Origin of the sequence: Pedobacter sp. 22163, from assembly GCF_052045595.1 — a bacterium.
Classification (GTDB): Bacteria; Bacteroidota; Bacteroidia; order Sphingobacteriales; family Sphingobacteriaceae; genus Pedobacter.
Window position 1 is genome coordinate 57672 of sequence record NZ_JBQEPM010000011.1, and the last position, 57671, is coordinate 115342.

Sequence of the window (57671 nt, forward strand, 5' to 3'; positions counted from 1 at the left end):
TTCATCTCTGTCTGTGAGCGTTTGCTCATGATGGTTTCATCTGTTTCTAATTTTAAGAGGTTTGCACCACAAAATTGCTTCGATTATTTTTTTTAACCCTCATACTTTAGGGTGATTTTTCAGATTGGTTGCTTTTTAATGCTGATAGTGAGTCTATCAAGGGATAATACTGAGTCTTTTGGCTGTTTCTATGGCCTGTGTTCTGCGTTTAACTTCCAATTTCTCGAAAAGCCTGGCGTTATGTGTTTTTATGGTGTTTAAAGAAACAAATAACTTTAACGCAATTTCCTGGTTGCTTAAACCTGCAGACATGAGCTGCAAAACCTCCAGTTCTCTTTTGCTTATGTTGAGTTTTGTCAACTCTTTTTCGTTGAGGATAAATGTTTCAGGCTTCCCGGTAAAAACTTCTTTTTCGATCAGTATGGTTTTGGGCCTGGTTAATTTAAGTGCGAGCCAAATGCCTAAAGCTGTAAAAATAATGGCTATCGAACCAGCATAAATTTCGAACGCATGGTTGATGATAATGAGACGAACTTCAAGCCACTTTAGCAAAAATAGTAGTGCAGCAAGGAAAACCCCATATAAGATTACGCTTTTATTTTTAGCGAGAAAATTTGGTGTGTTTGCCATTGGTTACCTGTTCATCAAAAATAAGGAATTTAGTCTGAAGTAGCCAATTCTGCCATCAAATCATAAAAAGTAAGGAGTTTGAATCTGAAGAAGAAGCAAATGCCAGCCGCTGTGGTCTTTATAATTAATAGATAGCTGAATATCAGCATAAAACACAATCTGCTGCGCTTTTTAAGCAGATGCGGTAATTTTCTGGTGACTTTGATAAAATAAGCGCAATAAAGATTATAAATTAGCAAAAAAATAAATAACTATACCTATGAAAATTACGCTTTATGCACTCTTACTTTCCGTTGTTTTATTTGGCTGCGGTAAATCTGAAAAAGCCTACAAGGCAAGACCATTTGCTGCCAGTGACGATTTTAATGTTTTTCCAAAATCGAAGAAAAATGTACTTACTATCATAAAAACAGATTCTGGTGCTTTGGCAGCAGCCGATCGCTTTGCCATTCAATCTAAAGATACCACTATCGTTATTGACGATGCCCCAAATGCCGCTGCGCAGAAATTTATTATTGCATCATTCATCAATACACAAAAAACAGCTGTATTAGTACAGGTTGCTAATGAAACAGGGAAAATGGCTCCGTTTTATATCATTTCTGTTAATGATGGAAAAACCGAAGTGGTGAGCTTGAATAAACCTTCAAAAGGTGCTGAAGATAAAAAATATACCAACGGTTTAGAAGAATTAACACGCAGTAATATTTTGGTTAATAACGATTTTTTTATCACAACAATAAATTCAAGGGTTTATCCTATTAAGAGACAAAACCAGGATGAACGTATCCAGGGGAAATTTTTTATGTATTCTAGCGATAAAACCACACTAGCCTTTTTAACTGCCAATTCTTTGTATCAGGTAAATAGGGCAACTGGCGAAACTTTTAACCTGCCATTGCCAGCAGCATTAATAAATGAACCTGAAACCCTTGTTGGGAATATTCAAAGAGATTATACCTGGGTAGCTAATGCAAATGGAACATCTTTCTTAAAGAAAAATGCTGATGATGACCGCATAGTAGATATAAAGGAATTTAAACACTAAGATTTTTGAAGTTTTATTGGCTGGGGTAATACTATGCCTTAACTCAATTAGAATTGTTATCAGGTTGCCATTGATAGATCTCTTAAGAAAGGTCGTCATTGCGAGGAGGAACGACGAAGCAATCTTTCATACTATTGATCCTTGTTATAAAGATTGCTTCGTCGGCTGAAAAAGCCTTCTCGCAATGACGATATCTAAACCCTTTAAACTAAACCACCATCGTTCTAAAGGTTAGGTTTATCCTTGGCTTACTTACTTTTTTGGTCGGTGGAAGGCGGTGCAGCCAATTGGTTTGTGTTTCATCTTTCATCACCAATAAACTTCCATTTTCTAAAAACAAGGTTACCGTTTCTTTAGTTTTTTTATGTTTGAAAAGAAATCTTCGCGCTGCACCGAAACTTAATGATGCAATGGCAGAATCTTTAGCTAAGGCCTTCTCGTCGTCGCTATGATAAGCCATTCCTTCATCACCATTGTGGTATAAATTAAGTAAACAAGAGTTAAATGCGGTACCCGTTTGCTCCTCTGATATTTTTTTTAGCTCCAGTAACTCCTTTGTCCATGGTAGGGCCATTTTCGATTTATTGGAGTAAGTATAAGAATAGGCTTCATCTCCATACCAGGCTACTTTTCTTTTGGTGATGATGTGTTTGCCCATAATAAAAGCTTCATCATTTTTCCATTCAACGGTATTCATCAGTATATCAAAATAATGATCGGCTTCGGATACCGAGAATAATTTTCCATAATAATTTACTGTTCCACCGTATGGGAGCAGATTTTGGTTAACATCTATTGTAGTGTTGAATAAATCCATTGTTTATATGCTGTTTTTAAGCAGTGCCCGCAAGGGCGGTAGCCATGTTGAAGCGCTTCATCTACAGAACGGAAAAATACACGGTTTTTTTTCTTCATCCGCTTTCCCGATCTGCATTTAAGTAATCCGTAAATCTTCAATCTGGCATTTCCGCCAAGGCAAATATCTTTGTTTTTTAAATGTTTTTTGGGTTCTTCCGTTGAAATATCTGCATGTTTGATCATGCGGGGCTAAACATTAGTTTTTGCGGCCTCCCAACCAATCATGGCTGTTTTTCTGTTCACTCCCCAGTGGTAACCGCCCAAAGCACCGCTCGATTGTATTACCCGGTGACAAGGAATGAGAAAGGCTACCGGATTATCTCCAATCGCTGTACCCACTGCTCTGGATGCATTAGGATTTTGTAATTGTTTGGCAATGTTACCATAAGTGGCCAATTTACCCATAGGAATTTTTAACAAAGCTTCCCAAACTTTTAACTGGAAGTCCGTTCCTTTTAAATGCAGTTTAATCTGATGCAATTTGCTCCAATCGTGACTGAAAATAAATAATGCATTTTGCTGCTCTTTATCCAATATCTGCTGATATTGAGCTGCAGGGAACTGGCGTTGCAAATTTGCCAAAGCAATGTTTTCGTCGTCATAAAAAGCGATATGGCAGATTCCTTTTGAGGTGCTGGCTACAATGATATTACCGAACGGACTTTCTGCAAAGCTATAATTGATATGGAGGTTTTCGCCGCCGTTTTTATATTCTCCGGGTGTCATCCCTTCAATGTTTACAAAGAGGTCGTGCAGTCTGCTGGTTCCCGATAAGCCGGTTTCCAGTGCGGTATCGAATAAACTTTGGTTTTCTTTCAGCATTTCTTTGGCGTAACCAATGCTAATGTACTGCAAAAAACGCTTAGGGGTAGTGCCTGCCCATTCGCTAAATAATCTTTGGAAATGAAAAGGGCTTAAATTTACTTTCTCTGCAATTTCTTCTAAACCAGGCTGTGTTTTAAAATTAACCTTGATATAGCTGATAGCTTCGGCTATACGATTGAAATTGATTTCTTCTTGTGCTTTCATGGTCTTGAATAATTTATATCCAAAAGTAATTTGGAAAGAAACGGTAAACTACCCGAAACTTGCTAAGTTTAACTGGAATTTTAAAATCCTGTTTGTTTAATTCCATTGCCGATTAATTTCTTCGCCATTGCAAGATCGATATTTTCAATAACATCAATCTGAAGAAAATAAGGCACTTGCCACTGTTGGGTTTTCTCTGCCTGTTTATTTGTTACTGTATCCCAGGGAGGATAAACCCTAATCCCTCTTTTACCTTCTATTCCATTTTTGGTAATAATTTTATGTTGTACCAATATGGCTTTTGGAAAAATAAACTGGCCAGATAGTCCAGCACTATGGGCAGATATTATTAATAGATCAAATTCATCCTGATCATTAAACGGAGTAGTAATTCCTGCTTCATTCCGCTTCCATATGGTTACAAATTGACCAGTCTTGGTTGGGGTAATTTTAGCAAGACGGTGTTTGATTTTTAGGCCGTTTAATTCAAAAGTACAGGCTGCATATTCCAGACTTTCAGTTTCTATTTGTAGATTATTTATTTGATACCCTAATGGGTGGTAAACTAAATTTGATGCAGTTTGTAATATCAAGGGCAATTTAGTTATCGACATGTTAGTTAAATAAAATAGGGGATGAAAGAAACTGAACGAAATAAGGAGCTTTTATCTGATTGATCTTAGCTGCTTAAATAGCCTAGCCCTTATTGCTCTTCAATGATTGATTGTCCTTTCGATTTATCTCCTGATGTCCATTGCCAGGTTTCATGAAGTCTGATTTTGCCATTGGCTAATTGTTCTGGCTTTGAATGGCAGATTCCGGTCATTAGCTCTCCTTGATTATTTACCTGGTGATAGCGCATTTCGATATTGCCGTTTTCATCAACTAAGCCAATCAAATGACCAAAAATAATTTTTCCGCCGGTATATTCAGCAGTAAGGATATTCCCGGTTTGTTTATATCTAAAAATGGTTTCGTTTGATGTTTCACCATTTTCTGTATTATTGGTGGGTTTAAAAAGCTTGTTGTTATAGTTTATCATAAGGTGATAAAACTAATCATCTCCTCCTGAATAAAAAAATCATACGATTAGCCTGCTACAAATTTTAGGTGTTTAAATCCAGTGATAAGTTAATTGTATAATGGTTATTAATTTCCCGCTGATCACGTAGATTAACGCTGAGTAAATTACAAATCAGCGCTTTCTGCGAAATTTGCGGGAGATTATATGCGCCTTTTTTATGCTGGAAATAACACGAGCAGACCAAAGCATTTTGAACTAGGCCAACCAAAGCTTTTCCTCCCTTTTTACCAGCAGGTAGCTGTCATCACCTAAAATTAAATAACCGTATTCATAGCAGAAAATGTATGTGTTACTGTTTTGGGTTTCATAACTATAAGTATGGTATTCAAAATTAAAGCCTGCCGAAATTAGTTTTTTACCGGTAACCTTGGTTTTACCATTTGGATTAAGCGCAGCAAGGATAGCCCGATTCTTTCTGAGTATGCTATTTACCCTTTTAATCACCAGATTATCCTCAATCTTTAAACGGTTGTTGTAATTGTTGCGACAAGAATCATCACAATATTTTTTATCGGCCCTTCCTCTAATCAGGGCTCCCGCAGTCTAAACATAAACGTTCCATAATAATTTCTTTTTTTTATTATGGGATGATGACCTAATTTATAAAATAAAATGGTGGAATAAAAAAAATATAAAACAGCGTCTTGAAGCTTTAAATGCATGTTTTCCGTGTGTAAACGTTTATAAACGACTATAAATGTTTACGATCCGACTAATTTTTGATGCAGTTTACAATTTTGTCCTGTCGGTTATCGAGGTGATGACTGTTCGTTAAACATTTAGAAACTTAAAATTTAAAGATCATGGAAAGTGCAATTAACAAAGTAGTATTGAGCGGATTTGCAGGAGCAGATGCAGAGATTAAAACTTTTGGAAGTCAAAAATTGGCAAAGGTTAACCTGGCCATAAACGAAACCTATAGAAATTCTGGGGGCGAAGAAGTAAAAAGAGTGCAATGGTTTAATTTAACTTTCTGGAATGCAAAAGCCGAGCTTGCCGAAACTCAGGTTAAAAAGGGTACAGGCTTAACTGTAGAAGGCAGGTTACAAACAAATATTTATGATGGTACAGACGGTAAAAAACGCTATGCAATAGAAATAGTAGTTAGTGATGTGATCATCAGGGAAAGAGAAAAACAAGAAGCCTTTTAGCTTATAGCATACTCGCATCATATAGATGTTCAATTTATATGATGCGATTTAAAGGTTACAATGTAATAGAAAGACCAGTATAAAAATTAATTCCTGGGGCTGGGTTAAAATACCTCCCATTTGCGGCGTTTAAATCATTGCCCAGGCTGTAATTAACATCAAGTAGGTTGTTTACACCCGCAAATAAATCAAGGCGGGTGCTGCTTAACCTTAGGTTTTTTATTCCGGCTTTTACTTCAAGAAGATGGTATCTTTTAGAGAAGGTTGTATTGGCATCATTTAGCGGAATAGCTGAGGTGTAGTTGTGTTGCGCAAAGAGGTAAAGTTCTTTCTTAAAGTTAAATTCCAGACTATTAACCCATATATTTTTTGGAACACCGGTAAGTTGGTTACCCGCATAATTGCTAGTGCCGCTTACAAAATCTTCAAATTTAAATTGGCTCCAGGTATAATTGCTTCTTAGCTGTAATCCTGTTAACCATGAAGAATTGTTTTTGATGATCCATAAGGCTGTTTCGAACTCAATTCCCTCTTGTTTTGTTCCGCCTGCATTTATGAAATATTCAGCGTCATTTTGATTTAGCCTTCTTACAATAGCATTTTTTAATTCGTAATGGAATATATTTCCGTTGGCGTAAAAACGGTTATTACCTGTTTTATACCTTAAGCCCAGTTCATAATTCCAGCCAGACTCTGCTTGCAGGTCATTATTGATATTATTATCAGACGATCTCACTTCTGCTATCGTAGGCGTTGAATAACCTTTACTTACCGAGGCCCTGACAGAGAAGTCATTTGCGATTAAGTAAGATAACGCAGCCTTTGGCATAAATTGGGCATTAAACTTGCGCTCTTTTGTTGCAATTGTTACAGGGAAGTAGCTTTCATAGTTGTAGCTGAAAAAGTTTAAACTCGATGCAAGTTCGATCAGAAATTTATTGTTGATGTCGAAGTTTAATCTGAAGTAAGCAAAATCCTGGCTGGCTGTTAAGCGGTCTGAGGCTTGCATTGAGCTAGCTTCCCCGCTATTGTTATTAAAGTTTTTAATCTGACTTTTGGTGGCAGAACTTTCTAATCCTATTTGAGCATTAAATTTAATGTCTTCTTTTGCCTGAGCGTATTCTAAAAATGTTCTTAATCCAAGCGTACTTTCGTAGCGCTTTTCGTAATTAGTTATAAACGGGTTCTTGAAATCGGTATACGAGGTAAATAAAGCAATAACATGCTTTAGGTGTTTATTGATCTGGTACGAATTGGATATTCCCCCGAAAATGGTTCTATTGTAAATGGCAGCTCGCTGTGAAATGGCGCCGGGCAGTGTTGGTGTTGCCGGACGGGCCAGTTTAGGATTTTGATCTAATTGTGCAGCCGTTAACCCACCTGGTGTTTCGTAGTTTAAATCGCTGTAAAAAGCAAAAGCCTTTAAACTGCCAGCGTGGCTATAATTCCATTGCTGCAGCGTTTGAAAATATTTTCTACCCATTGCACTGTTTTGTCGATACCCATCGCTTCTCTGATATCCTTCGCTAAAGCTGAAACTATACTTTTTATATTGCTGTTTGATTGATGCCGTTTGATGCAAAAGGCCATAAGAACCGCCAATGGCTGAAATATTAATTTCATTGTGGTTTATGGTAGGAGGATTAATCAAAATAGCACCACCTGTATTTGCACCAAAAATACTGGCTTCAGGTCCCTTATAAATCTCCATCATACTTACCGCAGATACATCTAAGGCATTCAGGTAGGTATTTCCGCCTGCATCAGTTAATGGGAAATCATCAATGTAAATTTTAATATTTCGAATGCCAAAAGGAGATCGGAGTAAACTGCCACGAAGCGATAAACGATAGCTACCTGGCGAACGTTCTTCCATTCTTACACCAGGAACTGTATTTAAAGTACTCACTAAGGAACTGCTCTGCTGATTTCTGATTAAATTGCTATCAATCAAAGTTACGGCTGACACCGATCTTAATAATGAATGCGAATTGTAATAGCCTTTAACGGTAACTTCTTCGAGTTTTTTGGTCGAATCAGGTTTTATCGTTTGTGCTAAACCGGTAAAGGAAAATAAAATCAAGAGTAGGGTAAGGTTCGGTTTCAATAGAATGATAATTGATGGTTTAACCACAGATTGGCAGATAAATTTAATGCATATTCTGCTAACCTGTGGTTATTTTGTAAACTATTTAGCAGCAACCCTCCAAATTATGCCACTAACATCATCGGCAACCAGTAATGCTCCATCGGGTGTTAAGGTAACGCCAACAGGACGACCATAAACTTCGGCCTTATCAGCATCAGCCACAAAACCAGTTAAAAAATCCTCTGGTTTGCCTGTTGGCTTTCCATCTTTAAAGGGTACAAATGCAACTTTGTAGCCGGAAATGGTAGAGCGGTTCCACGACCCATGCTGACCTATAAATGCACCTCCCTGATATTTTTGAGGAAATTTTGTGCCTTTGTAAAAAGCTAAGCCCAAAGAGGCGGTATGCGCGCCCACTGCTACATCAGGCACAATTGCTTTTTTAACCAGCTCCGGATTTTTACCTTTTAAACGGGGATCTTCATTTTGACCAAAATAAGAATACGGCCACCCATAGAAGGCCCCGGGTTTAACACTGGTAATATAATCGGGAACAAGGTCGTCCCCCAATCCATCGCGTTCATTTACAGCCGTCCAAAGCATGTTTGTAGCTGGCGCCCAATCTATTCCCACAGGGTTACGTAAACCACTTGCATAAATTTCCTCACCTGTTCCATCTGGATTGATTTCCAGTACATTAGCTCTTTTTACCTCGTTTTCCATTCCATTTTCACCAACATTACTGCCCGATCCGACGGTAATATAAATTTTGCTTTTATCCGCATTGGCAATTAAATTTCTCGTCCAATGATTGTTATATCCACCGGCTGGGAGACTCAGGATTTTTTTGCCGGTAGCGTTTATTTTCGTGTCACCGGTTTTATAAGGAAATTGCCACAAGCCATCGGTATTGGCTACATAAAAAGAATTGCCAATAATCAGCATTCCATAAGGCTGATTGAGCCCATTCAAAAAAGTGGTAACAGTTTCTGGCTTACCATCTTTATTTTCATCGCGATATAATAAAATCGTGTTGGCACTTTTACCGGGTACTTCAGATTTAGCTTTGCCGGTTACTGCATTGGCAACGGCTTCTGCAGTGCTTCTTTCCGAATTAGAAAGCGCTACCAGTACATCCCCGTTTGGTGCAATATAAGTATTGCGCGGGCTTTTAATGTTTGAAGCAAATCTAGTTACCACAAAACCCGCTGGGGCAATGGGCGTTTTACCTTCAGGCCAATCGATAACCTTGCTAAATTTACTTTTGGCCGCATTGGTATCGGGTGCAGGTAAATCTAGTATTCCGCTTTTGGTGGTAAGTGTTGTATCTTCTCCTTGCTTTTGCGAACCTGAATCAGACTGACATCCGAAAAGAATAAGGGATGAAAGTATTGTTGTGCAGAAAATTTTATTTTTCATGTTAACCCGTTTTGATAAAGGAATTAGTTTCAGAAAAATATAACATCAAAACGGACAGATGGTTTTGCCCGGTACACAAAAGATCACTATAAAACAATAAAAGGAAAGTACCCTGGAGTACCTTCCTGGAGAGCGCATATTATTTTCCCTGGTTCAATGCTATGGTTAACAAGAGGGAAGTACTTTTATATAATTCTTTTAAAATTGAGCTATTATTGAGCAACCAAAATCTGATCACCGAAAGATGATACGTTTTTAGTAGTATGAGAGTGGAGCAAAGGAATTTGAGCATAAATTTCCAGTTGTTAATTCGCAAATGATTAGTTAAAACTAAATTAAAGAATTACACCTAATATTTTAGTTAAATTTTGTTAAATCCTTTCTAAATTAAATCTGGATTGCTTCTGGCCTTATTTAACCAGATTTTCCTGTAATTTCTTTTCGATGTCTTTAGCGTTTAATATCAGCGCAGAGAATTGAGGATCTGATTTTACCAGTAAGAACTTCCCGTTGGGAAGGATAACTGCCGAGGTGCCGCAAGATGTAACTTCTTTAAATAATAATTTTCTAAGAAAACCCGAATCGGTTTCTATTTCTAAGCCTTTCGATTTGACCTGACTAAAACTTTCTCCGATCTCACGGTATTGGTAAATGGCAACTTTCGGCCTGGCCTCGGCTTTTTCGAGAATGTTTTTTTGAAAGGTCCATCTTACATTGTTCAGGAATTCTGCGTTCTGATAGTTAAGGTCTTTCCAACAGGCGTCCTTATTGAAATCGTATTTGATGATAATGGTATCTTTTAAGGCAAGCCTCTGGTTTTCTTTTAAAAAAAGATGCAGCGAATCCATCTGCGCATCGGTCAGTGTTCCGGCCTGATAACGTTTATCTTCGTCAATATAAAGCTTTGGGGAACAGCTATAAATAAATATCGATAATAAAGAGAGTACGAATATTAATGGTTTAAAGCTTTTCATGACGAATATTGTAGTAACAATGTTTATGGAGGTTATTGATATTGTAAACGGTAGAATTTATGGGCATCATCAACCGATAATGCATTTCCGCTGAACCATTTCATAAAGTTATTCCAGTTGGAACTGTTGCCAAGTTGCCATTTATTAAAAGCAACCTCATCCCCCATCATTAAAATCCAGTAGTTATAAGGCGCTAAAAAATCCTGTTCTGCAAGTTTCTGCTGATAATCGAAAAGAATGTTTGGGTACTTTTTATCGTTGCCCCCTTTTATAAAGTTTTTAAGGAAATTTGCCCTAATATCGCTCAGACTGTTTAAGTTAATTTCTTTCTGACCAGCAACGGCCAAGCTTAGGTTCATTTCATAAACGACTGAAAAAGGCATTTTAAAGTTTTTTGGATCCTTAAGCGCATCGAGTGTAAGTGTATGGTTTTTTGCGAAGGATATTTTTGTAGTGTCTCCCTTAACCTGGATCTGGCTTGTATAAGTATCAAAAAGAAGCTTGCTTATTTCCCGGGTGCGTTTGGTGTTTCTTTCCAGGTTCATAAATAGCTCACCATAAAGCATGCCCCATATTTTTTCTGTAGAACCGAGGTATATTTTTGTTGCTCTATAATAATTTGCAGCATATGAAGGCTCTACTTCGATGCCTTTTTCGTAATATTTTATCGCGTTGTTAAAATCTTGCTTATTCAATTGCATATTGCCCAGCTCAGTATATATCTTACCAGACTTAGGAAATTTTTTTAAGCCCTTTTCATAGGTTTCAATGGCTTTTTCGGGCTGGCGCAGGTAATCGTAGGCATTGCCTAAAGCTTGATAAACCAGATCGTAAACATCCTTGTGTTTGGTTAATTTTTCTAAAATTTCGGCAGCTTTCTGATGATCTTTTTTGCCAGAATAAGAATACGCGAGTTCGTAGGGATAAGTGATATTTTCAGGATCAAGTTTTTGCGATTCTTCTAGTAATTTGATGGCTTCATCAAATTTACCTTCTTCATCTTCAAGTTTATAAGCTTGCTGTGCTTTTGTTTTTGCCAGCGCTTTATCCTCTGCGGTCTGCGCGAAAACGGCTTGAAATGATAAGAAAATAAGGAGAGAGAGTAATTTAGTAGCAATTTTCATCTGATTAGTAATGGTTTTAAGTACTACCTAAGGATGCGGAATGTTGGCGAAATCCATAGATAGTACATAAATTTATAACTAAAATTTTAAGGATGAAAATTTTTGGTGTTTTAATAGCTTAAGCTTTTAAAATCTTAGCTTTTTCTGCATCAAATTCTTCCTGCGATAAAATACCGGCATCGAGTAACTCTTTTAAATCTAATAATGCCTGTTTTTTCGCAGCTATATCATTTTTCGGAGCTTCAGCAGTATTTTCTGATGATACTGTACTTGTTCCTTGCACATTTGGATTAGCTGGAAGGCCATATTTCAACAAGAGTTCCGTAATTTCATTAAACCCCTTAATATTCGAATAATCTATTGCTTTCTGTTCCTTTACATTTACAATGGAAGGGTCAGCTGATTTTTCGAGTAAAAATTTTACAGCATCTTTTTTACCATTGGCAGCCGAGTAATGTAAGGCAGTGTTCCCGCTTTCATCCTGAATATTAACATTCGCTCCTTTCTCTATTAATAGCTTTAACATACTTAAATGGCCACTTTTAGCTGCTACATGCAACAGGCTTTCGCCTCCATAGTTGTAATTGTTATCGAAAGAGAAGCTGGCCGAAATGGAAATGTTATTGGCGGTTTCTACCCATTCTAAGTACGAATACATCGAATCGTCGTTACCAGAAAGTGGTTTTGCATAGTTTACATCTATACCGTTGGTTAAAAATAAATCAACAATTTCTTTCTGGTTATTAGCGCAGGCATACCAGATGGGCGAGAGGCCATCTTTTGATGAAACGAATACATCTGCGCCCTTTTCTACCAATGTTTTGGTCAACATCCTGTTGGCATCATAACAGGCAATTAGTAATGCCGATTCTCCGGCATGATTAATATGGTTGATATTTCCACCTTTTTCGAGAATAAACTCAACCATTGGTGTGTTTTTAGATTTAACCGCAAATATTAAGGGTGAATCGCCATGTTTATTAGTGGTGTTGATATTGGCGCCAAATTCCAATAATTTTTGAACAATTTCTTTATTCCTCCAGCTTGCAGCAATAAGCAAGGGCGTTTCTGCCTCGTTATTTTCACCGTCAACTTCAAGACCTTGATTAAGTAGTTTTTCTAATACTTCAATCTGTCCGCTTTGTGCAGTAAGGTGTAATAAACTGTTGCCTTTAAAATCCTTAATGTCAACTCTTGCACCTTTATCTAAAAGAAACAGTGCGGTTTGTTTCTGTTTTTGTAAACAGGCAAAGTAAAAAGGTGTTTCTCCAGCATGATCTTCGTAATCTAAAGCTGCCCCACGATCTATTAAAATCTGTACAAGGTCTAAATATCCACGGTGAGCGGCATAATGAAGGGCTGTTCTGCCTTTTTCATCTGTATAATCTACCTCTACCTCTTGGTTGGCCAATAAAAGTTCGGCTATTTTGCGCTTGCCGCTTTCGCAGGCAATAATAAATGACATCGACATATGTTAAGATTGTTTCATGAGCAGTTCTACAGTTTTTATTTTTAGGTTATCATCAGATGCAAGCATCAGTGCGCTTTTATCCTGATCGTTGGTGATAGCAATATCTGCACCGTTTTCGAGCAGGAGCTTTACTTTTCGATAGGTTTCTTTCGCTTTTTCTGCTTCGTAATTTACATTGTAGGCACAAACTTTATGCAACAGGGTATTCCCTTTATTATCGGCCCTGTTTACATCTACGTGTCCGGTTTCCAAAACAGCCTGTAAAATATCAGCCGGTTTTTCGGCTATAATATCCAATGGAGTAGTATCTGCGCCGTACCAGGTACTGGCCTGATATAAATCGGCGCCATCTTCAATCAGTTTTTTAAGGAAGTTGATGCCACTTTCGCTGTTAGACATCATCCGAACATATTCGAATAATAGTGTTTCGCCGTTTTTATTAACCTGATCGAAAGTTGGTAAAGCAAAATTGCGCATTGTATCGTAGATGTTTTCGCTCTGTGAATGTGCCACGGCATAAAAGAAAGCTGAATTTCCATCGCGGTCGGTATGATTGGGATCGGCGCCATTTTCGAGCAGATGGGCAATTAAATTTTTCTTGTTAAATTTTATTGCGGTAATTAATGGGCTTTCCTGCACCACATTGCCTTCATTAATATCAACACCTTCGTTAAGGAGAATATCGATATATCCTTTAAGCAGATCGGTAGTCTGTTCATCGTTTAGGTTATACCTTCGGAAACTGCTTTTCACTACCTGATGGATGTAGTTTTCCTCTGCATTGTTTTTGAAGTTAGCTGTGCACCCTGCATCGATACATGTTTTGATCAGCGCTAAACTCACTCCGTTTTCGAAGAAATAACTTAATAGTGTTTTGGTGTTAACCTCGTCATTTAAGTTGTCGAAATGAGTAATAAATTCATTGAAAAATGCAATATCTTCATCGTCATTACCAAGGTTGCGGACAATAGCCTGAAAAATGCTTTTGTCAAAACTGTCGAATTCATAAATGTCGGTTTCGATGGTCTTATCCGTTAGCATCATACTCAGGATTTCGTATTGTTTTTCTCTTACCAGGTGATCAAAAATAGATGATTTATGATGCTCCTGGATACTTTTAGAGAGTTTTTCGCCATTTTGCATCATGCTTTTAGCCTCTTCGAATTTGCGGGCATTTAACTGTTGATCTAAAGTAGGTTCGGTCATTTAAATTAAAAATTTTAAAGTAGATAGATATATGGTTTTGACGCTACAAAAGTTTAGCCAAAGAATTGGTTGACAAAAAAATATTGTGGTATTGCAATAGAGACAGATAGAACTATACCTTATTATAATATGGTCGTTTATTTCTTTGAAAAGCAATTGCAGCATTCCATCGGTTAATTTCTTCCTGCTCTTCCTGCTGCCATGAAAAATGGCATTCGTTCGATCAGGTTTAGTTAGGTCATTTTCTGCTAATATATTTATTTTCTGTGCTACAAGCCTAAGTTTCTAGCCCTGATCGGAGCGGGCATCCTGATTTTTTCTATCGGGATAAAGAGGAGAGCAGGAATGACTTTAAAAATAGCGAATGGTATTGCGCTCCAAAAAAATGTTGCTATCCTAAAAAATCACTTAAAACTATAGCGATATTGCTAGAACCAATTATTTATACTTCTGTAAATAAAAATTCTTCCCCAATAAAATAACTTTCACCAAAGATTAAGAGTTTTAATTTATTTTCAGGCTTAACTGAACTTTCTACAAAATTTGATTTGATATTGTGTTTCGCTAGGCATATCTGATACCTTTCTAAAACCTGTTTTGGACCACGAGCAAACATACCCGAACCATCCTTACATAATTTAAAAATATCCATAGCGGCATTTATGCCATAAGCGAAAGGAAAATTGTCGTAGTAGGTTTTTAAATGGGTTCTATATAGGTCTATAAATAGTTTTTCTGAATTTTTTGCTTTCCCATTGTAATAAAGATCGCCTTTTACATCCGTCAATTCATAAAGTAAAAAATGGTCAGAATAGAATGAAAAATGTGTAGTCCAGGATCTTGAAAAATTCTCAGCTGCGATATTGATAATTTTTAATTCCCATATATGCTTGCTTTGTCTATCGGAACCAGGATAGAGATCAAAGTTTACAATAAGATCTTTCTCTTGGTAAACTAGTGCTGAGATTATCATACGCCCATGTACAATGTACTCATTCGTGGCAAGTATTTTTTCTAATCTTTCAGGAAGTTTGTAATTGAGCGTTTTCAAAGTAGATTGCTTGGTTTTAAATAGTTCTTAACTAATATAAAAAATGTAACTATATTTTTAACATTTAAGCCTTTATTCAAGTCATAAATAACATTGCGATGTTCCTTAATTCATTCGATTATTTTATCTTTAGGCGATTTTAAAAAGATCGGCTTACAAACCTGGAAACCGATTGAATAGTAAACCTTAATAAGCAAAATCAATATAAACATGTCAAATACATCAAAAATTATCTACACCAAAACCGACGAGGCGCCAATGTTGGCAACCTACTCACTTTTACCTATTGTACAAGCTTTTACTGCGTCAGCGGGTATTGATGTAGAAACCAGAGATATTTCTTTAGCAGGAAGAATTTTGGCAAACTTTCCTGAGTATTTAAAAGACGATCAAAAAATTGGTGATGCTTTAGCAGAGCTTGGTGCCTTGGCTACCACTCCAGAAGCTAACATTATCAAATTACCAAATATTTCTGCTTCTATCCCTCAGTTGGTAGGTGCAATTAGCGAGCTGCAGGCGCAGGGTTTTGCCATTCCAAATTATCCTGATAATGCACAGAGCGACGAAGAAAAAGCAATTAAAGCTAAATATGCAAAAGTTTTAGGTTCGGCTGTAAATCCGGTTTTACGTGAGGGTAACTCTGATCGTAGAGCGCCTAAAGCGGTTAAAAACTACGCTAAACAAAACCCACATTCGATGGGTAAATGGTCTGCAGATTCGAAAACCAAAGTGGCCAGCATGACTGAAGGCGATTTTTACGGTTCTGAAAAATCTACAACTGTTGCTGAAGCAGGCCAGTTTAAAATAGAATTTGTTGCTGCAGATGGTGCTGTAACCGAATTAAAAGCTTTGTCACCATTAAAAGCAGGAGAGGTGATTGATAGTTCTGCATTGAGCTTATCGGCATTGAAAACTTATGTGGCTAAAGAAATTGCTGAAGCTAAGGCAGCAGGCGTATTGTTATCTGCGCACTTAAAAGCAACGATGATGAAGGTTTCTGATCCGATTATTTTCGGTGCCATTGTTGAAGTTTACTTTGCAGATGTGTTTACTAAATATGCCGATCTTTTCAAAGAACTGAACATTGATACCAGAAATGGTTTAGGTGATGTTTACGCAAAAATTGCAGGCAACGCAAAACAAGCTGAAGTTGAAGCTGCTTTGGCTCAGGCTATAGAAAACGGTCCGGCCCTGGCCATGGTAAATTCTGATAAAGGAATTACCAACCTTCATGTGCCATCGGATGTGATTGTTGATGCTTCGATGCCGGCCATGATCCGTACTTCGGGACAGATGTGGAACAAAGAAGGTAAAGCACAAGATACCATCGCTTTAATTCCAGACCGCTGTTATGCCGGTGTTTACACCGCAACCATTGATGACTGTAAAGCAAACGGTGCCTTTGATGTGACTACGATTGGTTCGGTACCCAATGTTGGCCTAATGGCACAAAAAGCTGAAGAATATGGTTCACATGATAAAACTTTCCAGGCTACTGCTGCCGGAACAATCCGCGTAACTGATGCTGATGGTAAAGTATTTTTTGATCAGAAAGTAGAAAAAGGCGATATCTTCCGTATGTGTCAAACCAAAGATGCCCCAATTCAGGATTGGGTAAAATTAGCGGTTAACAGGGCACGTTTATCAGAAACTCCTGCCGTGTTCTGGTTAGATGAAAACAGGGCGCACGATAGAGAAATCATTGCTAAAGTAAATACCTATTTAAAAGACCACGACACTACAGGTTTAGATATCCGCATTTTGGCGCCAATTGAAGCCACTAAATTTACCCTGGAGCGTATCCGCAAAGGTTTAGATACCATTTCGGTTACCGGTAACGTATTGCGTGATTATTTGACAGATTTATTCCCGATTTTAGAACTAGGAACCTCTGCTAAAATGTTATCAATCGTACCTTTAATGAACGGTGGTGGTTTGTTCGAAACCGGTGCTGGTGGTTCTGCCCCAAAACATATTGAGCAATTTATTGTAGAAGGTTATTTACGCTGGGATTCGCTTGGCGAATTTTTAGCTCTTCAGGCTTCTTTAGAGCATTTATCTCAAACGCAAAATAATGCAAAAGCGCAGGTACTAGCCGATGCTTTGGATGAGGCTAATGCTAAATTCCTGGCAACTGATAAATCTCCGGGCAGAAAATTGGGTACTATCGATAACCGTGGTTCTCACTTCTACTTGGCTCTATATTGGGCCGAAGCTTTAGCTGCACAAACTAAGGATGCCGATCTGAAAGCTAGATTTGCACCGTTAGCTAAAACTTTGTTAGAAAATGAAGCCAAAATCAACGAAGAGTTGATCGGTTCGCAAGGCAAACCTCAAAACATTGGCGGTTACTATAACCCTAATGATGAATTGGCAAGCAAAGCCATGCGCCCAAGTGAAACATTAAATACTTCTTTGGCTAGTTTGTAAGCTAAATTTGAGTTGTCAACTTTAATATGCTTTTAGAGTGGAAGTTGACAACTCTTAAAATATTTTGGCGTCCCGATATAAAAATCGGGGCGCTTTTTTATGGTTTAACGTGGTCAGATTTATAGTCATTTTCCTAGGAGGTCGACGAGTCTTTTATTTGGAAAGTAGATTCTTGCGTGAGGGATAGCAACGGAAAGCCCACAGCCCGATTCTTCATCGGGCGAGGACTTGAAGTGTATAGCCCGACCCTTGCGCAGCTTGGGGCACGCCCAAATGATAAAATTATATAATTAGAGAAAACTTATCCACACTGGATTGCTATAATACTATAAAATCTAACTTTCGAAATCTGTGACCCTACAGACCGAAATGACTTGACAGGTAATTTCTTGCGTGAGGGATAGCAACGGAAAGCCCACAGCCCGGTTCTTCATCGGGCGAGGACTTGAAGTGTATAGCCCGACCCTTGCGCAGCTTGGGGCACGCCCAATAATTGAAAGATTCTCTTGCTAGAACAAACCTTATCGGGATCATTTTGTTATATTCATATAAATTATTAGAACACTAATATCATGGCAAATAACGAGAATAAAGGATCGCAGGATAAAATACACAGTACCACAGAAAACAGCGAAATCAATAAAGAGAATCTCGCTTATGATGAAAATAAGCAGAGTTACGAGCTCGATGTAAGAGGTACGGATAAGGATTACGACCACCCGATGGGATACGAAACGGTTGCTGCAGGTGCTAAAGATGATGATTCTACTTATGATGAAGCGAATCCATACGTTGGTGATGAATACGCACGGAATGAAGAAGTTGCCGAAGATAACCTGGAAGAGCTGGGTATGCATGTTGATAATGGGGAAAGTGTTAAACTCAGTCCTGAAGACGAAATACTTGCCCGTACACCCGAAGATAACCGCGATGACTTAGATGAAGAAGGTTATCCGATTAACGATACGCCAAAGATCAGTTAGCAGTTTCCAAGCAACAGTTTTTGCCTGCCGAGAATTGAAAACTGTGAACTGAAAACTGATTAAGGATTAACATCTAAGTTAAATCTCTTGCGCAATTCGTCGAGCTTTGGATTTTTGTTTACCAGGTAATCATACTTTTCACGGTTACCATAAAGCCTGTTTTCTATTTTACGTTCAACAAGTTTATAGGTAACCTCCACACCAAAGTTGCTAAGTTCATTTCTCAAAAAGTTCAATAGCTCAACAGACTCTTGTTGTACAAGATGTTCCTGCGTTTTACTTTCTACCGAAATTTCGATCAGCTCGGGATTTAAAAGTGTAGGTGCGAAATTATTTAAGATGGTAAAAAGATTGATTTTATCGGCCGCCTTCATTTTTTGAGTGAAGGCATTCCATACTTCCAATAAACGGTCGTAACTAAAAGGTTCTCTGGCTTCGCCTGTAACTTTCTTTGGCCCCTTATCGTCATCTTCCTGTGTAACCCGGTCCAGATCGTTTAAAGATGGGATGAGTGTGCTTATCGCATTGGGTTTGGGAATATTGATGCTGATGGAAGTTGCAGATGGTGGCGGACCAACCCTGGGTGTTTCCTTTGGCTTTTCTTCTGCAAGAATGTTAGGTAAAGCAGCACTTTTAATCGCAGGCGCTACGGCTTGGACCGTATTTTCGTTTTCTGTTTTTGGTTTTTCTGCCTGCCCGGTTACGACATTAGTTTTTTTTTTATCCTGATCTACGTCAGTTGCTGTGTTATTGGGGCTTAAAGGCTGTTGTGCTAAATTGACGACCGACCGGATATGGCACATTTTAATCAGTGCCAGCTCTACCTGTAAACGCTGGTTTTTAGAATTCTTGTAATTTAGATCGCAGGTATTGGCCAGGTTTAATGCCGTTAACAAAAACGATAATTCTGTTTGCCTGCACTGATCGAGATATTTTTGTTTGATGTTCTCGCTAACTTCTAAAAGTTTAATGGTCGATGCATCTTTACCCACCAATAAATTACGGAAATGTGAAGCAAGGCCATTTATAAAGTTATTGCCATCGAAACCGTTATTTAAAATTTCGTCGAACAGGAGTAGGGTTTGGCTAACTTCTGCTGCGGTTAAATAAGAGGTAAGTTTGAAAAAATAATCGTAATCTAAAATATTAAGGTTATCGATTACAGCTTTATAAGTAATGTTCTTGTTTGCATAACTGGCAATCTGATCGAACATCGAAAGTGCATCACGCAATCCACCGTCTGCCTTTTGGGCAATAATATGCAAACCATCGCTTTCAAAAGCGATATTTTCGCGTTGGGCAATGGTTGATAAATGGCTGGCAATATCTTCTACTTGGATCCGGTTGAAATCAAAAATCTGGCAACGTGATAAAATAGTCGGCAGAATTTTATGTTTCTCAGTGGTGGCCAGGATAAAAATAGCATAAGAAGGTGGTTCTTCCAATGTTTTCAGAAAGGCATTAAATGCACTCTGCGATAACATATGAACCTCATCAATGATATAGATCTTATATTTTCCTGCTTGTGGTGGTATTCTAACCTGCTCAATTAAGCTACGGATATCATCAACAGAGTTGTTTGAAGCCGCATCTAATTCATGCACATTAAAAGAATGCCCGTTCTGGAAAGAGAGGCAGTTATCACATTGGCCACAGGCTTCCATTTCTGCTGTAGGGTTAGTACAGTTAATGGTTTTTGCAAGGATACGTGCACAGGTTGTTTTACCCACACCACGAGGCCCGCAGAATAAAAATGCCTGGGCAAGTTGATTGTTTTTAATGGCGTTTTTTAACGTACCGGTAATATGCTGCTGGCCAACAACGGTTTCGAAGGTGGCTGGGCGGTATTTACGGGCAGAAACGATAAAATTTTCCATCGGCACGAAAATAGGAATTTTTTATCAGTTGGAATGTGGTAAGATTGGAATGTTGAAAAGTTGTAATGTGATCAGGCCGGAGGCTTAAAAGAACAATTTATTTATGATAGTTGTAAAATAGCTTATATCTTTCTTCGAACCGGTCAAAACTACCAAAAGTAAGATCAATCGCTTTTTCGGTATCGTAACCCTGTGTATTGAGTTTAATTATTTTTTTAAGCAGGTCTGTTCTTTTGGATTTTATAAAAAAGTAGATCACACTGTAGGCCGTATTGTAATTATCGTCTATATCATGTCCGTAAAATGAACCACTGTATATTTTGAAAAAATTTTTTAGCCTTTCGCTGTCTCTCGAATCTATTCCTGCTTGTATACGCTTAATTCTACCATTTTGTGGATAGGAGTACAAATTCCCCTCGCTGTCAAAATCTAGTGTTTCGAAAAACTCTGCAAGGCCCTCGTTTAACCATTTAGGCGATTTTTTAAAATTAAACTGGAAAATACTATGGCTGGCCTCATGGAGTGCTACCGAAATAAAATCGCTGCTCTTATACACAAAGGCTTCGTTAATTGTGGCAATATAAAATCCAGCACTATTTATTGGCGCATTATATGTTTTTTGTGCTAACCGATAATCTTTACTCTTCCCATAGAGATTTATTTTAACAGGTGCGGTTATGTTCTCTCTGGTTTCAAAAATTTCGTTACAGAACATGCGTTCGTAAGCAATCAGTTTCTCTATCTTCTTTTGCTCGGTTTCGCTTATTTTGCAGTTTACTAAATTAATATCAACATATTGAGCGTAAAGAGATAGGTTGATGATGTTTGAGAGTATCAGTAGTAGATATTTGTTCATATTCAATTATTTAATCAGCGACTTAAGCTCATGCCTATATTCTGAAGCACTTTTGCCGGTAAACTCCTTAAACAGTTTATTAAAATGGCTAAAGTTGTTAAAGCCGCTTTCGTAAGAAATATTGGCAATACTGATGGGTTTTTCGGCCAGAAGCTTTGAAGCATGTACCACCCTGTATTCATTTACAAAATGTGTAAAGGTTTTTTTGGTAATCTTTTTAAAATAGCGGCAAAAGGAGGGAACAGTCATGCTCGACATTTCTGCGATGTGCTGCAAACTGATCTGATCCTGAAAATGATCTTTTACATAGTTAAAGATCATATTAATGCGGTCGTTATCCTGCACCTGCATTTCCATCGAAAACCCGTCGGCATTTAGAATTTTGTAATCTTTGGCATGTTCAAGTTCTTTTAAAACGCTTAGCAGGGTTAAAAGCCTGTCGAATGGTGGCTGATCGTCCATCATTTCGATCCGGTCGCCTACCATGCTCTTGGTTTCGGTGCCAAATGCAATGCCAGCCTTTGCTTTATCAAAAAGCTCATGGATTCCTTTTATCTCCTGCAGGCCTAAAAAAGTGGCACCCAAAAAATCAGGCTTCATCTGGATTACCGTTTCGTTTTTATTCCCCGTATTGGTGTCTGTAAATCCGCAATGGGGCAGGTTGCTGCCGATCAGGATCAGATCACCATCGGTATAATAAGAAACGTGGCTGCCGATCTGCCTTTTCCCGGCACCACCATTTACAAATACCATTTCAACTTCGGGATGGTAATGCCATAGGTGCGCCATGTTGTTGGCGTTCTCCACATATTTTGAATAATAGAATGAACTCCCGAAAGAAGGCTCAACAACCTCGAAACTTGGCTTCATTATTTTTTAATTTATTGCACTAAAATACATAAAAAATATGCTTTATTATAACTTATGACAAAATACCCTTGTAATTGGGGTAATATAGCATAGATATTGGAAAATATGCAATCGTCTATATCTCAGTTACCTCCATACCTTAGTGGTGTCATATAATTATTAACTCTTTAAAAATATTGGTTATGAAAAAGTTCTTAAAAATCGGTTTAATAGCAGCGTTGTTTTTTACTGCTACGGGTGTTCACGCTAACGATGATAATTTTACATTAAAAGTAAAAGGCGAAAAAGAAAAGTTTATCCGTTTTTCTGTAGATAAGGCAGAAGACGTTAATCTGTCGCTGATCGGTGCAGATGAGGAAGTTTTATTTGAAGAAAATATTCATGCTTCAGCTTTATCAAGCAAGGTTTATGATTTAAACGCACTTCCTGATGGAAACTATGTGCTTAAAGTAGAGTCTGAATTAAAACTGGCTAAATATACCGTAACCATCAAAGATGGTGAGGCATTGGTGTCTGAGCCAAAAGTATCTAACATATTTAAACCGGTTTATACTAAAAAAGATCAGGTTATTACCCTTGATCTGGATAACCTGGATAAAAATCCGATCGAAGTTAAAGTATACAATGAATACAATGACGAGGTTTACAACGAAGTATTTAAAGATAAATCGCAGTTGACAAAGAAATTCAATATCAGCAAAACAGATTCTAAAGAATTAACCTTTGTGGTGACGTATAAAGAAGAGAGTTTTGTTAAAACGATACAAACTTATTAAACATAATAGCTAATTGATATGGGGAGATTGTCGGATAGATAGTCTCCCTTTTTTGTTTGTAAGATTGGATGTGAGATATGCGACATGAGATTTGAGGCGCCAGAATCGTGAGGAGATAATGTTTCGCGGTCATTTTTCTATGTTTCGTTTTATCATGTAACTTTTTCTTTCTTAATTGCTTGTGATTCTTCTTTTTTCTGATTAATCATTTGATTTTAAGAAATATATTGTTACTTTTGCATCCCCGTAATATACCTCGGGATTAAAAATTAAAAACATAATTTATAACAATGAATCAGTACGAAACTGTTATCGTTCTAACCCCTTTGTTATCAGAAGAAGTTGCTAAAGAGGCATTAGCCAAATATAAAGCAATCCTTGTTGATAACGGAGCCGAAATTGTCCAAGAGGATAATTGGGGTTTGAGAAAATTAGCGTATCCAATTGAGAAAAAATCAAACGGATTCTTCAACTTAACTGAATACAAATCTTCAGGTGATTTGATCGCAAAATTAGAGCTTGAATTAAAACGCGATGAGCGTGTGTTACGTTTCTTAACAATCCGTTTAGACAAACACGCTGTTGCTTACAATGAGAAAAAGCGTAGTGGTGCTTTTAACAAAAAAACTAAGGAGGTTGCAGCGTAATGGCAAGAGAACAAATACAATACGTAACTGCCCCTAAAGTAGAGGATAACCGTAAAAAATATTGCCGTTTCAAGAAAAACGGAATTAAATACATCGATTACAAGGACGCAAATTTCTTGTTGAAATTTATTAACGATCAAGGTAAATTGTTACCACGCCGTTTAACTGGTACTTCGTTAAAATTCCAACGTAAAGTGGCTCAGGCAGTTAAACGTGCCCGTCACATCGGTTTGTTACCTTTCGTTGCTGATCAATTAAAATAGGAGGCTAGAGATATGGAAATTATTTTAAAACAAGATATTAAAGGCCTTGGCGAGAAAGATGATGTAGTTACAGTAAAGCCAGGTTATGGCCGTAACTATTTAATCCCTCAAGGATTTGGAGCATTGGCTACTTCTTCTGCTAAAAAAGTTTTAGCTGAAAACTTAAAGCAAGCTGCTTTTAAACAAGATAAAATTAAGAAAGATGCTGAAGGTGTTGCTGAGCGTTTAACTGATGTTAAACTTTCAATCGGTGCTAAAGCAGGCGAAAGCGGAAAAATCTTCGGAGCGGTTAACACCATCCAGATTGCTGAAGCATTAAAAGCACAAGGCTTTGATGTAGACCGTCGTCGTATTACTTTCGAAACTGAACCTAAATTTGTTGGCGAATATGTTGCTAACTTAAACTTACACAAAGAAGTTAAAGTTCAGGTTCCTTTTGAAGTAGTTGCTGAATAAGCATTCTTTCAAGAATCAAAAAAAGGTCGCGATGAAAATCGGGACCTTTTTTTATGGAAAATGGATAATTTAAGAAAGGATATGGTAAACGATATCCCTTTTTAATTATCCATTATTTTTATCCCTTCGGCGTGGTTGGTCTGATTTCTACCTTACTCGGCAAAGTCCTTGCCGGCATGGCCAATAAATCAACAATCAGTTTGCCCATATCCTCTGGCTGGATTTTCCATGCATCATTTTCAGCATTGGGCTGGTGATCGTTAAAATGGCTAGCTACCGATCCGGGCATAATGGTACTCACTTTTACGCCATACTTTCTTAAATCGAGCATAACTGATTGCGTAAAACCTGTTAAACCAAATTTACTGGCATTGTAAGCTGAGCCACCTGCAAAAAAGTTTGTACCTGCTAAACTAGAAATGGTAAAGATATGTCCCTTGTTCTTTTTGATTTCTTCAACACTTGCTTTAATGCTATAAAAAACGCCTGTTAAATTGGTGTCTATGGTTTCTTTCCATAAATCTACATCGAGCTCGTCAATAGGTGCAAAATGCCCTACACCAGCGTTGGCAATGAGTATATCCAATTGTCCCCATTTTTCGAGTATCAGGTTTACCGCACCCTGCTGAGATTTAAAATCTGCGACATCTGCTTCAATGGCCAGTACATCACCATGAGCCACCAGATGCGATGCAGCCTGGTTTGCGCTGGCAATAGTCCTGCTTGTAATAGCTACTTTATAACCTTCTTTTAAAAGGGCTTCGGCAATACCAAAACCAATTCCTTTACTTCCTCCTGTAATTAATGCAACTTTCATGTTCTTGTAACGTATAGTATCGAAAAATGTTTAATTAGATTTTTTGTTATGATGGTGCGGAAGCTCCATAATCTGGATATCTTTAAAATCAACTGGCTGTCCTTCACTTTGTAAGGCAATAAAACCTTGTGTAAGTGCTTTTCCATCAATTTTAATTTTCGGATCAAAACGGTTAGCTACGCCTCCGCCAATTTGTGGCTTGTTATACTGCAATACGGTATCACCATTAATAATATGTTTTACAACCGAATCGCCCATTACAATAAGCTCGGCAGATACCCACTGGTCGCCATCGTATGTTTTTGATTTCGAATCCAGACAATGGCCCGGGAACTTACTGCCATTGTAAAAAATCTCCGTACCTGGTGAACACATGTTTCCGGTAGGGCGGGGACGGCCATCGCTCAAACCGCCCAAAAACTGCATCTCGATCGAAATTGGCCAATCCTGTTCTTTAGGCATGGTTTTCGGATCTTGAGAATGGAACATCACTCCGCTATTACGCAAAGTATAACTTGGCGCACCTTTTTGCAGCTCGCCAACAAAACGGTATTTTAATTTTAGATGATAGTAAGAGAAGGGTGTTTTGTAATAAAGATGACCAAACTGATCATTGAAATCGCCATATTGATCATATCGGACCTGTATTGTCCCGTCTTCAACTCTAAATGTATTTCCGTAGTTTACATTGTAATCATGATGGTGGATTTTAACGTTCCAATCTTTAATGTCTTTCCCGTTAAAAAGTGTTATCCACCTTTCAGATCTGTTATTGATATTCTTGGTTGTACTGCAACTCCATAGTGTAACAGCAAGAAAGAGATAGCCTAGTTTTTTCATTTGGTTAATTTTGTTTGCACTCTGTTTAAAAATGTGAAATCACAAAATACATAAACAAACTGATTTTCATGTACAATAAGGGTTTACCACGAGAATTTTGCATTTTGGCGTTGTTTTTCGATGATAAAAAAAACGCATTATACCGGCCCTCTGCATTTCCCATCTTCCGTCCCTTTAATTACCTTTGCGCCATGGCGAAAACGCGGACAAGCAGAACCAAAAGCAAATCAAAACACCCCCTTCTAAAGAAGATTACCAATATTGCTACGAAAGTATTTTTATATTTTCTGCTGGTTTCTGTGTTTTGGGTAATTGCGCTGCGCTTTATCAATCCGCCTATTACACTTTTAATGGTGCTACGGAACATTGAACGTAAAGCCGATGGTAAATCTTTTAAAATAGAGAAAAAGTGGGTGAAATTCGAGGATATGTCTGATAATATGAAAAGGGCTGCGGTATCTGCCGAAGATCAGCTCTTTTTAAAACATATCGGTTTTGATATGAAAGCCATTGAAAAAGCTTTTGCCAGTAATGCCAAAGGGAAAAAGGTAAAGGGTGGAAGTACCATTTCGCAACAAACAGCTAAAAACGTTTTCTTGTGGCCTGGCCGGTCGTGGATAAGAAAAGGTTTTGAAGCTTATTTTACTTTACTCATAGAACTGTTCTGGAGCAAAGAAAGAATATTGGAAGTTTACCTGAACGTAATCGAAATGGGCGATGGGATTTATGGCGCCGAAGCCGCCGCCCAGGAGTATTACGGTAAATCCTGTACAAAACTGACCAGGAAACAGGCCGCTTTAATTGCTTCCTGTTTTCCAAACCCCAGAAGGTGGACGCCCAAAAATGCAACCCCATACATCAGGCACCGTCAATATCTGATTTTAAGAAATATGAATAGGTTAGGGCCGCTGGATTTCTAATGATTGAATGATTGAATGATTGAATTTTGAATGATGTGATTGAATAATTGAGTGCAAAAATTTCTAATAAGGAAATACAAACACATTCAATCATTCAAAACGCTCTCATTCAATTATTAGTTTAGTCGTGATCCTTATTCCACCTGATTTTTATTCCACCTTTTTCGTCATCTACCGCTTTTAGGTGTAATACGATGCCGCGCATGCGGGCTTCTCTTTTTTCTGATCTGGTTAGGTTTTCATCACCTTTAGGGTTTCTCAGCGGGATGTCCATCTCTACATTTGTGCCATATCCTAAAGCATAGGTGCCTTTTACATTAAAGTTTAACGCGCTTGAGTTTACCTGCATCGGACTAATTTCTACTTTATCACCACGCACGTTAAGTGTTCCATCAAGGTTTTTGATTTCTACGTTTGATAAGTTCCTGTTGGCAAAGGCAAATTTTCCTACCTTAACCATGGGGTCGAAATTAACCAGGGCTGCGTTGTTTAGATTAAATACTACTCTACCGTTTATCGATCGTGGAAGAATTTTTCCCGTATGCGATATTTTTCCGGAAATATTAGCCAACGCTGATAAATAACCCTTTAAATTTTTGTTGGTGATGGTATTCTGGCCGAAGTTATCAAATGAATAAAAGAAATCTTTAACACTCACATGGCTGATTTTTGAATTGATTTTAAAGCTATTTGAGGCGGCTTCCTGCATAATATTTCCATTCAGTGATAACTGACCACCCGCATGTGCCACACTTATTTTGTTGAAGAAAATCCCTCCGCCACGCAAAGAAATGTCGGCATCGAGATTTTTGGCGAGAAAATTATCATAAATGGCTTTATCAACGGTTAAACGGATATTCATTTTCGAAAGCTCCAGCACATTGCTCAGCTCTTTGGAAACCACTTGTTTGTTTCCGCTCGATTTTTTCTTCGCTGTTCTTGGTCCTAAGAAAGGTAAGAACTCTTTTAGGTAGAGTTGAGGGCTCGACATTTTTAAGTTCACCAATATTTTTTCGGGAGCAGTATAATACAGGTTGGCAAAATTGGCGATGCTACAGTTTACATTAAGCTCGCTTTTACCTAACTGGAAATGCCCGTTCTGTATCGATAAATCATTCTGGTTGAAGTTGATGTTTAAAGCACTTTTTACCAGATGAAGCTTCCGGGGGATGTAAAGGATATCGGCATCGGCAATCTGTACTTTACCTGAAACAACAGGTTTGGTAAATCTGAAATTATCAATATCAGCCTTGCAATATAACCTCAGGTTGGCTGTTCCGTTTTTAAATTCAAAATCGTTCGTGCCTAATGAATTGTTTAAATTGGATAGGGGAAATTGTGAGGTTACCAATCCGGTAGCAATCGGGCGTGACAAATTATTAACTGTGAAAGTGTCGATCTTAAGCGGTGCATTAAAATATTTTGCCGTAAGCCTGTGGAATTTGATGGATGAATTTTCATCACCAATAATACCGCCCACGGTATCCCGATTGGTAAAGGAGCCATCAAAATTACAGGCCGTTAATTTGCCTGCCGGAATAGAAACCACATTATCCCGAACGGTTATGCCTACTTTGATCAAGGGATCTCCGTATTTCCCTGATCCGTCATCAACAATATTTCCCCGGATATCGATCGGTTTTTCTATGCCGAACTTTAAGAGTTTAGAAGAGATATTAGGCGATAAGAGTAAGGCAACATCTCTGAATAAAATATCATTAACAGCTATGCTAATGGCAAAAGCAGATTTATCCAATTCTATTTTAGCACCGATTTTAAAAGGGTGCCCGCCAATGTTCAGGACTTCGGGACTCAGTATTACCGCATCCAATTCGCGGCTGTAATGTGCATTTAATGTTCCATCAAGCGTCTTGTCCTTCAAAAAGCTACCTTTTCGGGTATTAAAGGCGAAACTGTTCACTTTCGTCATTAACTTGATTTTACCTGTCCATCCGCTATCAGGATATTGCATTCTGCCCTGGATCTGATCGATATCGAAATTGAATAACTTGAACCTCTTTTTGTTATCTAATATCAGGCTAACCTTATTAAAATCTATTTTTTTGACTTCTAATGCGGAAGATTTTGGTGACGATTTTTTATCTGTTTTAGATTTGCTTTTAAAAATACTGGTGTTGCTATAACCAGTAGAATCGGTGTAGATATAAATAGCAGCATTGTTGATGGCAATCTGTTTAATGTTGATGTTACCTACAATGAGCGAAAGTACGTTTAACGATACATCTATATCCTGCGCTTTTAAAAGATCGTGTTTATGTTGGTTCCATAAACTATCTCTCAATAAAACACCGTTTAAGGATACCGAAACCCCGGGAAAACTTTTCAGGAGTGTTGGCTCCATGTTTGTAGCGGTAATTTTTCCGTTTAAATTTTTATTGAGCTGTGATAGGATAGAAGCGAGTACTTCTTTTTTATTTCTACTGATGTAAAATGCTCCGGCCAACCAGGTGAGGATAATCAGAACAACAATAACCGATATAATTTTTAAAGAGATTTTGAGCCAGCGCTTCATAGACATTATTTGATTTAACCAATATAATGTTTTTTGCCAGCTAATTGTTTGAGCAGTAGTGAAAATAATGTGGGATATCACTACGGGTTCTAAGAATTATTTTCCTAAAAGTGATTCGAGATCAGGATGGTATTGTGAGGTTAAGAAATGTGTAATGGAGAAATCGGCTAGCCTGTGTTTGTAGAAAGGATCCTCCATTAGGATCTTTTTTAATTCATCTTCATCTTTTGCCAGGGCTAAAATAATTCCACCAGTTCGGGGTACTTTTCTGCCAGAGGCAACAAAAATATTTTTTTTATAGTATTTCTTTAAATATTGGACATGGGCGTCCATATGTTCATCCAACTCGGTTAACGGAACAATATATTTAAGATCTACAATGAACATATGGTTACAATAAGTGAGCAAAAACAGTAGAATGCCAGCTGTTTTGGAAAGGAACTTCCCATTTGCTATCCAGCTCGGCCAGATTTTGTACCATATTGTTAAAAACAATCGTTTCTGGTGTTACCTGTTTAATATTTACCAAAGTTTCAAAATCTTCTTTGCTGTTTACCACAACTTCTCCATTTACTTTATAGGCAATGTTGAAGCGGTTAAAAAGGTCTACATGGTATTCCTGTTCAATTTCTTTAATTAAGCGAACAGAGCTATCAATAGAGCAACCGGTAACGCCCGCCTGACTTTCGTCGACCGTTAGGATAATAAAAAAGCCATAGCGGATTTCTGCTTTTGCAAGCAATTCATTTCCATGTGCTTTCCACTGGTTAGTAAAAGCTGCTAATTTGTTTAAGATCTCACTTTCTTCAACAGAAGTAAATTTGCGATCGCTTTGGTATACCCAAACTCTTGATTGTGGAGAAAAACTCATATACAAATTTATGATTTTAATTAAATTGGTGTGTTTAAAACGCTAACCTGATGAAAAAGTTTACACTCTGCTTGAAAATATCCCTTCTTTCGGCTTTTTGTATGTTTTTATGTGCTTTTTCCGATCCCGAAACCTTAACGCAATCGATCAATTTCCTTCAAAAAACATTTACCGATCATTACGATAGCACTCAGGAAAGCGACCAGGTAAAGCGTTATGAACTAAATGTTACCAACAATGGCTTTTGCCGTTACAAGCGTTATTTTAATAACGGTAAAACAGAGTATTTCGCATTTAAACTGTCGAAATTTAAAGATATGGACTATTATGGCACAACTACTTCCGGCAAATTGTATATCCATACCAAAGGTGACGACGTAATTGTGCAGACCTATAAAGACAAGGGAGGTGATGTAGATTCGATGGCTACGCAGCTGGTTATTCCGTTAAAAAATATGGAAGCTGAAGACTTAAACCTGATCCGAGATAACCTGAATAAAATTAATGCAGAGGTTTTAATTTCTCAGAAGCCATAACTTGTCTCTGATGATGAGCACTTCAAGCGAGTTGATTATCTTTTTCCAGTCTTATTAATCCCGTTGTTAACACCAGTCGTATATTATATGAAGTAAAATATGGGCGATTTTTTTGGAGCGCAATGCCATTCGTTTTTTTTTATGTTAGTCCTGCTCTTCGCTTTATCCCGATGAAATATCGGGGATGCCGCTTCGATCAGGGCTATGAACTTAGGTTTGTGGCACGGAAAACCGACATAGTAGCAGAAAGTGGCTAAACTAAACCTGATCGAACGAATGCCATTTTTCATGGCAGAAGGCAGAGCAGGAAGAAATTGACTATGGAATACTGCTATTGCTTTCCTAAAAATAAGAAGCCATGAAATCAGTAATGTTAATCATGATGCAGGTGCACCAGTCGTATATTAGATGAAGTAAAATATGGGCGATTTTTGGAGCGCAATGTCATTCGCTTTTTTTATGTTAGTCCTGCTCTTCGCTTTATCCCGATGAAATATCGGGGATGCCGCTTCGATCAGGGCTATGAACTTAGGTTTGTGGCACGGAAAACCGACATAGTAGCAGAAAGTGGCTAAACTAAACGTGATCGAACGAATGCCATTTTTCATGGCAGAAGGTAGAGCAGGAAGAAATTGACTATGGAATACTGCTATTGCTTTCCTAAAAATAAAAAACCTAACAGTACAAGGATCAAGAAGTTTTTTTTAATTATAAGTTAAAACACTTATATTCAGTCAACTTAAAACAATCTCATCTTGAAACGTAGAAACTTTATTTATTTAACTGGAGTAGGGGCTGCCGCGGCTATGCTTCCTGCTATTCCAGTTTTTGGGAAAGAGATTTCCCCCGAGCAAGCCTTAACGTATATCGATCCGGCGGCTAAAAAAATCCTGTCGGATGTGGCCCTAAATGCGGCACGCTCAAAAGGCGCAACTTATACTGATGTGCGTGTAGGCAGGTATCTTAACCAATACGTCGTTACACGCGAGGATAAAGTAGAGAATATTGTAAATACCGAATCGTATGGGATTGGTATCAGGGTAATTTCGAATGGCAGTTGGGGGTTTGCGGCAACCGACAAAATGGACAAAGATAGTATTGCCAAAGCAGCCGAACTGGCGGTAACTATTGCCAAAGAAAATGCCCGTTTGTTAAGAGAGCCCGTAAAGCTGGCACCACAAAAAGGATATGGTGAGGTAAGCTGGAAAGCACCGATTGAGAAAAATGCCTTTGAGGTACCCGTAAAAGAAAAAGTAGATTTATTGCTGGCGGTGAACGATGCGGCAATGAAAGGTGGTGCAGATTACATTAATTCCATCTTATTTGCGGTAAATGAACAAAAATATTTTGCGTCTACCGATGGCTCTTATATCGATCAGGATATCCACCGCATCTGGCCTACCTTCTTTATCACTAAAATAGATAAGGCAACAGGTAAGTTCGAAACGAGAAATGCATTGAGTGCACCTACCGGAAAGGGATACGAATACCTGGATGCAAGGCCTCAGGATAAAATACAAACAGCTTCGGGCACGCTTTATAAAGGCAGATACGATATGCTTGAAGATGCTACCCAGGGAGCCAGGCAGTTGGGAGAAAAAATGAAAGCAAAATCAGTAGAGCCAGGTAAGTATGATCTGGTATTGGATCCTTCACATTTATGGTTAACCATACACGAATCGTGCGGTCACCCAACCGAGCTTGACCGCGTATTGGGCTATGAGGCCAATTATGCAGGAACCAGTTTTCTAACCTTAGATAAATGGGAATCTAAAAAATTTAACTATGGTAGCAAGGAAGTTAATATTACTGCCGATAAAACTGAAGTTGGCTCGTTAGGAGCTGTTGGTTACGATGATGAAGGTGTAAAATGTGGAAAATGGGATGTGATTAAAGATGGTATACTGGTAAATTACCAGGCCATCAGAGATCAGGCGCATATACTAGGTTTAAATGCTTCACAAGGCTGTTGTTATGCCGATAACTGGAGCAGTGTGCAGTTTCAGCGCATGGCTAACATTTCACTTCAGCCTGGCAAAACCAAACTGAGTATAGCCGATCAGATTAAAAATGTGGAAAAAGGCATTTACATTGTGGGCGATGGGTCTTTCTCTATCGATCAGCAGCGTTATAACTTTCAGTTTGGCGGCCAGCTTTATTATGAAATTAAAAATGGCAAAATCGAAGGTATGCTTAAAGATGTAGCCTATCAGGCCAATACCCAGGAATTCTGGAATTCTTGTGTAGCTATCTGCGATGAAAGTGATTACCGTTTAGGAGGCTCTTTTTTCGATGGTAAAGGTCAGCCTGGTCAGGTGAGTGCTGTATCCCACGGATCGGCAACCACACGTTTTAATAAAGTTAATGTGATCAACACCGCTAGAAAAATCTGATAGAAATTATGCCAATCTTAACAAAAACAGAAGCAAAGGCACTTTTAACTAAAGTACTTTCTTACTCCAAAGCAGAACAATGTGAAGTAAACCTAAATTGCTCAGATAGCGGTAATATAAGGTACGCCCGAAATTCGGTGTCAACCAGTGGAGGGATAAGCGTCAACAGCCTGGTAGTCAGTTCTGCCTTCGGGAAAAAACTGGGTACGGCTACTATAAATGAATTTGACGATGCCTCATTGGAAAAAGTGGTTCGCAGGGCAGAAGAACTTGCTCAGCTGGCGCCCGAAAATCCTGAATTTATGCCTTTTCTTGGTCCTCAGGAGTATGGTGCCGATTCGCCAACGTTTTCTCCAGCTACAGCAGCCGTTACCCCGAAAGACAGAGCCGATGCAGTACAGGCCAGTTTAAAACAGGCTATAGACAGCAAGCTGAATGCTGCAGGGTTTTTATCCAACAGTATGGGCTGTTCGGCAATGATGAACAGTAAAGGGTTGTTTGCCTACAATACTTCAACCGATGTAGCTTTTAACATTACTGTAAGAACTGATGATGGTAAAGGATCTGGTTATGCCACAAGGGGATACAATGATTTTAGCAAGCTCAATGCAAAAGCCGATACGGCTATAGCAGCCAAAAAGGCCATGTCGTCTGTAACGGCAAAAGCCATTGAGCCAGGAAAATATACCGTTATTTTAGAACCGACTGCGGTAGCGGTGATGCTGGAAAACCTATTCTTCTCAATGGATGCCAGACAGGCCGATGAAGGACGGAGCTTTATGAGCAAAACCGGAGGTAAGACAAAATTGGGAGAGCAGCTGGTAGATGAAAGAGTAAATATTTATTCAGACCCATGGAATCCTGAACTACCAACGGCAACATGGTCTGGGGATGGAAGGCCACAGCAGAAAGTAAACTGGATAGAAAAAGGAGTCGTTAAAAATTTATACAGTTCGAGGTACTGGGCGCAAAAAACCGGGATTAAAGCGATCCCATTCCCAGGTGGCGCCATTATGAAAGGCGGAACGAAAACGCTGGAAGAGCTGATCAAAGGAACAGAAAAAGGCATATTGGTTACACGCTTATGGTACATCCGCACGGTAGATCCACAAACCCTTTTGCTTACAGGGCTGACCAGGGATGGTACTTTTTACATCGAAAATGGAGAGATCAAGTTTCCAGTCAAAAATTTCCGTTTCAATGAAAGTCCGATTATAATGTTGAACAACCTGGATGAAATCGGAATAGCCGAAAGAACAGTAAGTGCCGAATCGGAAGCCAACTATCTTTTACCGCCATTAAGAATAAGGGATTTTACTTTCACCTCTTTATCTGATGCGGTATAACAAATCAAGAATTAACAATATGATAAAGCCTGAGCATCATCGATGTTCAGGCTTTATTTGTTTAGTTAAAAGCTGAGGTTACAGACCGTTTGCCCTTGCTGTAATCTCAGCAATATCCAATACCTTAACTTCCTGTTCTTTATCTTTTAGTTTAATACCGTCGCTTAGCATGGTCATACAGAATGGGCAACCTGCTGCAATAACCTGCGGATTGGTTTGTAAAGCCTCATCAATGCGTTCTACATTGATATCTTTATTTCCCTTTTCTGGTTCTTTAAACATCTGTGCACCTCCGGCACCACAACATAGGCCATTACTTTTGCAGCGTTTCATTTCTACCAACTGTGCGTCAAGGACCTCCAGGGCTTTTCTAGGCGCTTCGTAAATTCCGTTTCCACGGCCCAAATAACATGGATCGTGATAGGTGATTTTTTTGCCTTTGAAACTTTCGCCACCTTCAGCTTTTAATTTGCCCTCGTTAATCAGATCCTGGATCAATTGCGTATGGTGGATTACTTCGTAAGTGCCGCCTAAACCCGGATATTCATTTTTAATGGTATTGAAGCAATGTGGACAGCCTGTTACAATTTTTTTGATGTTGTAAGCATTCAATACCTCAATATTGGTCATGGCCTGCATCTGGAAAAGAAACTCGTTACCAGCCCTTTTAGCCGGATCTCCGGTGCAACTTTCTTCTGTTCCTAAAACAGCATATTTTATGCCTACATGATGTAAGATCTTGCAAATGTCGCGGGTAATTTTCTGCGCTCTTTCATCGTAACTTCCAGCACAGCCAACCCAAAATAATATTTCCGGTTCTTCACCTGCGGCCATTAACTCGGCCATTGTAGGGACTTTAAATTCCATTTGTCTAGTATCTAGTATCAAGTATCAAGACCTGATGTAATTATAGTTTTAATTCAATGTCAACTGAAATTTTCAATTGCTAGCTTTCTTGCGCCCAGTTAAAACGATCGGCCGGAGAGTATTTCCAGGGCGCCTGGTTATTCTCAATATTTCCCATCATCGCGTTAATACTGCCTGGTGCCTGCGACTCTTCCATGACGGCAAAACGGCGAAGCTCCATAATAATCTGTAATGGATCAATGTTTACCGGGCAGGCCTCTACACAGGCATTACAACTGGTGCAGGCCCAAATTTCTTCTCTGCTAATGTAATCATCCAATAAGGATTTTCCATCCTGATGTTCAGCGCCATGTTTGTCAATATTTTGGCCCACTTCGGTAATTCGGTCGCGGGTATCCATCATAATTTTCCGTGGCGATAAAAGTTTACCTGTAATATTTGCCGGGCATACCGAAGTACATCTTCCGCATTCGGTACAAGTGTAAGCATTCATGAGGTTTACCCAACTTAAATCGGTTACATCTTTGGCGCCAAATTTACCGGGTTCGGTTTCTACCGGAACAAAAGAAGGATCGAGCATGGCTTTCACCTCATTGGTAACTGAGGCCATATTGGTAAACTCACCTTTAGGCTCCAAATTAGAAAAGTAGGTGTTTGGAAAGGCGAAAAGAATATGAAAATGTTTCGAATAAGGCAGGTAATTTAAGAAAGCCAGTATGCCTATAATGTGGAACCACCAGCAGCTGCGCTCTACGATAACCAAGGCACTTTCTGATGAAGGCAGGATGTTAATTAAATATTGACTCACTGGAAATGCACCGGCATTAACGTAATGGCTGGCGCCCAAAAGCTGTAATTTTGCATCGGCCGCGTTCATTAACAAGAAAGCGCTCATTAATAAAATCTCTGTAATGAGGATGTAATTGGCATCAGATTTTGGCCAGCTTTTCATCTCAACGCCACTAAAGCGTTTAAGTTTTAGGATATTTCTGCGTATAAGAAAAATCGCGCACGAAACCCAAACGGTAAAGGCGAGGATTTCGAAAGATCCGATCAGAAAGTTATATAAACCACCTAAACCATTAAAAATACGGTGTGTACCGAATAAACCATCGATTATGATCTCCAATACTTCGATGTTAATGATTACGAAACCGATGTAAACAAAAAAGTGGAGAAAAGCGGGGATAGGGCGAACAACCATTTTAGATTGACCAAATGCCACGCGAAGCATGGTCATTAACCTTTTTTGTGGCTGATCTTGCCGATCTGTCGGTTTGCCTAAACGGATATTGCGAATTATTTTACGCAGGTTAACTGTAAACAGCGCAATTGCTGCAAGTGTAAGTACTAGAAAAAGGATCTGTGCTACCATGCAATATTAGATTGTTACGCTAAATTAGGATATTAATCTAAATAAATTACTATGCATGCATAAAAAAAATAATAAAATTGTTTGTTTGTACTCATTCTAAGCAAGGATTAAGGCCTTCTTTAAGAATTATGAAAAATTAATTAATTGATAATCAGCGCAGCAATGAAATAATCGAAAAAAAATTTTGCTTTTGAAAAAAGAACGCTACATTTGCAATCCCAAACGGATGGTGCCATAGCTCAGTCGGTAGAGCAAAGGACTGAAAATCCTTGTGTCCCTGGTTCGAATCCAGGTGGCACCACTTCCAAAAGCCTTTCAGAAATGAGAGGCTTTTTTGGTTTTTAAGCTTTCAGTTGATCATATTCAGATAGCTAACCTCATTTAAATGCTTTCCAGTTTTTTTGCATAGTGGATGGAAGAAAGGTAAAATATTTTTTAATGCATCCTTCTGCTTATCAAAAAGATGGCTACTCATCGTTGTGTTTGTCGAAAAAAAATGAAATAAATTCATTGTTCTTTTTTGGATTTGGGAAAAAGAATACTACATTTGCAATCCTAAAAGGGGGTGCCATAGCTCAGTCGGTAGAGCAAAGGACTGAAAATCCTTGTGTCCCTGGTTCGAATCCAGGTGGCACCACTTCTAAAAGTCTCGATAACATCGGGACTTTTTTGTTTTACCAGCTTTTTTGCAGATTAACAAAAGAAAAATTCTTACAGGCCTGTTATTTAAAGCCTAAGTTATTTGTTAGGTAATAAAGATTACAGCTTTTTATATAGAAAATTATTAGGGATCTTTTTTCAGGAATGCGATGTTTGTTAGCTTATAATTTAGTGCCCCTGTCGTACCAGCAGTAACATCAATAGTAACACCTGTTATCTTACCAGCCATAGCTGATGAAAGAAATACTGCCGTGTTGGCTATATCTTTCATAAGGGGGAGCTCTTTTAGCATGGTGTCATTTTTCATCTTTTCGATGAACTCTTCTACTTCATCGCCACCTGCCTCTATGGCTTCTTTAAAGATCCTTGAATCAGGAGAGCCGGCTGAACGGATATTGATAACCCGAATACCATAAGGACCTAATTCTGCTGCAAGATTACGAGAAAAGCCTTCTACCGCATTACAGGCTGGCCCAAATCCGCCTACATTGGCGTAGCCAATGCCTCCCGGAGTTGCGGTAAGCGACAGTATGACGCCGGATTGATGCTTTTTCATCGACCTTGCGGCGGCAGTTGCGGTTATAAACTGGGTTTCCATGGCTATACTTATGGGGCGGAGAAAGTCGTGGAGCGTCATGTCTGTTAATGGAATATCCTGTGTGTCCTGCCAGCCTATAGCATTGAAGGATATATCAACAGATCCTGCGGTATGCATTACGGAATGGATATGGTCGTTCACAGATTTTTCACTTCTGGCATCAACCTGATAGACCGAAACTTTTCCACCTGCGGCATCAATCTTTTCGGCTGTTTTTTTTACACGATCAAGATTATGACCTGTAAGGAATACATGGGCACCAGCTGTTGCAAGTGCGTTTGCAACAGCACCTCCAAGTGATCCGCCAGCCCCATAAACAATTGCGTTTTTACCTTGTAGTAACATATAAGAATTATTTGTATTCAAATTTAAACGTTAATAGTTCTTTAAATACTGGGTAGTTATGACAAATAAAAGGTCATTTGGGACAGGGAAAAATTAATCGACCTAGTTTTGCATTAGCGGTGAAAGTTGCTCGAATGATCTTGGAGCTGAGTGAAGGTTAAATCAAACCCGATAATAATTATCCGTCTTGGCAAAAATAGCTGGCCTGGGTACCTGATCAGGACTGACGCAATCATTATCTATTCTTTATCCAATGGAGATAAATTTCAATGTATAGCGTAAAAAAAAAAGCCCTTTCGGGCTTTTTTTAGGTTTCAATATGGTCATGCTCGTTTTCGGCTAATTCTTTTACCTTATCTAAGGCTTTGGGCCATATTTTCTCAAAATACGCTTTCCAATCTTCGATGATATCCATATCTATAGTAAGCTCTGTTTTTCCGTCCTTTTCTTCAAGGGTATAATTTTCGAGCGATTCGCTCCAATCCTGATTAAGGTTTTCCTTGCCATCTTTTATTTCGCCAAGGTGTTTGATAGACATGTACCTGTTAGGAATATTGTCTTGAATCACAGCTACCATTCCATCCCCTTTACCATCTGAAAAAAGTGCTCTGCTTCCTTTTTTCCAATCCGTTTCTACGGTAGAACCCTCGGCAAAAACCGACGTCCATTTCGGGTAGGTTTCTACTCCGAAAAGAACGGCCCATACTTTTTCTGCTTTGGCATTAATTGTGGTTTTGAATTCGATCTTTTCCATGGTTTTTTATTTATGTTATTTTATGAATTTTCCATTAAACTTACCCAGGCATTTACGGCTTGGGTAAGCGCGTTTGCATGTTGGTCTACATCTGCCATTGAGTAAAATTTTGCGTAAGCTTTTCCTTTGGTCTGCATTTCTAAAAATCCAAAATCATCATTTAATAACGATGCCTTGTGGAAAATAGCGACCACATAATTCTTTATTTTGGGGTTTATGGTAGCCATTTCTTCCTTGAACTTAAAACTGGGCCCACCCCATTTAATATCGCTCTCTATTTTAGGATTGGCAGCAGTAATAATTTCTATTACTTTTTCCATTTCTTCTTTTAATGGATGATCCAGTTCATCCATAAAAGCTTTAACTTTGATAATGCTCATAACTAACAATTTATAAAACAAAGTTGTTTAGTTTTAAATTGACTTAAGCGGTGCAAAGGCGACAATTTGAGGGGGCATAAGGACTAACAGCTAGACACCGGTTTAGCATATCTTGTTAAAATTTGCTAAATATCTCAGTGAAAAGTAATTTAATCGGTAGATTTACGTAATTCACTGATACATATATGCACAGGAGCACAATATTTTGAACTAAATTTAGTTTGTTGGTTGACAAAAGTTTCTTCCTGAACAACTTAACCTTTGCCCAGTACGTATATAAAAGATATATTACAATAATTTCCATGAGAAATAAGAGATTCCTTTACCTGGTTGCACTATGTTTTTTAAGCTTTGGGACCATTACCAGCTGCAAAAAAAGCAGTCCCGCGCCTGATGAGCCGGTAACTCCACCAGTAGTTACTACGCCAACTGGAACGCGGGATGAATTGACTAAAGATTCTATCTTTTTATACGGTAAAGAACTTTATTATTGGAATACTTCGCTACCAACTTATGAAGTTTTTAATCCGCGTGGATTTAGTTCGAATGAAGCTGAATTATACGCTATGACACAATATTCTTTAGATCCGGCAACAGGAAAGCCATATGAATATGTAAGCACACCTGGCGAACCGAAATATTCTTTTTTCGACTATACTGCAGCTACATCGGGTAAAACAGGGTCGCTTAAAGCAGATGTAAACGGTTCGGCCAATGATTACGGTTTTTCTGTTCAGTATAACAACGACACAGACCTTAGGGTAAAATATGTTTATCCAAACTCACCTGCAGCGCAGCAGGGCTTAACACGTGGCTGTAGAATAACCAGTGTAAATGGACGAACGGATCTTAGTTGGCCAAATGCAGTTAATTTTTTAAACAGTGCCATTTTCGGTACAAATGCAACGGTAACGCTGGCTTTCAATGATATTGGGGGCAACCCTAAAACAGCTGTTGTATCTAGCAGCTTATATACTGTGAATCCGATATTATTTACCAATGTTTATACGGTTGGTACAAAGAAAGTCGGTTATATAGTATTCAATAGTTTCACCAATAATGCTTCTGCAGCTATAAATACAGTTTTTTCTAATTTTGCTACCCAGGGGGTAAGTGAATTGATTATTGATTTACGCTATAATGGCGGTGGTTATGTTTCAACAGCTACCCAGATAATAAATTTGGCAGCACCTGCAGGAGAAACAGGTAATACGATGTTTACTTCTTATTACAATAATTACCTACAGTCGATCACTAGTGCTCAGCGCAAAGCCTCCGTTTTGGCACACCAACCGCTATTAGATGATGCTGGTAAATTACAGACCTTTACCACGGGTGTAAACGGAAAGTATGCTACCTATGCGGATTTAAATTATTCGCCTACAGCTGCAGACAATATAGAGAAGTTTGCGAAGTCAGGTAGTTTAACATTAAACAGGGTTTATTTTATTGTAACTGGATCAACAGCCTCGGCAAGCGAGTTAACTATTAACAGTTTAAAGCCTGTAATGGATGTAAAACTGATTGGTAGAACAACTTATGGTAAACCTGTAGGTTTCTTTCCGATTAGAATAGATAAAGTAGATATGTATATTCCTGAATTTGAAACCAAAAATAAACTTGGCGTTGGTGGCTATTATTCAGGTTTAACGGTTGATAAGGAATCAGCAGAAGATTTAACCAAAGCTTGGGGTGATGAAACTGAGACTTTGTTGGCTTATGCATTGCTGTATGCTAAGAATGGGAATTTTGTAACCACAGCTGCAAAAACAGCTAGCTTAAGTACAACGACAACAGTAATGCCATCAAAACTATCTGTAGCAGAATTGAGAGCTTTAGATGAAAAGTTAGATCCAAAAGGATTTAAGGGGATGGTAATGACGCCTGATAAGAAATTTTAATATAAGCTTTTCAATAAAAATGCCCGTTTAACATATTTAGTTAGACGGGCATTTTTATTCTTGGTGGCATTTACAATAATATTTTACTGCTGATATCTTTATTGATGGTAATATAACCTGGATATTTAACAGGCGTATTACCCAGCATAAAAGTTGGTTTTATTTTAATGGTTAATAAACCTAGTTTTTCATCTTTTGAAGATGATCCTTTCTGAGCAGCCTTGATAATATCGTTGAAGACATTGCCATTAGACACTAAGCCGTAAATGTTGCTTACCAGTTGCACCGGAACAGTAACTGTTTGCCCTTGTGCAATGCTTACATTTTGATTAACAATGCCTTCTGCCAAATCGGTATTATTAACCAATATCTTATATTCGAACTGGTTTATGGCCGCTAAACTGCTTGATGGGTTGGTTATTTCTAAATTCAGATTGGCTTTTAAAGGAATGTCTTTTCTTAACAATCCCAATGCAACCCCAGGCAAACTGGTTAAGCTGAAACTTTGCTGGTCCATTAACTTTTTAACATCTGTACCTGCAATTGATACCTGTTGTACGCCTGTAATTTTATAGGTGCAGTCTTCCAGGGCTTTTATCTGCTGTGCCTGCCTGTTTATTCCACAGCCAAAAAGGCCAACAGTTAAAAGGCATACTAATAATCTTTGTTTCATTTTATGTGTGTTAGGTGATAGCATAAGTACCCAAAAACTTGGATATTTATGTACTGCAAACATAACGCCAAAATAATAAAACTATTTCAGCTGCAATATGGGTTTAACCAAAATTAACTTAAGCGCTTGGCGTAACAGTTTCGATATCGTCCCGTTTACCATCGTTATTAGTTTTGTTTTCTTTGGCAGGTTTCTCTGTTACGTCTGTTTCTTTCTCCTGATCATCGGATTTTGCTTTTTCCTCACCTTTAACCTCTTCGGGTTTCTGTGCGGGCTCACCTGGTTTATCCGTTTCTTTTTCGGTTGAAGGGATTACGGTTTCTATTTCGAGCTGTACGTCGTCAGTCGGTTTTGGATGATCGTTACCTTTTGCCGCTTCTTTTTTATTTTCTTCGTTTTCCATGGTATAAATCTGTTTAATACTTAATCTTAATAAATCGAATTCGATTGCTTTTTGTTTTGATATTTTAATAAAGCATTTACCCCATTTTTTAACTTTGTTAAAAAAAACACAGGATATGGCCATTACCATCAGGGAAATTACTGCACACGATAATGCAGCTACTGCATCAATGATCAGGACTATTTTAAGGGAATTTAAAATAGACAAGCCGGGTACTGTTTATACGGATCCTACAACAGATGAGCTCTCTACACTTTTCGAACATCCTCAATCGGTTTATTGGCTGGCAGAAGAGGATGGGGTTATTGTTGGCGGTTGTGGTATTTTTCCAACCGAAGGCCTGCCAGATGGTTGTGTTGAGCTGGTTAAATTGTACACCTCTGCATCTTCACGCGGAAAAGGTATTGGCAAAATGCTCATGGAGAAAAGTATAGAATCGGCGCAGCACTTTGGTTATAATGAGATTTATCTGGAATCGTTTCCCGATCTTAAAAGGGCAATTGAGATGTACGAAAAGGCAGGGTTTAAAAAACTCACTGCTCCATTAGGTAATTCTGGCCATTTTGCCTGTAATGTTTGGATGCTGCTGGTCTTATAATTGGTTAATCGTTGAAACTGATTAATCGGTTAACTGTTAAAATTGAGAAATCTTAGCTCAATTATTCAGCTAACCGATTTAAACTTACCCTTGGCCAAACCTTAATTTTTGCCGACTCTGTTTTCCTCGTCGCTTGTTCCGGTTTGTCTGCTGCGGGCAGTTTTGATTTTCATGTTCCCGAATTTATAGGTGAGACTTAAGTTTATCCTACGGCTTTCCCATTCGTTCTGCCAATAGGTTTTAATGTTATTGTATTCCAGATTGGCTCTGAACTTACTGGTATTGAAGATATCGTTTACTTTTAAGGCCAGTGTTGCATTTTTGTTCCAGAATGATTTTTTAGCGCCAACATTGAGCTGATAATTTCCTAAACTGCGGAATAAACCAGAAATAGAAGGAGAATCGTAATAGCCATACATCGTTAAGCTGTAGTTCTTGGGCAAAGTGATGGTATTATCCGACATGACAGACCAATTCCACGAGAAGGCATTATAGCCGTTTCCCTGTACTGCCGATGTGGTGCGGTTATAACCAACAGAAACTTCGGTACTGTTGTTCCACCATTTGGTTACATCAAAAGGACTTCCGGTTGCCATATAAAAATTTGTTGTACGGTTCAGGTTTTCTGGCCTGGAGATGCTTTCTTTTGTATTATTGTTCTGATAGATTACTTCCCATATCGCGCCATTACTTACCGAATAACTCAACGTTAATACCCTGAAATTTTTAATCGAGTAATTAAACTCAAAACTATTGGCATAAGATGGCTGTAACAATGGGTTTCCCTGTATGGCAGTATAAGGGTCGGTATAAAAGGTAAAGGGATTTAAACTGCTGTATGATGGCCTGTTGATGCTTTTACGGTAGGCCGCCGTTACGAGGTTGTTCGAATCCAGCTTTAAGGAAATAAAAAGTGTTGGAAAAAGTTTCCAGTATTTCCTGTCAATCAGCGTATTGGTACCCGATGAACTGCCATTGCCCAAAGTCTGTTCTGCGCGCAAACCTGCTTTGATCTGTATGTTTTTAAAACTTTTATCAAGGGAAAGATAACCTGCGTTAATGTTCTCATTGTATAAAAAGGCATTGGTTCGGCGCGGATCGTTAATCCAGCCAGTGGTTTTTAGCGAATCGAAACGTACATCGCTCTGCGATTTTACCCAACTGCTTTTCCAGCCAGTTTCCATTTTTAATGTTTTTGAAAAATTTAAGCTATAATCGGCCTTGATGGAATAGATAGAAACATTGCCAATACCTTTATTGCGTAAATCGATCGGATTGCCGATCAGCTGATCGCTGGCATCAAGGTAGTTATTGGTAAAGGTTTCGTTCTTACTGTTGTCGTATTGAACGTAATCGGCATCAAAACCCAGTTCACCGCCCAATGTATCTGTTTTGAAACGATAGTTTAAGTTAAGGGCGTAGTTCTTTTCGGTATTACTTTGCGGATTAAACATCGATGTTCCACCCATTTTTGCACCAGTGGCATTATAATTTACCGAATTGCTGTTTACCTTGGTTTCTGCCGGAGCTGTAAAGCCTTTTACCATTACCCCTAAAGTATGTTTGTCATTAATAAAGTAATCGGCACCGGTAGAGTAATTTAGGCTGCTGGTTATCGGGTGCCAGAAATTAAGCTGGTTATATTGTTCGTCGCCAATGGTTCTGTTTAAAGTTAACCTGTTGTATGAATTATAGTGGCCGGCGTTTAAGCGTACATAGGTACTCACTTTACCGATATTGTAATTCAGGTTAGTGCCGGCATAAACTTTTTCATAACGGCCATAACCACCACCCATATTCAGGTTCCCATTAAAGCCCTGCATTTTATTTCTTTTGAGTTTAATGTTGATGATCCCTGCTGTGCCAGCAGCATCGAAAGAGGATGGAGGATTAGAAATCAGTTCGATTTTGCTTAATACAGAACCAGGTAGCGATTTGAGGTAAGTGGTTAATTCCATTCCTGTCATATAGCTCATTTTGCCATCAATCATCACATTGATTCCTTTTTTGCCTTTCAGCACAATGTTATCGTCTTTATCGAGTTTTACTCCCGGCGACCTGCTGATTACTTCCAGTGCATTATCACCTGCGGTATTCATCTGTTCTACGTTTATAATCACCCGGTCTGCTTTTTGATCAATTACAGGCATTTTCGATACGATGTTTACATCTTTCAGGTTTTGAGCATGGTCTGTCAGCATAATTGATGGAACTTTAACCGCCATATCTTTCACTTCAAATGGTGCAGATTGGTTTTTACCGTAACCCATCATTAAGGCTTTAATAAAGTACCTGCCAGATTTAACATTGCTGAATTCGTATAAACCTTGTTGGTTGGTGACTTGTATGGCAACCGAAGCTGAATCGGGTAAGTGAATTAGCGCTATTGAAGCGTAATCGAGTGCTTTATTGCTTTTGTCGGTAACGGTTCCCGATACCTTAATGTTTTGAGCCAAAGCGGTTTGAAGGCTAAAAATAAGCAGCGCAAAAAGAGCAGATTTAAATAAGGGATTCATATCGTGTTTGTTTTATTGACGATTCAAAGATGAGGAGGTTGCATCAGCCTAAAAATTAAATAATCCCAACCCTTTAAAATATTATCCCAATGCTTTTTTGGACAATAAAAGGTGTTGATCCTTAAAATGCATAGGTTGGGATAATTATATGCAGGTTTGGAATAAGAAAATAGGCAGTTAAAAAAGCTTTGCATAGTTTTAGGCCATGAAAACAATAAAAACCATTTCCATCCATATTCTTTGCTGGATACTCGTATTGGGCTATTTTTATGGTGGCTATTTAATTGATGGTACAACTTTTAGCAAGGCCGCTTTGAATATCTCTATGAATTTTATACAAGTGATAGAGTTCTACATCTGTTACTTATGGGTATATCCAAGATTTTTAAAAAAGAATAAAGTACTTCAGTTAATTGGTGGCATTTTGTTTACCATAGGGGTATTTATTGCACTTAGGTATTTAATAGAAGAAGTGCTTTATTTAAAATGGCTTGGTTTTCATAACTACGACGACCGTACAACTGCCTGGGAGTATATCTCAGATAATATTTATTGGAGTATTGGGTTCATTGTAACACCAGCTGCGGTTTATGGTATCGAACAGAGTTTTAAGTCGGAACAGATTAACAGGAAACTTAAGGAAGAAGCGGTAAAGGCTGAACTTTCATTTTTGAAATCGCAGATCAATCCACACTTTCTGTACAATACTTTAAATTATGTTTACTCTTTGGCCATTCCCGTTTCCGATCAACTGGCCAATGCTATTTTGCGGTTATCTGATCTGATGCGTTATACGCTAAATGATAGTCCGGATGGTAAAGTGAGTTTAGAAAAGGAAGTAGAATACCTGGAGAGTTATGTGGCGTTATTTAAGATGCGTTTTGAACCCAAATTTTATGTCGACTTTACAACCGAAGGCATTGCCAATCAAAAAATAGCTTCACTGATCCTGATCCCATTTGTTGAAAATGCCCTTAAACATGGTGTGGTAAATGATGAAGCACAGCCTGTGCGCATTAAACTTAAGGTGCAGAACAAACGCTTAAGTTTCGAGGTGAGCAATAAGATCAGCCATGCGCAGAAAGATCATTCAAGTGGTGTAGGCATGGTAAATATCCATCGTAGGCTGGATCTGATTTATCCCGAAAAACATGAATTGTTGATTTCGAACAATGGCAATACTTATAAAAGCACATTAATTTTAAATCTGTAATTGATAATTTGTATCATTGAAAACTATTCTAATGTTAATTCACGCTAATCGCCAACCCCTAACCGCTAAACCTCAACCATGATCCGTTGCCTTGCTATTGATGATGAATCTTACGCCTCAGATATTATTGCTGCCTTTATCAATAAAACCCCTTTTTTAGCATTGGTTGGAACCACTACAAATGCTTTTGAAGCACTTAACCTGGTTCAGGGAGGTAAAGTTGATCTTGTTTTTTTAGACATACAGATGCCAGAGTTAACCGGGATCCAGTTTTTGAAAATCTGTGGAGGTAAATGCAAGGTAATCCTTACCACAGCCTATCCAGAATATGCTTTAGAAGGCTTTGATCTTGATGTGGTAGATTATTTGCTTAAACCGATTTCATACGAGCGTTTTTATAAAGCAGCTACTAAAGCGCAACACATTTTAATGCCTGTGGCACCCGTTCAGCAAGAAATTGTTGTGCAGCAGGTAACGCAGGGGAACGATTTTATTTTCATTAAAGGTGATACCAAGAACAAGTTTATTAAGGTTAATTATGAAGATATCCTATACATCGAAGGATTGAAAAACTATGTTTCAGTTTATACCGCCACCCAAAGGATTGTGACCTACCAGGCGCTACGTGAGCTGGAAACCGAACTGCCCCAGCCACCATTTTACCGCATTCATAAATCGTATATTATCTCTATCGAAAAAATTAAGATGATAGATGGGAATACCGTTTATATTAACGATCAGGCCATTCCAATTGGCGAAACTTATAAAGAAGAGTTTTTTAAAGTGGTGAGGGAAGGGAAAAAGAATGGTTAACTGTATAAATTGTTTAACTGGTTAATTGTGGAAGGGTAATTGTTAAATTGTTAAATTGTTTGGATTGATCTCCAGTCAACTTCTATGTTAATGTTCTTAATCCCTTAATGGTAAAGTTTTAAGGCTTTATTTTTCTTTGATCATTAAGAAGTTGAGGACATTAAGGCTAAGTTGGTTAATTGGTGAGGGGGTTGATTGTTAAATTGTTTGAATTCATTTTCGGTTAACCAATTAGCTAGTTTTAACAACTCTACAATAAAGCAATTCAACAATCAGTTAACTGATTAACCAGTTTCAACAATTAATCAGCTGTGTTCATAAATTCTCCCTATTATTTCTTCCGATTTTTTTAAGTTTGCTGCATAAAGATTTAAATCAAACATCACCATGCAAGAAACGAATTCGCTAAACCAGGTTGCAGAATTTCATACTACCTTTAAACATCCTATTTTAGAAAGTCCTGTTATTCCTTCAAAACAGAGAGCTAATTTGCGTATTTCGCTTTTAGCCGAAGAGTTGAAAGAACTACAGGAAGCAGTAGAAAATGATGATCTGGTAGAAGTTGCTGATGCCCTTTGCGATCTGCAGTATGTTTTGGCCGGTGCGATCCATGAGTTTGGCTTAGGTGGGAAATTTAAGACTTTATTTGATGAAGTTCACCGTTCTAATATGAGCAAAGCCTGTAAAACGGTAGAAGAGGCTGAACAAACCATTCAGTTTTACTTAAATAAAGACCAAACCGAATCTTATTATAAGGAAATAGACGGACTGTTTCTGGTATTCAGGAAATCTGACGACAAGACTTTAAAATCAATCAACTATTCGCCAGCTGATTTAAAATCACATTTGGTTTAACCCATAAATAAGCTCGAATTGAAAAGGCTAAAACAAATTGTAAACGAGCTAAAATTAACACAGGCGGCGCCTGATGCAGCTTTAATGCGTGAGTTTATTTTCTACTCACCCAAAATGCCATTACGCCTGCATCAGGAACAGCTTATTGCTACCTCGAAACAGTTTAGTCTCAAGGTTTTTGATGCCTATTTTACCAATGCCGATATAAGCATTAACTGCTTTAGCTGGGGAAATGGAAAACGTAAAGTGTTACTTACGCATGGCTGGGCTTCGAAAGCTTTAGATTTTTATGAGCTTATTATTGAACTCCTGAAAATAGATGACCAGGAAATTATTGCTTTTGATGCGCCCGGCAACGGAAGTTCCATATCTGAATTTTCCAACCTGATGTTATATGCCGGTTCAGTAAAATCTATTGCCTTAAACTATGCACAACCTGATGTCCTTATTGGGCATTCGCTTGGCGGCATGGCTAATGTAATTGCTTTGCAGGAGCTGGGTATTACGCCCAATCTGCTTATTAGCATCGCACCATTAATCAGACTGAAAGAAAACTTCGAACAAAGTCTCGATTCGGTGAACATCGGCATCAAGGATCAGGATATCTTTTTCAGCAACTTTGCCAAAGAATTCCCCGTTCCTGTAAGCCACTTTAACCTGACAGAACTGTATCAACTAAGTCCGGATTTACATCATTTTCTGACATTCGATCCAGCCGATCATATTTCGCCATACCCGTTCCTTAAAGAATTTCTGGATAAATATCCGGCAATCAGTTCAAAATCTTTTGAAGATGTAGGACATTACAAAATCCTCAGATCGGTTGAGGTAATTGAAGATATTGCGAAGCTAATTTATGCGCTTCCAACTACATAAACCATCATTGCGAATTGAAGCGTAAGATAGTGGGAGAGGGTGAAGCAATCTTTAAAGCTAAATAAACCAGGTGGAATCTGCGCCTATCTTCTTCGATCTGCGGGAAAACTACACATCATTATTGCCCGCAGATTTCGCTGATCAACGCAGAACTATATCCTCACGTCAACTCCCGACCTCCGTCTCCTGTCTTCCGACTAACCCCATCTGCCAATTTATTGCCCATCCATAACAGTGCATAACAGTTAAAATTACTGTATATTCTATTTTAGAGCAACCAAATATATTAATAGCGCATGCAAGCAATTTTAGGTGTAATTTTTCATTTCTTCGGTGGTTTTGCCTCCGGAAGTTTTTATATTCCATACAAAAAAGTTAAAGGCTGGGCCTGGGAAAGTTACTGGATCGTTGGAGGAATCTTCTCCTGGTTAATCGTTCCGCCACTTGCTGCTTTTTTAACCATCCCGAATTTTACGGCAATTATCACCAGTACCAACGGTAGCATTTTATGGTTAACCTATTTTTTTGGTGTGCTTTGGGGTATTGGAGGTTTAACCTATGGCTTGGGCGTTCGTTATCTGGGCGTATCGTTAGGGAGTAGTATCATTTTAGGACTTTGTATGGTTTTGGGTTCAATTCTGCCATCCATTTACTTCGATTTTTTCCCGCAGGCAGGTAAAGATACGTTTACCATGTTTTTACACACCGATTGGGGGCGTATGGTATTGCTTGGGCTTTTAGTCTGTGTTATTGGTATTGTAATCTGCGGTAAGGCAGGTATGATGAAAGAAAAGGAAATGAAATCTGGTATTACCGATCCGCATGGGATGGAGGTAAAAACAGAATATAAATTTGGTCTCGGCTTATTTGTGGGAATTGTTTCGGGTGTTTTAAGTGCCTGTTTCAATTTTGGTATCGAAGCCGGAAAACCAATGGCTGATGCAGCGAATGCCATCTGGAAAGCAGCAAATCCTGCTGAAACAGGTAATTTCTTATTCCAGAACAACGTTACTTATGTAATTGTGCTTTGGGGTGGTTTAACCACCAATTTTATCTGGTGTATGGTATTAAATGCAAGGAACAAAACATTTGGCGATTATACCAATGCAAAAACGCCGCTGTTAAAAAACTATATTTTTTCTGCCCTGGCAGGTACCACCTGGTTCTTACAGTTCTTTTTCTATGGTATGGGCGAAAGCAAAATGGGTAATGGCGCCAGTTCGTGGATTCTGCACATGGCCTTTATCATTCTCATCGCCAACGTATGGGGATTGGTATTAAAAGAGTGGAAAGGTGTATCAAGAAAAACATTGATTACTGTTTTGGCGGGTATTTTAACCATCATCATTTCGGTACTCATTGTTGGTTATGGTAATTCAATAAAAGGTTAATAAATAAAAATTTAAATAGAATATAAGAATGTCAATCGATACGAAAAGTTATAAACACGTAAGCTATTTGTGGGATGAAGAGGAAGCCGCAAAACTTGCTGGTGATGAAGTTGCCCTCTTAATTTATCGCTCAAATTTATTGGGTGCAGATTTACGCTTAACCAATTATGGAGGTGGAAATACCTCGTGTAAAGTATTGGAAAAAGATCCGCTTACCGGTTTAGAAACCGAAGTAATGTGGGTAAAAGGTTCAGGCGGCGATTTAGGTACCTTAAAGAAAAGTGGCCTTGCAGCATTATATGTTGATCGTTTGCGTAGTCTGAAAAATATTTACCGTGGTGTAGAACACGAAGATGAAATGGTTGAACTGTTTAACCACTGCATTTTCGATTTAAGCTCTAAAGCACCATCAATCGACACCCCTTTGCATGGTTTTCTACCATTTGCACATATCGATCACTTGCATCCAGATGCGGCCATCGCCATTGCTGCGGCTAAAGATGGTAAAAAGATTACTGAAGAATTATTTGGTGGAACGATAGGCTGGGTAGAATGGAAAAAACCTGGTTTCGAACTGGGCTTGCAGTTAAAACAATGTTTAGATGAGAATCAAGGCATCCGCGGTATTATGTTGGGCTCACACGGTTTGTTTACCTGGGGCGATACGGCTTACGAAAGTTACCTGAATACCTTAGAAGTTATCGAAATCTGTTCTGATTACCTTAACCAGAACTATGGTAAAAAAGGTCCGGTTTTTGGCGGGCAAAAGATTGAAAGTGCAGCAGCAGATCAGCGTAAACAACAAGCGGCCGCTTTAGCACCTGTTTTGCGTGGTTTATGTTCTTCTAAACAGCACATGATCGGTCATTTTACCGACGACAGTCGTGTTTTAGAATTCATCAATTCTAACGATCTTGATCGCCTTGCACCAATGGGCACAAGCTGTCCTGATCACTTTTTACGCACTAAAATCAGTCCACTGGTTTTAACTTTAGCCAGCGATGCCGATTTATCGGATGTTAAAGCATTAAAAGAAACATTGGAGCCTGCTTTCGAAGCATATAGAGCAATGTACACGACTTATTACGAAGCCTGTAAACATCCAAACAGTCCTGCCATTCGCGATACCAATCCGGTTGTTATTTTATATCCTGGTATCGGAATGTTTACCTTCTCTAAAGATAAACAAACAGCAAGGGTTGCTGCAGAATTCTATATCAATGCCATTAACGTAATGAAAGGTGCTGAGGCCGTTTCAGAATATACTTCATTACCTCATCAGGAAGCTTTTAATATCGAATATTGGTTGTTGGAAGAAGCGAAATTACAGCGTATGCCTAAACCAAAACCTTTAACCGGTAAAATTGCCTTGATTACGGGCAGTGCCGGCGGAATTGGTAAGGCGATTGCTAAAAAATTCGTTGCAGAAGGTGGCGTTGTGATTTTAAATGATATGAATGCCGAGCGTTTGGAAGAAGCAGGTAAAGAATTTGAAAGTCTGTATGGTAAAGATTCTTACAGCACTGCAATTTTAAATGTTACCAGCGAAGCAGATATTAAACAAGCTTTCGATTCGGCTGCCTTGGCTTTTGGTGGAGTAGATATTATTGTAAACAATGCAGGATTATCGATTTCTAAAACGATTGCTGATCATACAGAGAAGGATTGGGACTTATTATATGATGTTTTGGTAAAAGGCCAGTTTTTTATCACTCAGGCTGCAACAAATACGATGCAAAAGCAGAATATTGGTGGTGATATCATTAATATTGTAAGTAAGAACGCTTTGGTAAGCGGACCGAATAATGCCGGTTATGGCAGTGCAAAAGCTGCCCAGTTACATTTGAGCAGGTTAAATGCTGCAGAATTGGGCGCCGATAATATCCGTGTAAATGTAGTTAACCCTGATGCTGTAATCAGCGATAGTAATATCTGGGCAGGCGGTTGGGCAGAAGGACGTGCAAAAGCTTACGGAATTACCGTTGCAGAACTACCGGCTTATTACGCGAAACGTACTTTGTTAAATCAGATTATATTGCCAGATGATATTGCCAATGCTTGTTTCGCCTTTGTGGGTGGCTTGTTGCACAAATCAACCGGAAATGTTTTAAATGTTGATGGCGGAGTAGCCATGGCATTTGTGAGATAACTTAATCGCCAGCCTGTGTCCTCACAGACCGAAAAGAAGATAAGATAGGTGGTCCGTGGAGACACGGACCACGGCAAAAAAAATCAGTTTTAGTAAGTTGTTTAATTGGTCTGTGCCTGGCACAGACCGAAATGACTTTAATTTTTATAATTGTCCTCGTTTGAAACGAGGATGAGCGAGAATGGCGATTGTATCGCCACAATGATTAACCTAACAAAAAACCAAATATTCTCATGAATATCGAGCAGAACCAAATAGAAAAGCATAACGACTCCCTTTTAACTTCACATCAGCGCAAACTTTCATTTCTAAAAGAAGATTGGGCGCATGTTGATGTAGAAAGCGTAATCCAGAAACTGGTTGATTTTCAGATTGCCATTCCAAGCTGGGCTTTAGGTACAGGTGGAACACGTTTTGGCCGTTTTGCCATTACTGGTGGTGAACCACGTACCATTGAAGAAAAAATAGAAGATGTTGGTTTGCTTCATGCCCTTAACGGTGCAAGTGGTGCAATTTCGCTTCACATCCCTTGGGATATCCCTCAAAATGCAGAAGCCTTAAAAACTTTGGCATCTGGCTATGGTTTAAAATTCGATGCCATGAACTCAAATACCTTTCAAGATCAGAAAGGTTCTGCACATAGCTATAAATTCGGCTCATTGCAAAATGTAAATAAAGACATCCGCAAACAGGCAATTGAACATAATATTGAGGTAATTAAACATGGTATCGCGCTAGGATCTGATGCATTAACCGTTTGGCTAGCCGATGGTTCTTGTTTCCCTGGTCAGCTTAATTTCCGCAAAGCTTTCGAAAATACATTAGAAAGTCTTCAGGAGATTTATTCAGCACTGCCGGAAGATTGGAAAATGTTTGTGGAGTACAAAGCCTTCGAACCTAATTTTTATTCAACTACGGTTGGCGATTGGGGACAATCACTGTTATATGCAAGTAAATTAGGTAAAAAAGCTTATACTTTGGTTGATTTAGGTCACCACTTGCCTAATGCAAACATTGAGCAGATTGTTGCCTTATTGTTAATGGAAGGAAAATTGGGTGGTTTCCACTTCAACGATTCTAAATATGGAGATGATGATTTAACTGCAGGAAGCATTAAACCTTACCAATTGTTCTTAATTTTTAACGAGCTGGTAGAAGGTATGGATGCAAAAGGAATGAACCATGCAAAAGATTTGGGCTGGATGATCGATGCTTCTCACAATGTAAAAGATCCTCTAGAAGATTTATTACAATCAGTGGAAGCCATTATGATTGCCTATGCACAAGCCTTATTGGTTGATAGAAAAGCATTAAACGAAGCGCAGAACAACAACGATGTAGCAAAAGCACAGGAAATTTTGCAGCATACTTTCCGTAGCGATTTAAGGGCTTTAGTAGCCGAAGCCAGATTAAGGGCTGGAGCAGCCTTATCGCCAATCGCTTTATACCGCGGTTTAGAAGTTAGGAATAAGTTAGTTAATCACCGCGGAAATACTGTTGCCACAGGTTTGTAAATAGAGAAATAGAAAATGCCTAAGCCTGTTATTGCCATATTTGATGTTGGGAAAACGAATAAAAAACTGTTTCTGATTGATGAAAACTACAGTATTGTTTACGAACGGTCTGCACGTTTTGTAGAAACAGTAGATGAGGATGGCGAACCATGCGAAAATCTCGAAAGCCTGCGTTCATCAGTTTACGATTCGCTGCATCAGGTTTTGCAGTTAAAAGAGTTCGATGTTAAGGCCATAAACTTTTCTACTTATGGCGCCAGTTTTGTTTATCTAGATGAAAACGGCGATCCCCTAACACCACTTTATAACTATTTAAAAGAATACCCGGAGGAGTTAAAAAAAGCTTTTTATGCAAAATACGGCGGTGAGGAGAAGATTTCGCTAGAAACAGCCTCACCAATTTTGGGCAGCTTAAATTCAGGGATGCAATTGTATCGCCTGAAAAACGAAAAGCCTGAAATATTTAAAAAAGTGAAGTGGGCTTTACACCTGCCTCAATATTTAAGTTATTTAATTACGGGTAAGGCCGTGGCCGATATTACCAGTATAGGCTGCCATACCCAGCTTTGGGATTTCAATAAAAGTGAATACCATAACTGGGTTACTACCGAAAAAATCGATGAGAAATTTGGTGCATTTACCCCTGCAGATTCCAGCCTGAAAACTGATTTCGAAGGAAGCAGCGTGAAGGTTGGTGTAGGTTTGCACGATAGTTCTGCAGCACTGATTCCCTATCTGGCCAATTTTAGTACACCATTTGTACTCATTTCAACAGGAACTTGGTGTATCAGTTTAAACCCTTTCAACCAAGAACCTTTAACTGCGGAAGAACTTAAACAGGATTGCCTGTGTTACATGCACTTTAAAGGCAAAGCGGTAAAGGCTTCGCGTATTTTTGCTGGTTATGAGCATGAAGTACAGCTTAAGCGTATAGCAGAACATTTCGATCGTGCAGCCTATCTGTTTAAACATTTGAAGTTTAACCCTTCAATGATTTTGAAACTGGCCAATAAAATTCCTGAAAACCAACAGGAGCAACAGGGCTTTTCGGCAAGTTCTGCTTTCCCGGAGCGTGATCTGAACCTCTTTCAAACGGCAGAAGAAGCCTATCATCAATTGATTTTTGATCTGATCAAACAGCAGATTTACTCGTTAAAGCTGATTTTAAATGCAGGCGTGAAAAGGATTTTTGTAGATGGTGGTTTCGGTAAAAATGCAATTTATATGCATCTGCTGGCTACTTCTATTCCAGATATTGAAGTTTATGCCTCTTCAGTTTCGCAGGCTACGGCGATAGGAACTGCTTTGGCTATAAATGATGCCTGGAACGAAAATCCGGCACCAACGGATATGATCCAGTTAAAATACTATTCTGCCATACAACGTACACTAGATTTTTAGGAATTTCCTTATATTAGAATTTCCTATATCAATATAACCATTTTGAAACCAGAAGATTTAATCCCCTACATAAACGTCGACGAGTATTCGTCGACGCCAAAATACAAGCAACTAACCAATGCTATTTTGGCCGCAATTGAAAGTGGTAAACTTCTGAAAAATAGTTTATTGCCATCTATTAATGAATTGAGTTTCAGTTTGGAAATGTCGAGGGATACCGCCGAAAAAGGTTACCGCAACCTCCGGAAACTGGGCGTAGTAGACTCTGTTCCAGGAAAGGGTTATTTCATTATCAATACCGATTTCTCGCGTAAACTAAAAGTTTGTCTGCTTTTTAATAAACTCAGTACGCACAAAAAAATTATTTACGATTCGTTTACCAAAACATTGGGCGAGCGTGCTGCGATAGATTTTTATATATACAACAACGATTTCGCACTGTTTAAAAAAATGATTGTTACAAAACGTGATGATTATTCGCACTTTGTAATTATTCCACATTTTTTAGAAGGCGGCGAAAATGCCCACGAAATTATCAATACCATTCCCAAAGAAAAGTTAGTCATTCTTGATAAACTGTTGCCTGGAGTAACGGGCGATTATGCTGCGGCTTATGAAAACTTTGCACAGGATATTTACGCGGCTTTAGAACAGGCTTTAGACCGGCTTTCTCATTACAGGACCTTAAAAATTATCTTCCCAAAAAACAGCTATTTTCCGCACGAAATACTAACTGGTTTTTATCGGTTCTGCCAGCAATATGCTTTTGATCATAAAGTAATCCATAACATTAAAGACGAAGAAATTAATCCTGGGGAGGTGTACATTAACCTGATGGAAGATGATCTGGTGATGCTCATTGAACGTTTAATTGCCCAAAAACTTAAAATCGGGAAAGATGTTGGTGTAATTTCTTATAACGAAACACCTTTAAAAAAGATTATTTTGGATGGGATTACTACCATTTCAACTGATTTTAGCGAATTGGGCGCTCAAGCTGCTGAATTTATTCTCAATGGAAAAACTGAAAAGATAGCAGTGCCTTTTTATTTGAACTTGCGTAAATCGCTGTAGTAAAGAGCAGATTAGTTATTTCGATCGTAGCCGAGAATTCTATTAAATTCGGTCCTTCACCTCTTGTTCTAGACTATTAGGTTAAGCACACCGTGGTTGTCAGTCTGAGGGTAGTCGAAGACTTTTGGAGGTAATAAATTATAATGTGATCTACTATAGCATATCTTTTAGTCGTGAGATGTGCTGTATCATGTTAGTTTGGAATTTGTTATCTAATTAGCTAACTTTGTTTAGCTTAAAATTGGTTAATGAACGAAGAATTTATCAGAGACATTTTATATTTTGAAGCGTACTACTTGGATTTTTAGGAACAGCTTAAACCTAATGTAAAGAAAAAATTCAATTGGACGCTACAATTAATTGCTACACTTGAAAAAGTTCTTGAAAAATATTTTAAGCACATTACAGGTTCTTCGGGGCTTTTTGAAATTAGGGTTGAAGTTGGTTCGGATATTTTTCGGGTATTTAGTTTTTTCGATAAGGGACAACTGATCATTCTTGTAAATGGTTTTCAAAAGAAAACCCAAAAGACACCTAAAAACGAAATTGAGCTGGCTGAAAAACTTAAAAAGAAATATTTCGATGGAAAAGACAAAAAATAAATTAACATCATTTGCTGATCAATTAGACAGTGAATATGGTAAACGTGGTACCGAAGACAGAGAAATTTACGAACAAGAATTTGAAAGTTTTAAACTTGGGGCTATGCTTCAAGAACTTCGTAAAGAAAAGGGGATGACGCAAGAACAACTTGCCGAAAAATGTGG

At 38.4% G+C, this 57671-nt stretch carries 54 protein-coding genes, 2 tRNA genes and 1 pseudogene (1 of these 57 only partly in view); 27 read left to right on the plus strand and 30 right to left on the minus strand.

Going from position 1 to position 57671, the window contains the following annotated elements:
* Window positions 1–156: 156 nt before the first annotated feature.
* Complete coding sequence (locus ACTJKN_RS23650) at window positions 157–630, minus strand: response regulator transcription factor (protein ID WP_440828163.1); 474 nt, start codon at window positions 628–630, stop codon at window positions 157–159.
* A gap of 259 nt (window positions 631–889) precedes the next feature.
* Here ACTJKN_RS23650 and ACTJKN_RS23655 point away from each other — a divergent pair, with 259 nt between their 5' ends.
* Complete coding sequence (locus ACTJKN_RS23655) at window positions 890–1678, plus strand: hypothetical protein (protein WP_440828164.1); 789 nt, start codon at window positions 890–892, stop codon at window positions 1676–1678.
* 208 nt (window positions 1679–1886) lie between these two features.
* Here ACTJKN_RS23655 and ACTJKN_RS23660 read toward each other — a convergent pair whose 3' ends face one another.
* The 6 genes from ACTJKN_RS23660 to ACTJKN_RS23685 form a co-directional block, all read right to left on the minus strand.
* Window positions 1887–2495 (minus strand): alpha-ketoglutarate-dependent dioxygenase AlkB family protein, encoded by a 609-nt coding sequence (locus tag ACTJKN_RS23660; RefSeq protein WP_440828165.1) that lies wholly within the window; start codon window positions 2493–2495, stop codon window positions 1887–1889.
* A complete protein-coding gene (locus ACTJKN_RS23665) occupies window positions 2471–2719 on the minus strand; it encodes an Ada metal-binding domain-containing protein (protein WP_440828166.1) in 249 nt (82 codons plus the stop codon). Before ACTJKN_RS23665 ends, ACTJKN_RS23660 begins: the two co-directional genes overlap by 25 nt.
* A 6-nt stretch (window positions 2720–2725) precedes the next feature.
* The gene (locus tag ACTJKN_RS23670) at window positions 2726–3565 is read right to left on the minus strand and encodes a methylated-DNA--[protein]-cysteine S-methyltransferase (protein WP_440828167.1); all 840 of its coding nucleotides are present in this window, start codon (window positions 3563–3565) and stop codon (window positions 2726–2728) included.
* Between the two features lie 80 nt (window positions 3566–3645).
* Window positions 3646–4179 (minus strand): MepB family protein, encoded by a 534-nt coding sequence (locus ACTJKN_RS23675; protein WP_440828168.1) that lies wholly within the window; start codon window positions 4177–4179, stop codon window positions 3646–3648.
* A gap of 89 nt (window positions 4180–4268) precedes the next feature.
* Window positions 4269–4607: a n-acetylglutamate synthase gene (locus tag ACTJKN_RS23680; protein ID WP_440828169.1), complete on the minus strand. Its 339-nt coding sequence runs from the start codon at window positions 4605–4607 to the stop codon at window positions 4269–4271.
* A 237-nt stretch (window positions 4608–4844) separates the two neighbouring features.
* Entirely contained in the window at window positions 4845–5093 is a 249-nt protein-coding gene (locus tag ACTJKN_RS23685; protein ID WP_440828170.1) for a hypothetical protein, read from the minus strand.
* Window positions 5094–5452: 359 nt separating this feature from the next.
* Here ACTJKN_RS23685 and ACTJKN_RS23690 point away from each other — a divergent pair, with 359 nt between their 5' ends.
* Entirely contained in the window at window positions 5453–5800 is a 348-nt protein-coding gene (locus tag ACTJKN_RS23690) for a single-stranded DNA-binding protein (RefSeq protein WP_230145430.1), read from the plus strand.
* A gap of 55 nt (window positions 5801–5855) precedes the next feature.
* Here ACTJKN_RS23690 and ACTJKN_RS23695 read toward each other — a convergent pair whose 3' ends face one another.
* From ACTJKN_RS23695 to ACTJKN_RS23725, 7 genes are all read right to left on the minus strand, one after another.
* Window positions 5856–7907 carry a TonB-dependent receptor gene (locus ACTJKN_RS23695; RefSeq protein WP_440828171.1) on the minus strand — a complete coding sequence of 684 codons (2052 nt, stop codon included), beginning with the start codon at window positions 7905–7907 and terminating at the stop codon, window positions 5856–5858.
* An 81-nt stretch (window positions 7908–7988) separates the two neighbouring features.
* Window positions 7989–9308, minus strand: a complete 1320-nt coding sequence (locus ACTJKN_RS23700) for a PQQ-dependent sugar dehydrogenase (RefSeq protein ID WP_440828172.1) — start codon at window positions 9306–9308, stop codon at window positions 7989–7991.
* A 410-nt stretch (window positions 9309–9718) separates the two neighbouring features.
* Window positions 9719–10282 (minus strand): hypothetical protein, encoded by a 564-nt coding sequence (locus tag ACTJKN_RS23705; protein WP_440828173.1) that lies wholly within the window; start codon window positions 10280–10282, stop codon window positions 9719–9721.
* A gap of 32 nt (window positions 10283–10314) precedes the next feature.
* Window positions 10315–11406 (minus strand): tetratricopeptide repeat protein, encoded by a 1092-nt coding sequence (locus tag ACTJKN_RS23710; RefSeq protein WP_440828174.1) that lies wholly within the window; start codon window positions 11404–11406, stop codon window positions 10315–10317.
* A gap of 118 nt (window positions 11407–11524) precedes the next feature.
* Window positions 11525–12871, minus strand: coding sequence for an ankyrin repeat domain-containing protein (locus ACTJKN_RS23715; protein ID WP_440828175.1), 1347 nt, complete (start codon window positions 12869–12871; stop codon window positions 11525–11527).
* Window positions 12872–12880: 9 nt separating this feature from the next.
* Window positions 12881–14083, minus strand: coding sequence for an ankyrin repeat domain-containing protein (locus tag ACTJKN_RS23720; RefSeq protein WP_440828176.1), 1203 nt, complete (start codon window positions 14081–14083; stop codon window positions 12881–12883).
* Window positions 14084–14525: 442 nt separating this feature from the next.
* Window positions 14526–15134, minus strand: coding sequence for a hypothetical protein (locus tag ACTJKN_RS23725; RefSeq protein WP_440828177.1), 609 nt, complete (start codon window positions 15132–15134; stop codon window positions 14526–14528).
* 210 nt (window positions 15135–15344) lie between these two features.
* Between ACTJKN_RS23725 and ACTJKN_RS23730 the strand changes: the two genes are divergently transcribed.
* Both ACTJKN_RS23730 and ACTJKN_RS23735 read left to right on the plus strand, forming a co-directional pair.
* Window positions 15345–17564 (plus strand): NADP-dependent isocitrate dehydrogenase, encoded by a 2220-nt coding sequence (locus tag ACTJKN_RS23730; protein ID WP_440828178.1) that lies wholly within the window; start codon window positions 15345–15347, stop codon window positions 17562–17564.
* A gap of 572 nt (window positions 17565–18136) precedes the next feature.
* Entirely contained in the window at window positions 18137–18547 is a 411-nt protein-coding gene (locus ACTJKN_RS23735) for a hypothetical protein (RefSeq protein WP_440828179.1), read from the plus strand.
* A 59-nt stretch (window positions 18548–18606) separates the two neighbouring features.
* Here ACTJKN_RS23735 and ACTJKN_RS23740 read toward each other — a convergent pair whose 3' ends face one another.
* The 3 genes from ACTJKN_RS23740 to ACTJKN_RS23750 all read right to left on the minus strand — a co-directional run bounded on the left by ACTJKN_RS23740 (window position 18607) and on the right by ACTJKN_RS23750 (window position 22150).
* On the minus strand, window positions 18607–20424 hold the full coding sequence (locus ACTJKN_RS23740; RefSeq protein ID WP_440828180.1) for a DNA polymerase III subunit gamma/tau: 1818 nt from the start codon (window positions 20422–20424) through the stop codon (window positions 18607–18609).
* A gap of 97 nt (window positions 20425–20521) precedes the next feature.
* Window positions 20522–21280, minus strand: a complete 759-nt coding sequence (locus ACTJKN_RS23745) for a DUF1570 domain-containing protein (RefSeq protein WP_440828181.1) — start codon at window positions 21278–21280, stop codon at window positions 20522–20524.
* Window positions 21281–21286: 6 nt separating this feature from the next.
* Window positions 21287–22150 carry an AraC family transcriptional regulator gene (locus ACTJKN_RS23750; RefSeq protein WP_440828182.1) on the minus strand — a complete coding sequence of 288 codons (864 nt, stop codon included), beginning with the start codon at window positions 22148–22150 and terminating at the stop codon, window positions 21287–21289.
* Between the two features lie 182 nt (window positions 22151–22332).
* Between ACTJKN_RS23750 and ACTJKN_RS23755 the strand changes: the two genes are divergently transcribed.
* From ACTJKN_RS23755 to rplI, 4 genes are all read left to right on the plus strand, one after another.
* The gene (locus ACTJKN_RS23755; RefSeq protein ID WP_440828183.1) at window positions 22333–22926 is read left to right on the plus strand and encodes a hypothetical protein; all 594 of its coding nucleotides are present in this window, start codon (window positions 22333–22335) and stop codon (window positions 22924–22926) included.
* Window positions 22927–23216: 290 nt separating this feature from the next.
* On the plus strand, window positions 23217–23573 hold the full coding sequence (gene rpsF / locus ACTJKN_RS23760) for a 30S ribosomal protein S6 (RefSeq protein WP_029277408.1): 357 nt from the start codon (window positions 23217–23219) through the stop codon (window positions 23571–23573).
* Window positions 23573–23836 (plus strand): 30S ribosomal protein S18, encoded by a 264-nt coding sequence (gene rpsR / locus ACTJKN_RS23765; protein WP_010599582.1) that lies wholly within the window; start codon window positions 23573–23575, stop codon window positions 23834–23836. Before rpsF ends, rpsR begins: the two co-directional genes overlap by 1 nt.
* 12 nt (window positions 23837–23848) lie before the next feature.
* Window positions 23849–24292, plus strand: a complete 444-nt coding sequence (rplI, locus tag ACTJKN_RS23770) for a 50S ribosomal protein L9 (protein ID WP_029277406.1) — start codon at window positions 23849–23851, stop codon at window positions 24290–24292.
* A 118-nt stretch (window positions 24293–24410) separates the two neighbouring features.
* Here the strand turns inward: rplI and ACTJKN_RS23775 are convergent, their stop codons facing one another.
* Both ACTJKN_RS23775 and ACTJKN_RS23780 read right to left on the minus strand, forming a co-directional pair.
* Complete coding sequence (locus ACTJKN_RS23775) at window positions 24411–25109, minus strand: SDR family oxidoreductase (protein WP_215132307.1); 699 nt, start codon at window positions 25107–25109, stop codon at window positions 24411–24413.
* A gap of 30 nt (window positions 25110–25139) precedes the next feature.
* The gene (locus ACTJKN_RS23780) at window positions 25140–25949 is read right to left on the minus strand and encodes a 3-keto-disaccharide hydrolase (RefSeq protein ID WP_440828184.1); all 810 of its coding nucleotides are present in this window, start codon (window positions 25947–25949) and stop codon (window positions 25140–25142) included.
* 191 nt (window positions 25950–26140) lie between these two features.
* Between ACTJKN_RS23780 and mtgA the strand changes: the two genes are divergently transcribed.
* Window positions 26141–26869: a monofunctional biosynthetic peptidoglycan transglycosylase gene (gene mtgA, locus ACTJKN_RS23785; RefSeq protein ID WP_440828185.1), complete on the plus strand. Its 729-nt coding sequence runs from the start codon at window positions 26141–26143 to the stop codon at window positions 26867–26869.
* Window positions 26870–26990: 121 nt separating this feature from the next.
* Here the strand turns inward: mtgA and ACTJKN_RS23790 are convergent, their stop codons facing one another.
* From ACTJKN_RS23790 to ACTJKN_RS23800, 3 genes are all read right to left on the minus strand, one after another.
* Window positions 26991–29402, minus strand: a complete 2412-nt coding sequence (locus tag ACTJKN_RS23790; RefSeq protein WP_440828186.1) for an AsmA family protein — start codon at window positions 29400–29402, stop codon at window positions 26991–26993.
* 96 nt (window positions 29403–29498) lie between these two features.
* A complete protein-coding gene (locus ACTJKN_RS23795; RefSeq protein WP_440828187.1) occupies window positions 29499–29789 on the minus strand; it encodes a YciI family protein in 291 nt (96 codons plus the stop codon).
* Between the two features lie 4 nt (window positions 29790–29793).
* Entirely contained in the window at window positions 29794–30273 is a 480-nt protein-coding gene (locus ACTJKN_RS23800; protein WP_440828188.1) for an ABC transporter ATPase, read from the minus strand.
* Window positions 30274–30323: 50 nt separating this feature from the next.
* Here ACTJKN_RS23800 and ACTJKN_RS23805 point away from each other — a divergent pair, with 50 nt between their 5' ends.
* The 3 genes from ACTJKN_RS23805 to ACTJKN_RS23815 all read left to right on the plus strand — a co-directional run bounded on the left by ACTJKN_RS23805 (window position 30324) and on the right by ACTJKN_RS23815 (window position 34548).
* On the plus strand, window positions 30324–30809 hold the full coding sequence (locus ACTJKN_RS23805; RefSeq protein ID WP_440828189.1) for a hypothetical protein: 486 nt from the start codon (window positions 30324–30326) through the stop codon (window positions 30807–30809).
* Window positions 30810–31564: 755 nt separating this feature from the next.
* Window positions 31565–33202, plus strand: coding sequence for a TldD/PmbA family protein (locus ACTJKN_RS23810; RefSeq protein ID WP_440828190.1), 1638 nt, complete (start codon window positions 31565–31567; stop codon window positions 33200–33202).
* A gap of 8 nt (window positions 33203–33210) precedes the next feature.
* On the plus strand, window positions 33211–34548 hold the full coding sequence (locus tag ACTJKN_RS23815) for a TldD/PmbA family protein (RefSeq protein WP_440828191.1): 1338 nt from the start codon (window positions 33211–33213) through the stop codon (window positions 34546–34548).
* Window positions 34549–34626: 78 nt separating this feature from the next.
* Here the strand turns inward: ACTJKN_RS23815 and ACTJKN_RS23820 are convergent, their stop codons facing one another.
* Together ACTJKN_RS23820 and ACTJKN_RS23825 are read right to left on the minus strand one after the other, a co-directional pair.
* The gene (locus ACTJKN_RS23820; RefSeq protein WP_029277013.1) at window positions 34627–35415 is read right to left on the minus strand and encodes a (Fe-S)-binding protein; all 789 of its coding nucleotides are present in this window, start codon (window positions 35413–35415) and stop codon (window positions 34627–34629) included.
* 79 nt (window positions 35416–35494) lie between these two features.
* Entirely contained in the window at window positions 35495–36790 is a 1296-nt protein-coding gene (locus ACTJKN_RS23825) for a 4Fe-4S dicluster domain-containing protein (RefSeq protein ID WP_440828192.1), read from the minus strand.
* A 228-nt stretch (window positions 36791–37018) separates the two neighbouring features.
* Between ACTJKN_RS23825 and ACTJKN_RS23830 the strand changes: the two genes are divergently transcribed.
* Window positions 37019–37091, plus strand: a tRNA-Phe gene (locus ACTJKN_RS23830).
* Between the two features lie 263 nt (window positions 37092–37354).
* A tRNA-Phe gene (locus ACTJKN_RS23835) sits at window positions 37355–37427 on the plus strand.
* 147 nt (window positions 37428–37574) lie between these two features.
* On the opposite strand, the gene ACTJKN_RS23840 is transcribed toward ACTJKN_RS23835, so the two are convergent.
* From ACTJKN_RS23840 to ACTJKN_RS23850, 3 genes are all read right to left on the minus strand, one after another.
* On the minus strand, window positions 37575–38393 hold the full coding sequence (locus ACTJKN_RS23840) for an SDR family NAD(P)-dependent oxidoreductase (protein ID WP_440828193.1): 819 nt from the start codon (window positions 38391–38393) through the stop codon (window positions 37575–37577).
* 307 nt (window positions 38394–38700) lie between these two features.
* Window positions 38701–39147, minus strand: coding sequence for an SRPBCC family protein (locus ACTJKN_RS23845; protein ID WP_440828194.1), 447 nt, complete (start codon window positions 39145–39147; stop codon window positions 38701–38703).
* 20 nt (window positions 39148–39167) lie between these two features.
* Window positions 39168–39527 carry a DUF1801 domain-containing protein gene (locus ACTJKN_RS23850; RefSeq protein WP_440828195.1) on the minus strand — a complete coding sequence of 120 codons (360 nt, stop codon included), beginning with the start codon at window positions 39525–39527 and terminating at the stop codon, window positions 39168–39170.
* Between the two features lie 302 nt (window positions 39528–39829).
* Here ACTJKN_RS23850 and ACTJKN_RS23855 point away from each other — a divergent pair, with 302 nt between their 5' ends.
* A complete protein-coding gene (locus ACTJKN_RS23855; protein ID WP_440828196.1) occupies window positions 39830–41428 on the plus strand; it encodes a S41 family peptidase in 1599 nt (532 codons plus the stop codon).
* 70 nt (window positions 41429–41498) lie between these two features.
* On the opposite strand, the gene ACTJKN_RS23860 is transcribed toward ACTJKN_RS23855, so the two are convergent.
* Complete coding sequence (locus ACTJKN_RS23860; protein WP_440828197.1) at window positions 41499–42101, minus strand: hypothetical protein; 603 nt, start codon at window positions 42099–42101, stop codon at window positions 41499–41501.
* A gap of 118 nt (window positions 42102–42219) precedes the next feature.
* Complete coding sequence (locus ACTJKN_RS23865; protein ID WP_440828198.1) at window positions 42220–42504, minus strand: hypothetical protein; 285 nt, start codon at window positions 42502–42504, stop codon at window positions 42220–42222.
* Between the two features lie 94 nt (window positions 42505–42598).
* Between ACTJKN_RS23865 and ACTJKN_RS23870 the strand changes: the two genes are divergently transcribed.
* A complete protein-coding gene (locus ACTJKN_RS23870; RefSeq protein WP_440828199.1) occupies window positions 42599–43102 on the plus strand; it encodes a GNAT family N-acetyltransferase in 504 nt (167 codons plus the stop codon).
* 101 nt (window positions 43103–43203) lie between these two features.
* Here the strand turns inward: ACTJKN_RS23870 and ACTJKN_RS23875 are convergent, their stop codons facing one another.
* Window positions 43204–45618, minus strand: a complete 2415-nt coding sequence (locus ACTJKN_RS23875) for an outer membrane beta-barrel family protein (RefSeq protein ID WP_440828200.1) — start codon at window positions 45616–45618, stop codon at window positions 43204–43206.
* A 205-nt stretch (window positions 45619–45823) separates the two neighbouring features.
* On the opposite strand from ACTJKN_RS23875, the gene ACTJKN_RS23880 reads away from it, so the two are divergent.
* The 11 genes and pseudogenes from ACTJKN_RS23880 to ACTJKN_RS23930 all read left to right on the plus strand — a co-directional run.
* Window positions 45824–46831 (plus strand): sensor histidine kinase, encoded by a 1008-nt coding sequence (locus tag ACTJKN_RS23880; RefSeq protein WP_440828201.1) that lies wholly within the window; start codon window positions 45824–45826, stop codon window positions 46829–46831.
* Between the two features lie 78 nt (window positions 46832–46909).
* Complete coding sequence (locus ACTJKN_RS23885) at window positions 46910–47644, plus strand: LytR/AlgR family response regulator transcription factor (RefSeq protein WP_440828202.1); 735 nt, start codon at window positions 46910–46912, stop codon at window positions 47642–47644.
* Between the two features lie 387 nt (window positions 47645–48031).
* A complete protein-coding gene (locus ACTJKN_RS23890; protein ID WP_029277032.1) occupies window positions 48032–48499 on the plus strand; it encodes a nucleoside triphosphate pyrophosphohydrolase family protein in 468 nt (155 codons plus the stop codon).
* Window positions 48500–48517: 18 nt separating this feature from the next.
* Complete coding sequence (locus ACTJKN_RS23895; protein ID WP_440828203.1) at window positions 48518–49375, plus strand: alpha/beta hydrolase; 858 nt, start codon at window positions 48518–48520, stop codon at window positions 49373–49375.
* A gap of 296 nt (window positions 49376–49671) precedes the next feature.
* Window positions 49672–50766, plus strand: a complete 1095-nt coding sequence (gene rhaT, locus ACTJKN_RS23900; protein ID WP_131030897.1) for an L-rhamnose/proton symporter RhaT — start codon at window positions 49672–49674, stop codon at window positions 50764–50766.
* 28 nt (window positions 50767–50794) lie between these two features.
* Entirely contained in the window at window positions 50795–52915 is a 2121-nt protein-coding gene (locus tag ACTJKN_RS23905; RefSeq protein WP_440828204.1) for a bifunctional aldolase/short-chain dehydrogenase, read from the plus strand.
* A gap of 233 nt (window positions 52916–53148) precedes the next feature.
* Entirely contained in the window at window positions 53149–54429 is a 1281-nt protein-coding gene (locus ACTJKN_RS23910) for a sugar isomerase (protein WP_440828205.1), read from the plus strand.
* A 15-nt stretch (window positions 54430–54444) separates the two neighbouring features.
* Window positions 54445–55830 carry an FGGY-family carbohydrate kinase gene (locus tag ACTJKN_RS23915; RefSeq protein ID WP_440828206.1) on the plus strand — a complete coding sequence of 462 codons (1386 nt, stop codon included), beginning with the start codon at window positions 54445–54447 and terminating at the stop codon, window positions 55828–55830.
* 42 nt (window positions 55831–55872) lie between these two features.
* Window positions 55873–56904, plus strand: a complete 1032-nt coding sequence (locus ACTJKN_RS23920; protein WP_029277046.1) for a GntR family transcriptional regulator — start codon at window positions 55873–55875, stop codon at window positions 56902–56904.
* 323 nt (window positions 56905–57227) lie between these two features.
* Window positions 57228–57506, plus strand: a pseudogene (locus ACTJKN_RS23925) (type II toxin-antitoxin system RelE/ParE family toxin); the annotation flags it as partial.
* On the plus strand, window positions 57487–57671 hold the 5' portion of the coding sequence (locus ACTJKN_RS23930) for a helix-turn-helix domain-containing protein (RefSeq protein ID WP_440828207.1). The gene runs 121 nt beyond the window's last position; 185 of the gene's 306 nt are visible here — the first part of the coding sequence; the start codon lies at window positions 57487–57489; the stop codon falls past the right edge of the window. The pseudogene ACTJKN_RS23925 and the gene ACTJKN_RS23930, both read left to right, overlap by 20 nt.

What these genes read in the sequence shown, in the direction of transcription:
- ACTJKN_RS23690 (WP_230145430.1), top strand. Translation starts at nt 5,453, where the DNA reads ATGGAAAGTGCAATTAACAAAGTAGTATTGAGCGGATTTGCAGGAGCA.
- ACTJKN_RS23780 (WP_440828184.1), bottom strand. Translation starts at nt 25,949, where the DNA reads ATGAAAAAACTAGGCTATCTCTTTCTTGCTGTTACACTATGGAGTTGC.
- ACTJKN_RS23790 (WP_440828186.1), bottom strand. Translation starts at nt 29,402, where the DNA reads ATGAAGCGCTGGCTCAAAATCTCTTTAAAAATTATATCGGTTATTGTT.
- ACTJKN_RS23700 (WP_440828172.1), bottom strand. Translation starts at nt 9,308, where the DNA reads ATGAAAAATAAAATTTTCTGCACAACAATACTTTCATCCCTTATTCTT.
- rpsR (WP_010599582.1), top strand. Translation starts at nt 23,573, where the DNA reads ATGGCAAGAGAACAAATACAATACGTAACTGCCCCTAAAGTAGAGGAT.
- mtgA (WP_440828185.1), top strand. Translation starts at nt 26,141, where the DNA reads ATGGCGAAAACGCGGACAAGCAGAACCAAAAGCAAATCAAAACACCCC.
- ACTJKN_RS23795 (WP_440828187.1), bottom strand. Translation starts at nt 29,789, where the DNA reads ATGTTCATTGTAGATCTTAAATATATTGTTCCGTTAACCGAGTTGGAT.
- ACTJKN_RS23850 (WP_440828195.1), bottom strand. Translation starts at nt 39,527, where the DNA reads ATGAGCATTATCAAAGTTAAAGCTTTTATGGATGAACTGGATCATCCA.
- ACTJKN_RS23815 (WP_440828191.1), top strand. Translation starts at nt 33,211, where the DNA reads ATGCCAATCTTAACAAAAACAGAAGCAAAGGCACTTTTAACTAAAGTA.
- ACTJKN_RS23805 (WP_440828189.1), top strand. Translation starts at nt 30,324, where the DNA reads ATGAAAAAGTTTACACTCTGCTTGAAAATATCCCTTCTTTCGGCTTTT.
- rhaT (WP_131030897.1), top strand. Translation starts at nt 49,672, where the DNA reads ATGCAAGCAATTTTAGGTGTAATTTTTCATTTCTTCGGTGGTTTTGCC.
- ACTJKN_RS23740 (WP_440828180.1), bottom strand. Translation starts at nt 20,424, where the DNA reads ATGGAAAATTTTATCGTTTCTGCCCGTAAATACCGCCCAGCCACCTTC.
- ACTJKN_RS23660 (WP_440828165.1), bottom strand. Translation starts at nt 2,495, where the DNA reads ATGGATTTATTCAACACTACAATAGATGTTAACCAAAATCTGCTCCCA.
- ACTJKN_RS23655 (WP_440828164.1), top strand. Translation starts at nt 890, where the DNA reads ATGAAAATTACGCTTTATGCACTCTTACTTTCCGTTGTTTTATTTGGC.
- ACTJKN_RS23915 (WP_440828206.1), top strand. Translation starts at nt 54,445, where the DNA reads ATGCCTAAGCCTGTTATTGCCATATTTGATGTTGGGAAAACGAATAAA.
- ACTJKN_RS23865 (WP_440828198.1), bottom strand. Translation starts at nt 42,504, where the DNA reads ATGGAAAACGAAGAAAATAAAAAAGAAGCGGCAAAAGGTAACGATCAT.
- ACTJKN_RS23845 (WP_440828194.1), bottom strand. Translation starts at nt 39,147, where the DNA reads ATGGAAAAGATCGAATTCAAAACCACAATTAATGCCAAAGCAGAAAAA.
- ACTJKN_RS23820 (WP_029277013.1), bottom strand. Translation starts at nt 35,415, where the DNA reads ATGGAATTTAAAGTCCCTACAATGGCCGAGTTAATGGCCGCAGGTGAA.
- ACTJKN_RS23800 (WP_440828188.1), bottom strand. Translation starts at nt 30,273, where the DNA reads ATGAGTTTTTCTCCACAATCAAGAGTTTGGGTATACCAAAGCGATCGC.
- ACTJKN_RS23650 (WP_440828163.1), bottom strand. Translation starts at nt 630, where the DNA reads ATGGCAAACACACCAAATTTTCTCGCTAAAAATAAAAGCGTAATCTTA.
- ACTJKN_RS23750 (WP_440828182.1), bottom strand. Translation starts at nt 22,150, where the DNA reads ATGAAGCCAAGTTTCGAGGTTGTTGAGCCTTCTTTCGGGAGTTCATTC.
- ACTJKN_RS23890 (WP_029277032.1), top strand. Translation starts at nt 48,032, where the DNA reads ATGCAAGAAACGAATTCGCTAAACCAGGTTGCAGAATTTCATACTACC.
- ACTJKN_RS23720 (WP_440828176.1), bottom strand. Translation starts at nt 14,083, where the DNA reads ATGACCGAACCTACTTTAGATCAACAGTTAAATGCCCGCAAATTCGAA.
- ACTJKN_RS23735 (WP_440828179.1), top strand. Translation starts at nt 18,137, where the DNA reads ATGGCAAATAACGAGAATAAAGGATCGCAGGATAAAATACACAGTACC.
- ACTJKN_RS23710 (WP_440828174.1), bottom strand. Translation starts at nt 11,406, where the DNA reads ATGAAAATTGCTACTAAATTACTCTCTCTCCTTATTTTCTTATCATTT.
- ACTJKN_RS23745 (WP_440828181.1), bottom strand. Translation starts at nt 21,280, where the DNA reads ATGAACAAATATCTACTACTGATACTCTCAAACATCATCAACCTATCT.
- rpsF (WP_029277408.1), top strand. Translation starts at nt 23,217, where the DNA reads ATGAATCAGTACGAAACTGTTATCGTTCTAACCCCTTTGTTATCAGAA.
- ACTJKN_RS23880 (WP_440828201.1), top strand. Translation starts at nt 45,824, where the DNA reads ATGAAAACAATAAAAACCATTTCCATCCATATTCTTTGCTGGATACTC.
- ACTJKN_RS23705 (WP_440828173.1), bottom strand. Translation starts at nt 10,282, where the DNA reads ATGAAAAGCTTTAAACCATTAATATTCGTACTCTCTTTATTATCGATA.
- ACTJKN_RS23670 (WP_440828167.1), bottom strand. Translation starts at nt 3,565, where the DNA reads ATGAAAGCACAAGAAGAAATCAATTTCAATCGTATAGCCGAAGCTATC.
- ACTJKN_RS23905 (WP_440828204.1), top strand. Translation starts at nt 50,795, where the DNA reads ATGTCAATCGATACGAAAAGTTATAAACACGTAAGCTATTTGTGGGAT.
- ACTJKN_RS23860 (WP_440828197.1), bottom strand. Translation starts at nt 42,101, where the DNA reads ATGAAACAAAGATTATTAGTATGCCTTTTAACTGTTGGCCTTTTTGGC.
- rplI (WP_029277406.1), top strand. Translation starts at nt 23,849, where the DNA reads ATGGAAATTATTTTAAAACAAGATATTAAAGGCCTTGGCGAGAAAGAT.
- ACTJKN_RS23755 (WP_440828183.1), top strand. Translation starts at nt 22,333, where the DNA reads ATGAAAAAGTTCTTAAAAATCGGTTTAATAGCAGCGTTGTTTTTTACT.
- ACTJKN_RS23665 (WP_440828166.1), bottom strand. Translation starts at nt 2,719, where the DNA reads ATGATCAAACATGCAGATATTTCAACGGAAGAACCCAAAAAACATTTA.
- ACTJKN_RS23680 (WP_440828169.1), bottom strand. Translation starts at nt 4,607, where the DNA reads ATGATAAACTATAACAACAAGCTTTTTAAACCCACCAATAATACAGAA.
- ACTJKN_RS23840 (WP_440828193.1), bottom strand. Translation starts at nt 38,393, where the DNA reads ATGTTACTACAAGGTAAAAACGCAATTGTTTATGGGGCTGGCGGATCA.
- ACTJKN_RS23910 (WP_440828205.1), top strand. Translation starts at nt 53,149, where the DNA reads ATGAATATCGAGCAGAACCAAATAGAAAAGCATAACGACTCCCTTTTA.
- ACTJKN_RS23885 (WP_440828202.1), top strand. Translation starts at nt 46,910, where the DNA reads ATGATCCGTTGCCTTGCTATTGATGATGAATCTTACGCCTCAGATATT.
- ACTJKN_RS23825 (WP_440828192.1), bottom strand. Translation starts at nt 36,790, where the DNA reads ATGGTAGCACAGATCCTTTTTCTAGTACTTACACTTGCAGCAATTGCG.
- ACTJKN_RS23715 (WP_440828175.1), bottom strand. Translation starts at nt 12,871, where the DNA reads ATGTCATTTATTATTGCCTGCGAAAGCGGCAAGCGCAAAATAGCCGAA.
- ACTJKN_RS23875 (WP_440828200.1), bottom strand. Translation starts at nt 45,618, where the DNA reads ATGAATCCCTTATTTAAATCTGCTCTTTTTGCGCTGCTTATTTTTAGC.
- ACTJKN_RS23675 (WP_440828168.1), bottom strand. Translation starts at nt 4,179, where the DNA reads ATGTCGATAACTAAATTGCCCTTGATATTACAAACTGCATCAAATTTA.
- ACTJKN_RS23855 (WP_440828196.1), top strand. Translation starts at nt 39,830, where the DNA reads ATGAGAAATAAGAGATTCCTTTACCTGGTTGCACTATGTTTTTTAAGC.
- ACTJKN_RS23730 (WP_440828178.1), top strand. Translation starts at nt 15,345, where the DNA reads ATGTCAAATACATCAAAAATTATCTACACCAAAACCGACGAGGCGCCA.
- ACTJKN_RS23775 (WP_215132307.1), bottom strand. Translation starts at nt 25,109, where the DNA reads ATGAAAGTTGCATTAATTACAGGAGGAAGTAAAGGAATTGGTTTTGGT.